This window comes from Bacteroidia bacterium (assembly GCA_040880525.1).
In the GTDB taxonomy this organism is placed as follows: Bacteria; Bacteroidota; Bacteroidia; order CAILMK01; family JBBDIG01; genus JBBDIG01.
Genome location: JBBDIG010000042.1, coordinates 1 through 57,671, shown reverse-complemented (window position 1 = coordinate 57,671; position 57,671 = coordinate 1). Strand labels below are relative to the sequence as shown.

Below are 57,671 nucleotides of genomic sequence, written 5' to 3'. Positions count from 1 at the left end.
CCAAGGTCTTTAAACTTAATGTCCTTACCCAGCAGTCGGTGAGTTCCGATGAGAATATCCAGCTTGCCTTCCGAAAGCCGCTCCAGCGTGTTGCGCTGTTGCTGGGTGCTTTTAAACCGCGACACATAATCAATGGTAACCGGGAAATCCTTCAGCCGCTCCGTAAACGTTTTATGGTGCTGAGCCGCCAGCACTGTGGTAGGCACGAGCACAGCCACCTGTTTTCCATCTGTTGCAGCTTTGAAGGCAGACCTGATGGCGATCTCCGTTTTCCCAAAACCCACATCCCCGCATACCAGACGATCCATGGGGTGGGGTGCCTCCATGTCGCGTTTTACATCTTCTGTAGATTTTCCCTGATCTGGCGTATCTTCATATATAAAGGATGCTTCCAACTCAGTTTGCAGATAAGTATCCGGCTGAAACGCGAATCCTGTACGCGCCTTTCGTTCTGCATAAAGTTTAATAAGATCGCGGGCAATATCTTTTACTTTCTTCTTCGTCTTATTCTTCAGGTTTTCCCAGGTATTCGTGCCGAGCTTATTGAGCCTGGGCTTTTTACCTTCTTTCCCAATAAACCGCGAGATTTTGTGCAGTGAATGGATATTGACATACAGGAGGTCGTTGTCCTTGTATGAAAGCCTCACGGCCTCATTCATTTTCCCATTCACTTCAATTTTTTCCAGTCCTGAGAAGATTCCCACTCCATGATCAATGTGCGTTACGAAGTCGCCAGGCTTCAGTTCATAGAGCTCTTTCAGGGTCAGTGCCTGCTTTCCTGAAAAAGATTTGTTGTAGCGTGAGCGGTGGTAGCGCGAAAAGATCTGATGTTCAGTAAATACGGCAATGTTGGTGGAAGAATCTATGAATCCTTCTGACAGGCTTTTATAGATAGGAGTGAACTCAACATCTTTCTCCAGATCCTGGAAAATAGCATAGATACGCTCCACCTGTTTGGCAGATTCGGAAAAGATCAGGTTCCGGAAGCGTTTTGCGCTATTGGCTGAGAGCGATTCTGCCAGCAGGTCAAAATTTCGATTGAAAGGAGGCTGTGGAGTAATGTTGAATTCATACGTTTTCCCGGCCTTAAAGTGGGATTTAGCTGACATTTCAACTATCCTGAATTCCTGCAGTTTTTTCCGGAATGTTTTTTCTTCGATTAAAAATTCATCAGCAGCCACGGGAATGATCTCTGGATTAGCATTAAAAACTTCTTGTGCCGATGCCACAATCTTCTTCAGCAGGCTAAGACAATAGGAAAGGTCAGCGCTCCACAGGACTGTATTTTTATCTATAAATTCAAGCAGGCTTACCCGGAGAAGTATGTTCTGATTTTCATCCAGATTGGGTACAATGCTGATAGAGCTCATGTTCCGCATAGAAAGCTGGGAGTCAAGATCGAAAGCCCGGATGGATTCGATCTTGTCTTCATATAGTTCGATGCGGTAGGGCAATTCGTAAGCGTAGGAAAATATGTCAATGATACCTCCGCGAATAGAGAAAGTGCCCGGTTCATATACGAAATCCGTGCGTTCAAAATCGGAATCCACGAGAAAGTCAATCGCAAAATCCACATCCAGATCGTCTCCTACCTTCAGATCGAAAGTATTCTGCTGAAGATCCTCTCTTGAAGCGATTTTCTCGCACAGGGCTTCGGGATATGTTACGAGGTGGAGTGGCCTTTTGCTTCGTTTGAGCCGGTCAATAACCTCTGTACGCTCCATGATGGCCGTATTGCTGATCCTGTCATAACTGCCCTCTTTTTTAAAAGGAGATGGGAAAAAGAGCACCTGTTTCGGTTCCTGAAACGTTGCAAGGTCATCTGCAAAATAAGAAGCCTCCTCTCTGGAAGGCAGGATATAAAGATGAAAGAGGTCAGCAGATTCAAATACAGAAGCGGCCACGAGGCTTTTGGAAGAACCAACCAATCCTTTAAGATGAAGATTCACCTTTGAAGACAGTGACAGGGAAGCACAAATCTCTTCTATTTGCGGCTGCTGCCGGTATCGTTGAATGAGCTCTTTATGGTTCAAGTTTTGCCAACCGTGGATTTTTTGAAAAAGACCATTTGCGGTCGGCAAAACTACCTTTTTCATTCATTATGTTCTGAGTGGCCCACCGGCCAAAATTCAGGATTCAGGTGTGTCAAAATTATCTTTCAGGTAAATTTTAACATCACCAATATTTTATAGTAGAAATTTTACTTTTGCGGCAAAATTAAAGGATGTATTTATGTATTGGACTTTAGAACTGGCTCAACATCTTGATGACGCCCCCTGGCCAGCTACTAAAGATGAGCTCATTGATTACGCCATTCGTTCAGGGGCGCCTCTTGAACTCATTGAAAACCTGCAGGAACTGGAGGATGATGGCGAGCCTTACGAGGCAATCGAAGAAATCTGGCCGGATTATCCTACCCACGATGAATACTTCTTCAATGAAGACGAGCTTTAGGGCCAGCCTCTCATCAGGACTATTATATGCATGACTAAGAAATACCGGAGACGCCTCCGGTATTTTTATGAATGAGGTTTTTTCCTGTTCTCCATTCAACTCTATCGCTGGAATATGTTTGGGAAACATGGTATACTTCAGAATATTTTATAGATGAAAACACAACTTTTTTCCTTTTCCATGAACAATTATAGCTTCTGTAAGATTTATTAACTTTGCAAAGCCTTAGATGCAATTTATCGGTAATTATCAGCATCTTTAAGCTTCATAAGGATTATTGATCTAAGGCCTGTTCAAAATACTTCTCCTCCTCTGTAAATAGTGTTTTTGATAGAACAGTACGTTAATCATGTAAGAAGTGGACATAATAATATCTTTTTTATCATTATGTGAAATTTATAATATATTTTAATACCTTTGCTCTCACAATCTACAAAAACCTATTGAATGACATGAAAAATATATTTTTGAGGAAAAACGGTTAGTTCACTTTTTAACAATCAAAGCTATGGGAGTAGTATTTACAACGGAAGAGGATCGCTTTGTGGCCAATGCACTGGAAATGGACATTGCGGCTGAACAAGGCATTGAGAAACAGATAGCTTTTGACTCTGATTCGGAAATCGTAGATTACATATCTGCTCATGTGGATACTGATTCACCATACACCTGTGTTCTCAAGACCAGAACCGCTTTCAATATCCGGAATCTACCCCAGGCCTACTACCAGAATATAGTCAACCTTAAACGTATCAATGACATAAGTGACATTAACCATTTCTTTGAGACGGTTAATGAAAAGCTCTCTACCGGTGGCCGCTTCATTTGTTGTGCAGAAACATATTCACTCAGGAAGCAACGGATTTTGGATAAGTTTCACACCACGTATGCGCGTCTCTATTATAGCTGCGATTTTGTATTCAAAAGGATATGTCCAAAGCTTAGTTTTACCCGTAGCCTTTACTTTAAAATGACGGCTGGACGGAACCAGGTCATTTCGAATACAGAAACGCTAGGCCGGTTATATAAAAATGGTTTTAAGATTGTTGATCAGCGCATTATTGGATATAAAAAGTATTATGTAGTAGAGAAGGTAAAGGAACCTACTTTCGATAAGAATGCCTCTTATGGTCCTATTTTCAAGATGAAACGAATAGGCAAGAACGGGAAGCCGATCCTGGTTTATAAACTGCGGACCATGTATGCCTATTCCGAATATTTGCAGGAATACATTTATCAGATGAATAACCTCGACAAAGGAGGGAAATTCAAAGAGGACTTCAGGGTTTCTGCTGCCGGCAAGGTGCTGCGGAAGTTTTGGCTGGATGAACTGCCAATGGTATGGAATCTATTGAAGGGAGAGATGAAATTGGTAGGTGTAAGGCCGCTGAGCAGTCATTACCTCAGCCTTTACAGCCCGGAACTGCAGGAAGAAAGGCTGAAATTTAAACCCGGCCTGATTCCTCCGTTCTATGTAGACATGCCTGAAACGCTGGAAGAAATACAGCAATCTGAATTGAGATATTTAAGAGCCTATCAAAAAAATCCGATACTGACGGACATAAAATATTTTTGGAAGGCTATTTATAATATAGTTGCCAGGCAGGCACGCAGCAAGTAGCTATGCTAAGTTTGGCTTAGCAGTTCATTCCCCACCCCACCTATAAAGTTTATATTGAGCGTTGTGTTCCTTATTCCTAATCTGCTAAAAATAGATTGGCTATTTTAGCAATGAAGGAAGATAGGCTTGGAAAACCATTGTTGGAATGTTTAAACTATTTTTGCAGGTTCAAAAAAAAACGGGAAAGATTTTTTTTCACAGCATCCGGATGGTCTGATTATCGGGAAAGGACTCTAGATCATCCGACAGTATTTTTGGGAAAATTATGGAAATTAAGCACTTCAGGATCATCCTGCTCCTTCTAATAGCAGGTTCATTTCTTATGTCTGGTTGCGTCTCCAACAGGAAGATTGTTTATCTCCAGGCAAAAGGCGATGAAAAAGGGAAGACCACTTATGTAAATCCCCATCAGCAGAACTCATACATTATCCGGGCAAATGATATGTTGTTCGTTCAGCTATCCTCTCTTTACGAGGAGACGAATGATATATTAAAGAGAGTCTATCAAAACCGGACGGGTACGGGAGTTGCCTTTAGCGATGCACAGTTTTACATGAATGGCTATACGGTGGACCGGGAAGGTTATATAGAGCTGCCGCTTTTTGGGAAATATTTTGTGGATGGCAAAAGTGTGGAGGAACTGGAAAAAGAACTTCAGGATTCGATTTCGCAGCAATATAAAGGAGCTTTTGTAACCGTAAGAATACCCGGAACCAGGGTAACCATTTTGGGAGAGGTAAGGCTGCCGGGGCAATATACTTTTTTTAAGGAGCAGGTTTCAATCTTCGATGCAATTGCTGAAACGGGGGATTTGCTGGAGACAGCCAGGAGAAAAAAGGTAAAGCTTTTGCGAACAACGGGAGATACCATTACTGTTCATACTTTGGACCTTACCAAGCGGGAATTCCTTTCCTCGGAGTTTTTTTACATCAGAGCAGACGATATAATTTATGTGGAGCCTATGACCATTACGCGAATAATCGGTTCAAGAACATCAGGGTTTACGATCGCCCTCACCGTCCTCTCCTTTACTACTCCCATTTTGCTCTTTTATAACATTCTTAATAATAATTGATTCTGATGCAAAACAGGAATTTTCAGGAGACTAAGAATACAGATACGCAGGATATCAAGTATTTCATTACCAGGATTATAAAGCGGTGGAAGATAATTATCCCATGCATAATCGCAGCCCTGGTGCTGGTGTATTTTATAAACAAGGACATCACTCCGGTATACCAACTGTCCACCACCATTCTGGTGAATAACGTAAGTACTCCGGAAGACATTCTGGAGATGGAGCTTCCCGGCAATAAAATGTCATCTATTGATAACGAAATGGAGATCGTCAAGTCCAGGCTATTGATAGAGCAAACGGTCAGAAGCCTGGGATTGGAGATTACCTATTTTGCTGATCATGGATCAAAGAAGCTGGAATTGTATAGCAGTCTGCCCTTTATAGTTGACTATGATACGAGCCACGTTCAACTGCTGGGTTCGCCAATCCAAATACATTTCCAAAGCGAGGACCAATTCCGGCTGGAGATAAAATCCGAAGATATCAAGACGATAGACTACAGGACTGATGAAACCGAGAAGATACTCCGCGAGTATAAATTCTCTAACACCTTCCGTCTTGGCGACTGGATTGAAACGGACTATTTTCGCTTCAGGCTGTTGTTGCCGGCTGAAGAAAGCGGGAAAAGGTTAAAAGGAGAAAATTATTACTTTACTTTTAACAATATTAATCAGCTTGTTTCCAGTTACCGTTCTGCACTGAAAATAGAAACAAACGCTTCAATCATGGAGCTTTACCTGCCGGGTACCAACAAATCCAAAGTTGCAGACTTCCTTAATTCATTGGCACAGAAATATATCGAATTTGATTTGCATGAAAAAAATGCAATTGGCAGGAATGCGTTGGATTTTATTGATAGCGAGTTGGTAGGTATGAAAGATAGTTTAGAGGAAGCGGAAACGAATTTCGCGGAATTCCGGTCTACAAAGCGGGTGATAGATCTGGGAGTTGAATCCAGCAACCTGATTCAGCAGTTATTGAATATGGAGAATGAAAGGGCCACGGCTGAACTCACCAATCGGTATCTCTTATACCTTCAGAACTATCTGCGTACCCATGATAATTATGCTGATATTGTTTCTCCTTCCATGGTGGGAGTCAATGAAACGCAGATAATGGATATTCTTCAGAAACTGCGTGACCAGAGCAGCGAGGCATCATCCTACAGCTCTATTATCGGAAAGAAAACCGATGAGGTGCTGCAAAAGAAAAAGGATGAAATGCAGTATACCAAGCGGGTGCTGGAGGAGAATGTAAAAAATGCCTTGAGTTCCAATGAGATCACAATTTCGCAGCTATCAAGGCGTATTGGGCAGTTGGAAGGTCAACTGCGCAACGTGCCTAAGAATGAGCAGGAATATATTGACCTGAAAAGGAAATTTGAGTTAAATGATAAATTGGTGAGCTTTCTTAGCGAGAAACGCGCTGAAACCGGAATAACGATAGCTTCCAATTCTTCTAACCACCGGATACTGGACAAAGCCAAGGATTTTGGGCAGCCTCCTCTTGCTACAAACAAATCCCTGAACTATGTAATAGGCCTCATCGCAGGATTGCTCATTCCGGTGATTGGCGTGGTGCTGTTTGATGTAATGGATAATAAAGTGAGAACCCTGGATCAGGTAACTGAAGGTACCACCATTCCTATTTTGGGTACAGTGCCTTCGAGCCATGGAGAGCCTTCGCTGCTTGTAAAGCCCAGACCCCAGTCAGTGATGGCGGAGGCATTCCGGTTTGTAAAGACCAATCTCCAGTACTTTATCAGGAATATTGAAAGTCCTGTGATCATGGTAACATCTGCAAGCTTCAGCGAAGGCAAAACCTTCTGCTCCGGCAGCCTGGCAAATATTCTTGCCCTGGGGAATCAAAAGGTGGCGCTCATTGAAACAGACCTGAGAAAACCCCGCATGGTGATGGACTTGAAGATAACCGCTGAAAAGGGCTTAAGCGATTATTTGAGCTACCGTGCTGATCTTGATGATATTTTAACCACTACCCATGATCCTAACCTGGATCTGGTTGTGGCGGGTCCTGTTCCTCCCAACCCGGCTGAACTGCTCGGCAGCAAGAGATTTGATGAATTGGTGAGCAAACTGAAAGAACGATATGATTATATCGTTCTGGATTCGTCTCCCCTTGGACTTGTGGCAGATTCACCGATGGTGGCCAAGAATGCTGATATTATGATCTATATGATCCGGCAGAACGTAACTAAAGTACAGTCTATGGCAGTGATCAATGAATATTTCGCAAGAGGAGAACTGAAGAATATTGGCATTCTTGTAAATGATTTGACCTCTGGCTCAAACCTGAACTATGGCTACGGTTACGGATATGGAAATTCCTCAGAGAAGAAGGAACGGAGGAAGGGTTTAAAACTATTCTCGCGCAAGGCAAAAGCTAAAGCCTGATGGTCACCTCCGGCAACTTTTCTAAAAGGCCTCTGAAAAAACAGTGTTCCACTCGCTAATTTAGTCTGTCCCATCACGTGAAGTTTGTAGCCAAGAAGTTCTCTCCTGCCAGGCTATTTGATAAGCAATCAAAAATACTCATCAAGAACAGTTCATGGGTTTTGATGGCTAACCTCTTCAGGACGGGGCTGGTATTTCTTCGGTCTATTGTGGTGGCAAGAGGATTGGGAGCAGAGCTATATGGTACGTATGCTATTGTAGTAGCATTTGTAGAGACGGTTCAGCAGTTCTTCAACTTTAACGTGCCGACCAGCCTGATAAAGTTCGGAGCAGCATTCCGTACCCGGAACCGCACCGATCAACTGGTGGCGCTTCTCAAAGCCGGTGCGTTTGTTTCCCTCATTTCTGCGGTTGCCAGCGTTTTTATCATCGCGATCCTGATCACCTTTTCTTATGATACCTTTATTGAGCAGGATGGCCTTTATTGGTTTATCGTCTTTTATGCAATGGTAGCCTGTGTTTTCCTTTTTGATAATCTTAGCACAGCCCTTCTCAGGATTTTCGATAAATTTAAATTTAACTCCCTCGTTCAAATTGTGATGGCGGTGGTGGAATTCAGCATTATTGCGTTCACCATCTACCTGTACCCCCGAAATCTCACCTATTTTTTTGTAGCTGTAATCGCGGCTAAGCTGCTCAACAGTCTTATCATCAATGGGATGGCTATGTGGGAGTTGCGTGCAGAACTGTTGCCCTATGCAAAAAGCAAAATGGCCCTAATCAGTGCCGAACGAAAGGAAATGACACAGTTTACCTTTGGGAATTCTGTAGGGCAATCCGTCATCACCATCATGAACAAAGGCGATGTGCTTCTGCTGGCGGCTTTGGCCGGACCCGCTGCAGTTGGTCTCTATGCCGTAGCGAAGAAGCTGGCATTTTCCATCCTCATCATTACCGATCCGCTTAAATACACCATCTTCCCACAACTCAGCTCCTTAATCTCGAAAGGGAAATACAGAGACATAAAGAAGATGCTTTTCCGTATCACGGGCGTATCCTTGCTGCCCTCGCTTGTATTTTTGGTGGGCATGTTCTATTTAAATGAATGGATCATCACGCTGTTTTATGGAGATGAATATGCCGGAGCTTCAGCCTCTTTCTTTTATCTTTTTATGGCAGCTACGATGGCTTCCGTTTTCTTCTGGAATCTCTCAATGATCCAGAGCCTCGGCATTATTAAGTTCAGGTTTTATGTCTATGCGGTGGCCATTGCTGCCGGAGGCGGACTGGCATGGTATCTCATCCCGGCAATGGGTGCCGAAGGTGCTGCCATTGGGCATCTTGTTCTTAAAATGATAATTATTATTGCATTCACCGGCCTTACCTATAAACGATTAAACAGCCTGCAATCTGAAATTGGTAATGAACTGAAATAACTAAGAATGAAATTACTTTACTACACGCAATACGACATTTTACGCCCCCGCACCAATCAGATCGGGGATATGCGAATTTGTGAAGGATTTGCAGAAAATGGCGTAGACGTAGAACTGATCGTCCCCTATGTTTACCGGAAAGACAATGTGAAAAAGGAAGAGGTATTTGATATGTATGGCGTAAAAACCAAATTCAAGATCACTTATCTCAATACCAATTTTAAGGATATTGTGGCAGGAGCAAAGCATTTTGCAATTATCAATATGCTGAACTCCCGGCATTTTATGAAAGCACTGGCAGCCGGCCGCAACAGTGATGAATGCGTGATGGTAATGTCCAGGAATTCTTCGTTGCTCATTCCGCACTTGCTCATCCGGAAACTGTATCCTAAGCGGGCCCGGAAGTTTACCATAATTCATTGGGCACATGAAATAAAGATGATAGGCCGGTTTACCTGGGTATACCGGAATGCAGATGCAATAATCGGCACCAACTCTACCATCACCGAGCACCTGGAGAAATACCTTGATCTTGACCCTGCCCGGATGGAAGTTTCCCTGAATCCAATTACTGAGCACCAGTTGAAAACAAGAGTATCCAAAGCAGTGGCGCGCAAACATATTGGATACACCGGTAAAAAACCGCTGGTGGTGTATACCGGCAAGCTCTTTAAAACACAGCGGGAAGCACATTTTATCCTTGATGCCGCTGCAAGGCTTCCGCAATACCAGTTCCTACTGACGGGGGGCAAGCCGGATGTGGTAGCGTATTACGAAAAGTGGTGCAGGGAAAGAAAGGTGGAGAACGTTACTTTAACGGGCTACATCGTAGACTATACTGAAGTCATTTATTACCAGACCGCTGCCGATGCATTGATTTCATATTACACTAAAGACGACCATTTTGTGGAATATAATTTTCCCAATAAAGTATGCGAATACATGCTCGCAGGCAATCCTATTATCACTCCCGAATATCCTGCAACCAGGGACGTTCTGAACGAGCAGAATGCGATATTCGTAAATCCTGAAGACCTGGAATCATTGATCTCCGGAATTCAAAAGGCGATTGAGAATAAGGAAGAAGGAGAGAGAATTGGAAAAAAAGGATTGGAAGATGTGAAAGAGATCACCTTTAAAAAGCGGGCATTGGTGATGAAGAACTTTATGCAGCGCATTGGCAACTGTTAATAATGAAAATATAACCGGAAAGGAAATGAGATATTACTGTTGTGGCATGATCAGGTCGGGCTCTACCTGGCAATATAATATCGTGGGAGAGTTGCTGGAATCCAGAAATCGGGGAATGCGTTCAGGATTTACCGGTGTCGGAAAGCTGGCGGAGCTAATTGATTCAGGGGACGAGGTGATCGTAAAAATGCACGAAGCGCTGCCGGCTGCAACTGAAGACGTAATGGCTGGCACCGGCAAAGCCATTTACAGCCATCGCGATTTACGGGATGTGGCAGCCTCCCTCATGGTGAGAAATCAGAAAAGGCTGGACTGGGTAATTGAGAATGGCCATCTGGAGAAGGCCTGGAACAACTACCGGAAATGGACCTCCATCCCCGGCATTCTGATCCAGGATTATGAATTGATCATTATGCATCCGCATCGCGCTATCACGGAAATTTCGCAATTTCTGCACCTGGATGTAATGGAAGAGGAAGTGAAGCGCCTAGCCCTCAAATACAGTTTGAAGAATCAGAAAGAGGAGTTGGAAAAGCTCAAAGGAAATGTGGTCACTTTTAATTTGCTCCGCTCCATTCGCACCAAAGTGGGCAGCCTGCTGCATTCCACTATTGGCAAAGAAACCACGAAGAAGATCACTCCATTCTTTGGCCGGGTAGGAACAGAAAAGATACATGAAAAAACTTTGCTCCATAGCGATCATATTCATAAGGGCGAGATAGGATCCTGGGAGGAAGTGCTCACCCCGCGTGAGAAGGAAGTGATAGCAGGATATCTGACAGACCTGAGAGCCGTGAATTCCCCGGAATGATGGAGGCGGCTACAAGAAAAAAGCTTCAGAAGTATATTAATCTGCAGCCTTCTTCCCCAATAGAAATGGCTGCTGCAGTGGTCAATCCGCACTTGTACTTCAGGATTGCCGCGAGAGCAATATCCTCATTGTTCAGAACAAATCATCCTCCCGCTCTGCAAGGCCATTCAATCCCAAAATCAATTGATATTTATAAAGGGGAAAATCCTTTTGTTCTTGAAATGATGGATTTCCTGCTGATGCATTTACAGGGTGAGCTGGCCGGAGCGTATGTTCACGGAAGCCTGGGCACTAGCGAGGAAATAGCCTACAGTGATTTTGATGCGTTGGTGATACTTAAAGATTCCGTGGTGTCCGATCCTGCGAAACTGGCAAAAGTTGCGTCCCGGCTGCATCGCGCCCGGTACATCATGCAGCGGTTCGATCCGCTTCAGCACCACGGATGGTTTGTGCTCACAGAGAGCGACTTGCAGCATTATCCGCAAACTTATTTTCCGCATCAGTTATTTGATAATGCCAAATCATTGCTTACAGACCAGGGTTTGCACTTGAAATTATATTTAAATAAAGAAGCAGATTATATTACGCCCTTAAAAAACCTGGCAGGCAGCATCATAAACAAGCTGGAAAAGCGGGATTATCCGCAGACGATGTATCAATTAAAAGGGTTGACCAGTGAATTTATGCTTTTGCCCGCTTTATATGTCCAGGCCGAAACCGGTAATGGAATTTATAAACGAGAGAGTTTTAGCGAGGCAAAAAAGGATTTTACAAAGGATGAATGGTTCATAATGGATGAGGTGAGCCGCATTCGAAAAGACTGGCACTACGAAATGAGCAAAAAGGAGCGGAAGGAAATGATGAGCCTCAATCCGCTGATGGTGCGAAGAAAGAAGCAATCCGGCCCCGGAATTCCGCCTGACCTGTCAGCCCGCTTATCGTCTGAATTTTATGACAATCTAAAATCGTTTTGTTATCTAATGCTGAAGAAGATGCCATGAGATATAAAATCATAAATCAACCCAGGGAATGCTCACTGCAGGATTATCATGAAGTAATAGATGAGATTGGGGCATTGCTGCAAAAGCAGGAAGGAATACTGTCGGTTTACCAGATTGGAGGAATGACAACACCGGGCATCTCAGACCTTGATATAATTGCCGTGTTTAAAGATGATGTGCGATCCGGCCTCAATCCCGTGAAAAAGCTCGGAGAAAAGGGGCAGTACCTCTTTACGCACGCCTGCTTCGGTATTTCAGAATCGCATCTCCGCGAATCGCAACAGTACACATTTTATCATAATTATAAGTTGCTGTGGGGAAAGGAAAGCTTTAAACCGGCCAGGATGAAACCTGCTGAGGAAACAGAACTAAAGGAGCAAATCGCCCTGGAATTTCTGCTGGCCAACCTGATTTCCCGTACCACGGAGCACCACTATGGCATTCTGAATCTCCGATCTCTTTTTCTCAGCGTAAAAGCCATTCTGTTCGACCTGGAATTTTTGGGGACTTCCTCCGGTCCTTTGCATGAAATGGTGAATCAACTCATAAGCTACCGGAATCGGTGGTTTAGCGGGAAAGTCACCAACGAAATGGTAGGGGAGTGGTTTCAGGATTTTCATCAGGAGCTTGAGCATTACTGTGTACGGGCTTTCGAGAAATTCCAGATGTACCTGCCGGTGCGCGAAATGCAATATTCAAAGCATGCCCGTTTGTATAAACGTGCAGAACTGAAGATAGAAAGGCGGGGCGTGATGATCCCTCCATTCATTACTGCGCTGGGCGGAAGGAAGCTTTACCGGCTCAATAACCGGCTGAACAATTTCCGCTTCGGAGTTCCCTATGCTACCTCCACATCTTCTGATCTGCTCAAAAGGCGGTTTGTATTTTTTGATAAAATGTATAATTACAACCAAAAACACCTGCCCCACTACCTGGCCCTTGCCGGCATATTTGGCGGAAGAATAAAGGCTGAATAAAAACCTGAATTTTCAGGAGTGTTAAATGTCACAAATAAAAATGAGGGTTTCCAAAGCCACAAGGAATATGTTCAGAAGGAACAACAATTACGGGGTTTCATAACTTTCATTATGATCTACCTTATAGTACGGAATAACCATAGTATCTTTTACTAAAGCCAAACCGTACATTTCTTCAAGATCGCTTTGGATACTTGAAATGGAATTGACCCTTATTTTAAATGAATATACTTCATTATCAATTACATCTGACAAAATAAGTTGGGATACTATTGAATTTAATTCATTAGTCAAGGTGGATAATGTACTGCCGGGCATCGTTAAATTATTGCCTTTTTGGATATATCCTTGAATTGTTTGGTCAGGGGCAAGAGCGTTATTTAACTTAGCAGTATCGGCTATAATCAGCTTAAATACTTCTGTAGTTCTATAACTGGTATCTATATCAAGGTCATAAGTTTCTATGATTTGTTGTAATAGCCATTTCTTGTCCCACGGGACAGAAGAATCTTTGCTATAATAATGAATTTCAAGAAATTTAATGGGCACGGCATTATTTATTACGATAAAATTCTTCTTTGTTTCTAATAAAATTGATAATACGGATTGGAGGCTATGCGCCCATACATCGAAGGTATTCCCGGTAATTTTTCTTCTGCTATAATTCGCACACTGAACATTGCCGTCAGCATCAATCTTTGTGGGATTTTCATAAATCTCAAGATTCCAGATTTCAGTTGTTTTGTTTAAGACCATTACGCCCGTATTGGTCTGCTTAACATCATTACACGAATTTATAACAAAGAGCAAAACTAAAACTGAAAGTCCACAGAGCTTCATACAGTTATAATACGGGGTGAGATCTATTTGGCTATCATAAAAATATTGAATTATTACATAATTGCCGGCCGAATATGTTTACAAAGATAAAGGGGTTACCACCTATTCGTCAAGTAGTTTCATGATTTTGATTGATTAATAAGATGTGCACAAATAAGAGGAAAGAAGGATGGTTTTGTTACAACATTGACAAAAAGCTTCCTGACTTCGTGAGCCACTTCAGCAGCCTTGGCAAAGACCTGTTTCAGCCCCTTCCCAACCTGCATCCAAAACGCCCCTCTGATCCCGGGCAACAAGCTGTCAACCTAAATTCCCGGAAGAGCCCGGTTCAACTGACTTCAGCAACTCTTCCTGATTTTCAGTGCGGTTCAGTTCCCGGATCCGGCCCCGGCCAAACACATAGCGCAGCCTTATAAACAGGAGGGCAAAAATGACAATGAGGAGGGGTCTGTCATTCCTGCGAAGGCAGGAATCTCCTGCACTGGGAGTAAGCTTTCACTGATAGCTGGGGCCTGGTACATTGTAAATATTGGCTACTCCTCCAATCTGTTCATCTCACGGATACTGTTTCGCACGATAACGTAGCATAGTCTGATGAAGAGGACTATGAAGATGGCGAGAAGAGCACTTGCTATGTCCATTGTGCACCGATTTAATGAGATAGCGAAAGTAGCTGGCCGCGGAGCTTAAAATACGGGAGCTGTTGCCGCAACCTTACATCTGAATTATCTGGCCGCTATTCAGTGCCAAAGGAATTAATCGGCTGACAGACTTTTGTAGCGGTATTTACCTGAAGAGGTTAGCATTAAATACGTAGGCAGAATGTCGAAGAAAAAACCGCAAGAAATTTTGACACCTTGCCTGTGTCAAAATGCAGATTATCAAAAGAATAATCCTTCGTTACATCAGAAAATTTAAATTTTATTAAACAAAGCATCCGAAAATATACTTATATATGCACGTACGTAATAACACACAAATACAGGTACGTAGTTTTAGTAGGCGTTCAAATTTTTAAAACACAAAGTCATGAAATACTTCATCCACACACTCGCCCTGTTCCTTATTGTATCGGTCCCTGCTTTTTCCCAGGTAAATCTTGGTGCTAAAGGCGGATTAAATTTATCGAACCTCTCCCTGAATGATTTTTCGCAAAACATGAGGCCCGGATTCCATGCAGGATTGTACTTCAATATTCCCGTATACGGTAGCGGGTCAATCCAGCCGGAAGTGATGTATTCAATGAAAGGAGCGAGATTTACCTCAGAGGGCAAGAATATTAACGCCCGGCTCGATTATCTCGATATTCCGCTATTGGTAATATTCGATGTGAGTCCCCGGCTCGATTTCCATTTTGGGCCGCAGTTCTCTTACCTGGCGCATGTTAATTACCGGTGCGAGGACAGAGAAACTTCTGAGACCTGGGAGTTGAATGACCAAAGCAATTTCAGCAGTGTGGATATCGGTCTTGCATTAGGATTTGAATATAATTTCAATACTTTCAATTTAGGCCTTCGCTACAGCAGTGGGTTTAATTCTATTGAAAATGATGATATGGCGGTTATAAATGGAAATGAAATGATTCGCACCGGTGCGAATAACTCGGTCCTGCAGCTTTACCTGGCAGTGCCTATTAATGAATAGATTACAGCACAAAAAAAGGGGAAATTGACGTTAAGAGCCGTCTTGCAGCATTGTGTTGCAAGGCGGTTTTTTTATGGCCACATGTTTTTTAGCGATGCCCGCCCTGCCCCGTAACGTAGGAAATAAATCATACGCTTACGGAGCAGGGCATTCAGGAGGATCGTAAGGTGGAAATCCGGATAGCAGTGGGATTAGATTTTCACGGAACAGTGCAGCTTGTCAGCCGGAATTATTCTTATTGGTCTTCTACCCGCTCTTTCGGAAAGCTGAGGGTAAATGTGGTGAACTCGCCTACTTTGCTGTCAACCCGTATATCTGCGCCATATAGTTCCAAAACTTTTTTTACGACCGGAAGGCCAACGCCCGTTGAGATATCCTCGTTATCATTACTCAATGTTTGAAATAATGCAAAGATCTTGGTGAAATATTTCTGCTCAATCCCTGTCCCGTTGTCAGTAATGCTAATTGCAGGCTGGTTTTCTGTTATTCTGTACGCGATGCGGATGATGCCTTTCCTTTTATCCATGAACTTCACTGAATTCGCGATGAGATGGTGGAAAATGAGCCTTACGTGCTTTTGCAGCATATTGATACTAGGCAGCTTGTTTTCCAGTTTTACCTCAATATGCCCGGGAATTTTCATTGCTTTTATTTCCTCCTGAATAATGTCATTCAGATCCTGCAATTCAGCATCTTCAAGATTGGCCTTGTCCAGTGTGGAATAAAGCAGGATATCATCAAGGAGTTTATATAAATACGTGGTGCGGCTGATGATGAGATCCAGTTTGGCCTGTCCCTCTTCATCAAATTTATCCCGGTAATCATGGGCAAGCCAGTGCGTGAGCGAATTGATGCCGCGCAGGGGTGTTTTCAGGTCGTGAGCAATGGTATGGGCGTACCGGTCAAGTTGGGCATTGGCTCGCTGCAGGTGCTCCACCAGTTCTTCGCGGTGTTTCTGAACTTCTCTCTGCTCTGCAACGTCCCGGCCATTGCTGTACCACTGCCCGTCCTTGTAGCGCGAATTCCAGTTGATGCATTTATGGGAGCCGTCCTTTCCCACCATTTCGGCATCGTAGTTCAATGTTATTTTGTTGTCGGCACTTGCGGGATTCAACAGGTCCCGGATTTCGGGGGCTTTTTCCTGCACGAGGTAAATGAGGAAATTGGTGCCTTTCACTTCTTCCGTACTATACCCTAAATAGTTTTTCCAGCAAGGGTTCACTTCCTCAATGGTGAGGTCATCACTGTTCAGAATGCACATTATATCTGCAGAATTTTGAACCAGCATAGAAAGCTTTTCCATCCTCCTATTCTGCTCTTCCAGTACCTTTTGCTGCCGGAAGATCTTGATGAAAGCAGAAACTTTAGCGGCTGTGATCTCCGGGTCTATAGGTTTGAAGAGATAATCTACCGCGCCTGATTCATAGCCGCGCTTCACATACTTCTCTTCTTTATTAATGGCAGTGACGAAGATGATGGGAATATTGCGCGTACGGTTATTACCCTTGAGCAGTTCAGCCACCTCAAAGCCGCTCATTTCGGGCATCTGCACGTCCAGCAGGATGAGGGCAACATCTTCCTGCAGCGCCATCTTCAGCGCCAGCCGGCCCGATCCCGCTTTGAGAATAGTTCTGTTATCGGCTGCAAGCAATTCTTCAAGTGCATATAAATTCTTAGGCTTATCATCTACCAAAAGTATTTTTACACTTTCCTCTTCGTGTCTATCCTTCACCATTCACTTAATCAATAAAAGGTAATCCAAAATTTGGCTGACGGTATAAATACGATCAGGATCTGCGGCTGCAATTCCGGCCAGGGGCATTTCGGGAGCATCAGCTTCAGCGGGGTCTTGTACAATGATGGTTCCGCTAAGGTCTTGTACCATTTTCAGTCCGGCACTGCCATCATGATTTGCCCCTGAAAGCAGAATGGCCACCAGATCCTGCCCCAGGGCTTCCGCTGCCGACTCGAATAAAGCGTCAATACTGGGGCGGCTGTAGTTCAGCTTTTCAGAAATATCCAAAGCCATGTGGCGGTCTTTCCCAATGAGCAAATGATAATTGGCCGGAGCAAAATAAGCGGTGCCAGGCAATGGCTTTTCTTTGTCTTCAGCTTCTTTTACTGAAATCCTGGTCTCGTGATGTAGCAGTTCAGTGAGCTCATTGCGACCCGACTTGGTGCGATGCTGCACCGCCACCACCGGCCAGGGATAGTCTGCAGGCAATCCCCCCAGAATTTTCCTGAAAATATCGAATCCGCCTAATGAGGCTCCTATGACTATTATTTTCTCCACTCTTCCGTGTTACAATTTCAAATTTTTATAATATTCTCCTGAAAATTCTTTCCTCCTGAACTACCGGCTCAAAATTTTGAAAGTAAGCAGAAAGGGTAAGCGATTCTTTGGATCCCAAACCCAATAAACCGTATACGGGCAGGCTATTTAAAAATAGCTTCATCACCCTGTTCTGTAGTTTTTTATTGAAATAAATGAGAACGTTGCGACAGATTATGAAGTTGAATTCATTGAATGACTGATCGCTTACCAGATTGTGGGCCGAGAAAATGATCTTATCGCGGAGGAACCGGTGGAATAATGCCCCTGAATACTGGCCTTTATAATAGTCCTTCAAATCACTTTCCCCACCGGATTCCTTGTAATTTTGATTGTACTCATCCATGTACCGGAGCGGAAAAATGCCGGAGCGGCCCTGCTCCAGTGATTTTTGATTGATGTCTGTGCCATAAATCACGGTTCTCTCCAGCAGGTTGGCCTCATGCAGAAGGATGGCAAGTGAGTAAACCTCCTCGCCTGTGGAACAGCCGGCATGCCATATTTTGAGCGATGGATAGGTGGCCAGTTTCGGAATGACGATCTTTTTCACAGCCTGATAAAATGTAGGGTCGCGGTACATCTCTGTAACGTTTACCGTCAGTTCTTCCACAAATAGCTCAAAGAAGAACTCGTTTTCGAGCAGCCGCTTTTCCAATTCCCCAATCGTGCTGATCTGTTTTTGCACCATAAACCTCCGGATGCGCCTGGAAAGAGAAGCCCGCGAATAGTCCCAGAAGTCATAACCATAGTGGGTTATAACTTCCTGAAGCAGGTGATCAATTTTATCATCATTCAATAGCATGAGTGCAGGAGTTTCCAATATTCATTTCCCTGTTTTAGTAGTTATATTAATAGGTACAACAGGAAAAGTGTTTGAATTGGAACATTAACTATTGATATAGCAAAACCCGCATTAATCCTATGAGTTTTTCCTTGTCCACGGGCTTGGCAAGATAATCCGAGGCTCCTGCCTCAATGCATTTTTCGCGATCACCCCGCATGGCTTTGGCCGTGAGGGCAATGATGGGCAACCTGGCAAATTCTTCCTGTTCCCTGATTTTTCGCATAGCCTCATATCCATCCATCACCGGCATCATAATGTCCATCAGAACAATGTCAATGTCCATTTCGCGGTGCAGAAGGTCAATCGCTTCTTTCCCATTCTCTGCGGTAAAAACGATCATTCCTTCTTCTTCCAACACGTTGTGAAGCGCGTATACATTCCGGATGTCATCATCAGCCAGCACCACTTTTTTATTGGTCAGGGCTTTCTCAGGAATATATGGCTTCAGCTTTTCTGTTTTTTCCTGTGGCAAATCTGCTCCTATATGGTGGAGGAACAGATTTACCTCATCAAGGAGGCGGTCGTAAGAAAAGGCGGTTTTTAAAACGATGGCGCCTGAATGCTTTTTCAATCGCTTTTCCTCTTCACGCGTCAGATTTCTGCCTGAGTAAACGATACATGGCAGGTTCTTAAACTGATCTTTCTTTTTAATTCGCTCCAGAAGGTCGAAGCCGCTAATGTCAGGTAAATTAAGATCCAGCACCACGCAATCTATTTTCTCTTTCGCAAGCACGTCCAGCGCTTCCTCACCACTCAGCGCTGACAAACACCGGCTGCCGTGCCTGCAAATCAGTTCTTCAATGGCTTTGTTATGCACTTCGTTATCCTCTATTATCAATATACTTTTAATTTCTTCATTTAGATTTTCACTAAGGTTTTTAAAGAGTTGCTCAAGCTGATGGGTCGCAACCGGTTTCCTTGCATATCCATCGGCTCCCATGCCCATAATTAACTCCTCCTTGTCCTGGCCGGATAAAACCTGTACAGGAATATTCACAAGTGCGGGATTCGACTTCAGACGATTCAGTACCGTGTAGCCGTCCACTTCGGCAAGGTTCAGATCCAGAATGATCGCTTCCGGCTTGTATTGTTTAGCCAGCCGGAGACCTTCATCTCCCTGGTTTGAGACCAGGGTTTTAAAACTTCGCCCTATCGCAAATTCATGGAGCACTTGCGCAAACTGAGGATCGTTTTCCAAAATCAGGATTACAGGGTCATCCGGCTGAATGTTTCCCCTGCTGTCTTTAAAATTAAAAACGGGATTGTTTTTTACTGTTGGTGCTTCAATTTGTTTTGTCGGAGCGCTTTCATAAGCCGGGACGGGAAGCGGAGCGTTTTCTGGCTGCGCGGCTGCTGCTGCCTCTTCAGTATTTGATGTCTCTTTTTCTGTCAGATCCTGAATAATTTCATCCGGGATCCGGTCCGGGATCATCAGCGTAAAAGTGCTTCCTTTTCCCACTTCGCTTTCAAGGTCTATTTGGCCGCCCAGCAAAGTAGTGATTTCGCGGCTGATGGAGAGCCCCAGGCCGGTTCCGCCATAATTTCGGCTGATGGAAGATTCGGCTTGCTGAAATGCCTGGAATATAGCCTCCCGTTTGTTTTCAGGTATCCCGATCCCGGTATCAGATACCGAAAAAGCGATGACGGCTTTTGCCTCATTCAAATGCCTGCTTCGGTAAGTTTCCTCTTGTGCCTTGCTGATCTGCACTTTAACCTTTCCGCCTTCATGGGTAAACTTCAGAGCATTGCTAATCAAATTGCGCAAAACCTGCAACAGCCGATGTTTATCAGAAAAAACGGATGGAGGCAGATTTTCATCCCTTTCTATGCTGAGGTCAATCTTTCTTTGCTGTGCAACCTGTTCCAGTCCCTGCGTAATGTCCAGTTCGCGGAGGTTAATATCTTCAGGATTTAATTCCACTTTACCTGCTTCTATTTTAGAAATATCAAGTATTTCATTGATGAGCCTGAGCAGGTCATTGCCGGACTGATGGATCATCTGTGCAAATTCCACCTGTTTCTCTGAGAGCGAGTTGTTCTTGTTATCGGTGAGGAGGCGCGCCAGGATGAGGATGCTGTTGAGGGGCGTACGAAGTTCATGGCTCATGTTCGCAAGGAATTCTGATTTATACTTTCCGGTTACTTCGAGTTCGCGTGCTTTCCTGTCAATATCTTTTCTTGCATTTTCCAGCTCGCGATTTTTGCGTTGCATCTCCTCATTCTGCTCTTCAAGCTGCTGCGTTTTTTCCTCAAGCTGCGTATTTTTTTCCTGCAGTTCCTCCTGCTGGGTTTTCATTTCTTCTTCTGATGCGCGGAGACGCTGTGTTTGTCCTTCCAACTCTTCGTTGGTTTGCCGCAGTTCTTCCTGTTGTGTTCTCAGCACTTCTTCTGATTGTTGTAGCATTTCGGCCTTCTGGCGCAATTCCTTATTGGTTTGCCGCAATTCTTCCTCTTGTGTACGCAGTTCCTCTGTCTGTTGCTGAGTTTTTCCCAGGAGTGTTTGCAGGCGCTGGTTTGCACTCAGCGTATAAAATGCCACGGAAATTTTCTCAGCCGCCTGCCGCAGGAATTCCTGTTCCGCAGCGGTGAAGCCATTGATAGAGCCTACTTCAATGGCGCCAACCACAGCCGTTTCATGAAGCAGCGGCAATATCATCAGGTGTTTCAGCGGAGCGCTGCCCAGGCCGGAGGTTACTTTAATGTAGTCAGGGGGAGCATCCTCAATCAATATGGCTTCCTGTTTTTGTAGTGACTGCGCCACCAGCCCGGTTCTGGTATCAATTTCCGGTGCTTCCACCTTTTCACGGTTTATGGCGTAAGTTCCTTTTAGCGTCAGGTGTTCATCATCCTGTCCATTGGTGAGGTAGAGGCCACCCACGCGGGCATTGGAATATTCGCAAAGCACATTCAGGGCGGGCTGAGATATGTCATCAAGATTTTGAAAGGTCTGTAAAGTTTCATTGAGAGAAATGATGCCTTCGAGGATATAATGTCGTTTGCGGTCTTTCTCAGAAAGTTCTTTCAGGTTCAGCCGCATTTTATCCAGGGCATTCCCAAGCTCATCCTTTTCGCTGCGTACGGGAACCGGTAGTTCATAGTTTCCTTCACCGATCTGGTCAGCGCGCTCCGCAAGGATCTGGTTATTGCGCACAAGGTCATTGAAAATCGCGGCCAGTTCTCCTAATTCATCTCCTGATGCGACTGTGATGTTTGTGTTATTATCCCCGACAGCTACTTTGCGGGCACCCTTTTTAAGCCGTTTTACCGAAATACTGATGGTGCTGAAGATGGTCCAGCTCAGAAATATGGCAGCGGCCAATAAAAGCAGGATCATCACGGAAACTAACCACAATAGCCGGTCAGTTTCAGCGATCTGGTTTTTAACCCGGTCAATGAGATGGTTCATCGAAAACTCCTCAGCCTGCCTTAAAAGGCTCATAGCTTCCTCCAATTGGGGATATACCTGCTGAATGCCCATATTCATGGAGAGAAATTCTTCTGCATAAATGGAATCAGTAAGATTTAATACAGAAGTATATTCCGGCAATTGTGTGAGCGATTCATAAACATTCAACACTTCAGCCGGTGCCGTGCGCTCAAATTCCTTCATGTAGGTGTTGAATGCACCTTTGCGCTGAGCAAATTTCAGAGGGTCGAAAAACAGCGTGTCATTTAAGTCGGCAAAACGAAGGATCGAAATGCGCAACTTGCCGAACTCATCTTTCCCTTCCACCAGATGGAAATGGGTTTTAATATCATCTCGGACTTGTAGATCATGGATGGAAGATAGGTTTGCTTTATTTATTGCGTTCTCAATAAGCAGGGTTGCCATTTCAATAAAATCCTTTTCTGCTTCTGTATTTGAGATGGAATGTTTATCAATTTGATCGCGGGACATTAGCAGTTTATCCTGCACTGTGTATAGGATATTGTCTTGGCTTATAGCTTCATTTGTCCATATCTTTTGGAAGACTATATCTGTTTGTTCGCGCTGAGCATGCAGTGCTTTCAGATTGCTATGGGTTGCGGCTGCCAGGTATACCAGGGAGAGGGCACGTTCTTGTTCAAGTTCATGGATAAAGCGTGCTATGATTTTGGTTTCATTTACGTGCTCCTGTACGGCCCGAAGCTTTATTCTAAAATTATATTCTTCATAAATTTTATTTACACCAATAAAAATAACCGGTATTAAGAGGACCAGGATGAGGATTGCCAGTTTTGCTCTTATTGAAATATTCATACGTTAAAAACTAAGTATTAAAACAGAAATTGAAGATTGGCTTATTCAATGCCCCATAAAACATCATTTCCTGCCACAATGTTAATCGCACCGGTATATCAACTTTTGTTATCAGAGAATTTCGCGACTTTTCAGGAATTAAAATTATATGACTCACTTTTTTGAGGATTTCTTAATGTACATGCGGGACCGGCTTTCTGAGCCTTTGCCGGGAGAACCTGTACAATACCGGATGGCACCCCAGAGGAGACGAGAGCGGACGATGGAATCAGCAGGAAGGTTAAATCCGCGTCAGGCAGGCGTTCTGCTGGTGTTTTATCCGGAGGCAGGGCAGGTAATGGTTCCGTTGATCCTGCGTCCTGTATATGAAGGCGTGCATAGCGGGCAGGTGGCTTTTCCCGGAGGCCGGATGGAGGAGGGCGATGAATCTGTAGTGCACACTGCACTTCGCGAAGCAAATGAAGAGATCGGTGTGCAACGTGAAGAAATAAGGCTGCTTGGCCAGCTTTCTCCCTTGTATATTCCTCCCAGCAATTTTTTGGTGACGCCTGTCCTGGCGTATGCTGCTTCGGTTCCTGCTTTCCGTGCAGATCCCTTTGAGGTTGCAGAGATTATCCCGGTTCCGGTCAAAGCCCTCGTGCAGGAAACTACTGTAAAGGAAAAGCAGATCACAACATGGAGCGGACTTAAACTCACGACTCCATATTATGCATTGAATGAATTTACGATTTGGGGAGCCACCGCCATGATGATAAGCGAACTGGCAGAAATCCTGAAGAACTGGAAAAAGGCCGGATAGCTATTTATAGCGTTTAATGGCGCCACTCTTCACGCGGGAGAGATAGGACTGGAGGTCTTTCTTAACTTCAGGCGCCAGGATGAGCAGGCCCAGGATATTCGGGAAAGCCATTGCCAGGATCATCATGTCAGAAAAATCAATAACGGCTCCCAGGCCACTGGAAGCACCCAGCACAATGAAACCAAGAAACAGGATTTTGTAACTGAGATCGGCCCATTTACTTCCTCCCAGCAGGTAGGTCCAGGCCTTTAATCCGTAATAAGACCAGGAGATCATAGTACTGAAGGCGAAGAGGAAAATAATCAGCACCAGAACTTCCGGAAACCAGGTGATGATACTCCCAAAGGCATTGGAGGTTAACTCAGCGCCTTCCATTGTATAGCCTCCGCCATGGCGGCCGGTGAAGAGAATCACCAATGCTGTCATCGTGCAGATCACCACAGTGTCCACAAATGGTTCAAGCAGGGCTACAATTCCTTCGCTTACCGGTTCTGGCGTTTTTGCCGCAGAGTGGGCAATGGAGGCAGATCCTACGCCTGCTTCGTTGGAAAATGCGGCTCTCTGAAACCCTACTATCAGAACTCCGATGACTCCGCCTTTCATGGCTCCCGGATCAAAGGCGCCATCAAATATCAACATGAATACGGATCCTATTTCAGTTATATGAAGTCCGATAATGATGAGGGCACAGGTGACATAGAGAATGCCCATGAACGGAACGACCTTATCGGTAACGCGTGCGATGCTCTTTATTCCGCCAATGATCACTACGGCCACTAAAATGGCCAGCACCAAACCATAGTAGGCTCCGTTGCCTGCAAAAATTGGGAATTGCCCCGAGAGCTGTGCAAATGATTGGTTGGCCTGGAACATGTTGCCGCCACCAAAAGAGGCCAGCACACACAAAATGGCGAACATCACCGCGAGGACTTTGCCCAGACCGCCCATTTTCTTTTTCTTCAGGGCGGTACTGAGATAATACATGGGCCCTCCGGAGACTTCACCCTTGGCATTGATCGTTCTGTATTTTAACCCCAAAGTACATTCAACAAATTTGGAGCTCATGCCGAGTAGTCCCAGAACGATCATCCAAAACGTAGCGCCCGGCCCGCCTAATGAAATGGCCACGGCCACACCTGCGATGTTCCCTAAACCCACGGTAGCGGATAGAGCCGTGGTGAGCGCCTGGAAGTGAGAAACTTCTCCGGCATCTTTTGGATTGTCAAATACCCCACGAACCAGATCAATTGCATGGCGGAATGCGCGAATATTTATGAACCCCAGGTACAGGGTAAAAAATAAGGCTCCGAAAGCCAGCCATACCACAACGATGGGAATGCTGTTTCTCAAAGGCAACCCATAAGTAACCTGGTTATGATCTTTTTCTGAAGGCTTCTGCAATACTATTTGCTGGCTGCTCAGCACTTTTTTTATCCGTACCAGTTTATCTCCCAGCACTATCTGCATTCCTGGTTCCAGATCATTGAAATCAGAATTGGCTCCATACACTGTGTCGGAGCCCGCTTGCACGGTAGCAAATCCCTCAATGCGCTCATTAAGAAAAGGGGCGCCATCATCTTTGTATACTACGGGATCATACAATCCTATAGCCTCGAAAGGATCCCAGAAGAAAACTTTTTCCAGCACCTCGACCACAGGCTGAAAGTTTTCATTGATGCGGTCATCCAGTGTCTTTTCCGGTTCAGGTTGATCTTCCTGTGCTGCCAGGCAGTTGAAGGCTGTGAGGAAAATGAAGAGTGCATAAAGTTTTCTCATTGCTGAAAGCTTGTTCGTAGTGGCGTTTGAAAGTTTACAAAAGTATCAATTGAGGTATCAAAACAAAGGGAACCCAAAGGATTGACTATTCACAGGTTTCGACCTCTTCACATGGGACGTAGTGGACGGCAACTTTCGTCACGGTGTTGCTAAGAAAATTAATGCGGAGGCATCCATATCCCATCGGATAGAGATAGAAGTCGGGTGGGCTGAATTCCGAAGGGCGGCCATAGAGTTCGCGTACATCCCCAGGCGTTTTCCCCAGCAGCAAATCATGGGTGGATCTTCCACCGAATCCTTTCCGTATTTCGATGAATTTCAAAAAGGTATAAAAGAAAAATCCCCGGTCACGGAAGAATACACCGCCCCCGCAATTGAAGTCTGAGCTATCCGGAGTATCGCCAGTAAAACAAGGCAATTGCTCTTTAATGATCTCCTGGGGCATGTCGGGTGTCAGCCCATTGAGCGTACCTTGTTCAGTATCCAGAAATATGGAATCGCATCTTGGTTCCACAATTCGATCGTCCTCCGTAATTCGTTGGCCACCGCAGGAAATCATTACCAAGAGCGGGAAAAAAAGTACTGATCTTATCATTTCAATAAATAGTAGTTTCTGCTGTAAAGTTTTCGTTCCATCTGGCAATCTGAAATGTATCAGACGGGTTTCAGGGCTTTGGTTATTTCACGCTTTCCCGGAGGGCCGGGCATAGCAAAAATGCTGAATCCTGCTGCAATTAAATTTTTTTTCACGGCTCCGGCTGCGCAATAAGTAACCAGAATTCCACCCGGTTTCATATAGCTGGAAATTTTACGAAATATTTTCTCGGTCCAAAGCTCCGGTTGTACGCGGGGAGCAAATGCATCGTAAAAAACTACATCATAGCCTGATGTGAGTTCAATTTCCTGGATGGTTGCAGAATGTTTGAGCAGGCTGAAGTTTGGAGAGAGCGTTTGCCAGTTTCCCCATTCTGCCTGGTGAAGTTGGTGCATTCGTTCTTCTGCACCCTCATTCTTGCTGAACTGCGGATAGTTGAGTAGCGCCCAATCCTCTTCCGTTAGGGGATACGCTTCAATGGTGGTGTAAAAGATCCTGATGTTATTTTGCAGTGCATGTTCCCATGATTGCAGTGCGTTGAGGCCGGTTCCAAAGCCCATCTCCAGGATATGGACCTCCTGCAAGGGCGGCAATGCTTTCAGCCCTGTATTTATATATACGTGCAAGGATTCCTGCCAAGCTCCATGTATTGAATGGTAATGTTCATGTAAAGCTGGAAGATAGATGGTTGATGATCCGTCATGTGTAAGAGTAAGAATACGGTGTATAGGGGATTCCATTTTAATCAAACAAAATTTTTCAACTGAAAGAAGAAGTAGCTAATAAAGCTTAAAGCAGACATAAGGGGAAGATTACCGTATGTACTTTTGCACCAATGTATATTGGCCCGTTTTTACACTAAATCAGGTTGCTCTGAATGGAGCAGGTTAACTCTATTGATAAAAAAATAAAACAACAAGATAATTCCATGAATGGAACTTATTTTATTATTTGCGAAGAAAAATCCTCAGTTTGTCTAAAATTTTACTTTTTAACGGCAATTATTATGGTGATTTGCAATTCATCAGCGAAGAAAGATACATTATTGTAGGATGAATGCTGCGAAACAAAAGACGTAAAACAATAATTGTTGCTTGAGAAACAGGGAAATGGAACAAGAAGACGACAGGATTGAGAAGATCACCGAATTGTTCCTGGCGATAGCTTCAGGAAACTTCAAGGTGAAGGGTGAGATCTCCGATAATCGTGATGAACTGGATTCAATCATTATCGGGATCAATATGCTTGGGGAGGAATTGGAGGCCACTACCGTTTCACGCGATTACCTGGAGAGTATTTATCGTGGCATTGTGGATATGCTCATAGTCCTGAACCCTGACAACACGGTTCAAAAGATCAATCCGGCAGTTTGTAATGTGCTTTCATATGAGGAACATGAATTAGTAGGAAAGGACTTCAGTTTTTTATTTGGCAATTATGAATCGGAGATCAGCTATGATGAAATCACCTCCGCGCTTAATGAAAAGGGGCACCTGCATAACATAGAGTGGGTTTTTATTACAAAAGACGGGGATTCTATTCCGGTGTCCATTTCCAGTTCACTTCTGTATGATAAGCGCAACAATATAACGGGTACCGTGCATATTGCGAAGGATATTTCGCTAATAAAGAAAACGGAGAAAATGCTGAAGTCGAAGAATGATGCGCTTAATACTTTCGTATACAAGGCTTCACATGATTTGAGAGGGCCTCTAGCGTCAATGATGGGTTTAGTGGATTTGGTAAAGGATGAGCAGAGTCCTGATATAAAGGATCATTACATCGAGCTCATTGGTCGCAGCGCTGAAAAGCTAAACCTGGTGCTCACGGATCTGATGGAATTTACAATGATTTCTTATAGTTCCTTGCAATTGAGCAAAATTGACTTCAGGGGGCTCATTGAGGATATTGTTTCAAGCTTGCAGCATCTTCCTGAATTCAAAGCAACCCGTATTGACCTAGTGGAAAATCAGACCCGCAGTATAAAAAATGACACGAAGATATTACGCTCTATACTTCAGAACCTGATAGATAACGGTGTGAAATACCGCAACCCAGATTCAGAACAAAGCTGGGTCAAGATCAGCATCAGTGATCATACAAAGGGGGTTGTGATAGATATTATGGACAATGGGAAAGGCATGACTGAAGAGGTTTCGTCTCAGGTATTTAACATGTTCTACCGGGGCGATACAGGTTCCAAGGGCAGTGGCCTGGGGTTATTTATTGTCCAAAGTAGTGTAGAAAAACTTCAGGGCCAGATAAGCCTGGTAAGCTCCTTCGGTAAAGGTTCAACTTTTTCGGTTTTTATACCGGACTTATCTGATATTGATTCAAAGCTTGAAGATTCTATAGACGCTACAGCTTAGCCCGAAATCTGTTTATCTTGAATATTGTTATAACTTAGTCCCATAAATAAGTGGCTAAACGAATGATATCAGATGCCGAGGGTAAAGAGAATGGCGACTTCTTAGAGATCAATATTGACCACGGGATCATGCGAATTCGATTTGCAAAGGCCCTGACCTGGGATCTGGAAATTGCCAAAGAAACAGTGAAACTCAGGCTCGAAAAGAGCCAAAATATAAGCTTTCCTGTGCTTTTGGATGCAAGGATTGTGAAGTCCATAACCAAAGATGCGCGGGATTATCTGGCAACGGAGGAAGCCGTAGCAAACGTGACAGCCGGGGCATTGCTCATAGATTCAAAAGTGAGTAAGGTGATGGCGAATTTTTACATGATGATCAATAAACCGGCAATGCCCTTCAAAGTATTCACTGATGAGGAGCAAGCCATGAAATGGCTCAGGCAATTTCTGGAATGATCATCCTTTTAAGGGTGGTTTTCTGCCCTTCAGGAATCGTCAGTTTCCTGCGGCACTCATCATACCCAATACCGCCATATTATAATTATCCTTCGCCTGAACGTAAGCCACACGGTTCTCTACGATGGCACCCAGCTTTTGCTTTTCCATAGTAGCCGTAAATCCCAGATAGCACTTTTGTTTCTTTAGCTGCCAAGCCCTTTTTACCATCTGATAAAGTGCCTGCTTGTAAATCTTATGGGAGTGAAGATAATCATAGTCAATTCCCACAACGGGCGCGGAATAGCTATCGTCATTATGATAGCCGAAGAACATGGCGATGGGTTGCCGTTCAGCGCGATCATCGAATTCTGGTTTTAACTTAATGCATACGAACTCCCAGTTGTCATATTCATTCATAATCTCAAGGAGCCGTTCAGGATAGGCAAATACGTTTACATCGTAACTTTTGTCCTTCACATTCCGGTAGAGCTCATAGAATTTTTCTCGTTCGGCCTCGCTGAGTTGCTGTTTTACTTCAATGTCGAACATGTGTTCATGGCGAAGCACATCGTACTTTATATGTCGCTTTGATCTCTTTGAGAGGCTATTAAGATATTCTTCAGTGTCAGACCAAGTCATTTCCTTCACCACATGAGTTTCCGGCATGGTGATCTTCACAAATCCTTCGTCCTGTAAAAATATAGTGAGCTCTTCATCTTCGCCACTAAAATCCCGCAAGGTCACGCTGGTGGCTCCCGTTTTTTCCTGTAATTCACTAACCGTGTCAAGCAACAACGCCATTGCTTCTTTCCAATCGCCTTGTTGCTTATTGAGGTAGAGATGGTTACCTTCTGAAGCCATTGACCCCATAGAAAGAACTTTAGACGTAAGATAATAAGGGTCTGTTTGTCTCGCCTCTTCTACTTGCCTGGAAATAGCTGCCGGAGAAAGCATATCATCTTTCCATAAGGCTAAAGAGAAAAAGGTAGCGAGCACAACTTTCCCTTCCATATTGCGGATTATGAAGTAATGAAATTCCCAGTTATGCTCAGGGAGTTCATTTCCGGAAGAGGCCATTTCGATAAATTTCATTCCGTCCCAGTCAAAGGTTCCCTGTCCGGCAAAGAGCGTGTTCCAAAGTTTTCTGTCAATATTTTCAATGCTCTGTTCATGCTGAATACTATAGGAGCTGTTTTTGACCGGTGCGGGGAGGAGTTGCTCACCTGGTTGGCTCTTCAGTCCAAATGCTTGATATACATCGAATATATTGCGATTTTCCTCTTCCAATGCTCTGGGGAGGTTTGCAGCAATGCTACTCACCAACCTTTCAATATCCTGAAAGGTGTGGTGGTTTGTAATTGTAAATCGGATACCTGTGTTCTTGATAGCTACGGCCGGGAAAATTCCCAGGTTGGTATAATGGCCCTCCTCCATCAGTCGCTTCACCAGGTTATACCCCACTTTAGGTAATCCTACTCCTACAAAAAAGACGGGTGTTTTAGAATTTGAAATTACAGGAAGTCCGTAGCCCTCCAGAAGTGAATGACAATAATGTATACGCTCCTGGAGATTATCCTGAAGTCTGTATATTTCGTCTGATAAATGAATTCTAGCTGAAGCGATGGAAGCCCCAAGCATAGGAGGCTGAATGGGGCCGGAATAGATGAGGGTGGCCCCGCATTTCTTTACTTTATCCTTCCATGCCTTATTTTTAAAGCACATAATGCCACCGCCAGTTCCAAAAGCTTTGGCCATAGAAGATGTCACCACCATTTTCTCGGTTTGTTCCACCTCATTAAGGATGTACCCGCGCCCATTCTTTCCAAAGCAACTCATTCCGTGCGCATCATCTACATACAGATTAAGCTGCTCATATTTATCCATTAATGCCGCAATCTCATAAATGGGGGCAAAATCTCCGTACATTGAATATACACCATCGGCCATGTACCAGATCTTAGCGTGTTTCTGGCTGAGGGCGATAACCCGCTCCTCAAGCTTGTCCATTCTGTTGTGCCGGATCACTTCTATATGTACGCCACGATGCCTGGTTAACTGAACGGCTGATTGTACGCTCATGTGGACCTGCTGGTCGAGAATAATGGCATCTTCATCAGAAACCAAAACGGGAATAGCTGCAATATGGGCCAATGTTGTGGAAGGCGCAATTACAACTTCATTTCCAAACATTTGACTAACAAGAGTCTCTAGCTCGTTATATAAACCAATACCAATATACGAACGGGAGGAGGAGAACTGAGTACCATATTTCAAGACGGCTTCGATTGCTCCTTCCTTTAGTTCATCGTTTACCTCCAGCCCAAGGTAGCTGCATGAACCAAAGTGGACAAGTTCCTGATTGTTGACAGTAATAATGCGACCATTTAATACGGCATCTTCAGTATGGAGATGTGCAATTTTCCTCTCAGTGGCAATGCTAGCAATTTCATCAATCGTGTCGATAAAATTATGGTGTCTGCTTTTCTTCATTAGGGATCTAAAAGTGGAATTGGGATTAAATTAATTTAAGAGGCTGGGACTTACTATTAGTAGTATTGGTTTGATGGAGCTAAATTATCTCCATAGATAGTGTAACAACCTTATAATTCTATAGCGTCCTTACAGGTGTAAGATAGAAGAGGTTCTTGCACTGATATAGGCATGGGTCTAAGCATAATTCCTTCCGTAGAAACTAAGTGAATGGTATGTTATAAATAAGTATATGATTTATGTTAAAGTGCTGAACATCAATACTATAATTGAATTAAGTGATCTTTTTATATCTGTACTTCACCAGAGTATCAGTTTATAGTTCAGGGAATATCGTGTGTAAGAACTTCATCCAATAATAATGAAAAACATAAAAGCGAAAGTATGATACAACTGAAATATATAGTTAAAACAATTGAAGGGGAAAGCAAATCAACGGCTACCGGGTGATATTTAACATATAAAAATGGATTTTTGCTGACGAAACCCAAAGTCCCGGTTGAAGAATTTATAGAGTAAGAGCAGAAAGGAATAAAGAAAAATGAAAGTTAAAGAGTAAATTCGCTGCAATGGACAATAAGAAAGATAACGAGATTGAGACCCCTTATTGGCGACTGTGGATTGAGGATCAGATTTTAATAGGGGTTATTAAGGAAAATACTGTCTTTGATCTGGAAACGGCCAAGAATACTGTGAATGACAGGCTGAAGGTTACAGGTGGGAAAAGTTATCCGATCTGCATGGACGTGAGGAACATTAAGTCCATTACTAAGGAGGCAAGGGATTTTCTTGCCACCAGTAGCTCCACTTCCGGCCTCATTGCCGCTGCTTTCATTGTGGAATCGTCAGCCAACCGCATAATGGCCAATATTTTTGTCACTTTTAATCAGCCAAAGCTTCCGCTTAAGCTTTTCAATGAAATGGATAGTGCGCTGAAATGGTTGGAGCGATATAAAAGGTCCGACTAAATTTTCCTTCCTTCTCTGGTCTGTAGCATAGTTTTCACCTCATTCAAAACGGAATGAGACAAGGGCTTGGTAAGAAATGCCAATACATGCTTGTTGCTAAGTGCCCGGGCTTTATCCTCAGGATTGATGGAGGAAGATAGCATAATAATGAAAGTCTCTTTGCGCTGCTCCTCCGGCAATGAATCGAATAAATTCAAAAATTGAAAACCATCCAGCAAGGGCATATTAATATCAAGAAAAATTAAATCAGGGAATGGCTGGTCGGCTTCAGTTTCCTGCTTGCTCATAATCCGTAAGAACTCTATAGCCGCAGTGGATTCTTTAAAAACATAGCGAGGTTTCCCAAGTCCACTTTTTTCCACAATCTTTCCATTGATCAGGTTATCTATTTCTTCGTCATCTATGAGCATGATCGTCTTTGCTCCTGAATCCATTTCTTCACTCATATTCTACTTTCAGTATAGCTTTCATTACAGGGGCAAATATACTTGATGCCATCTTCTTCTGTCCTGCTGTAATAAGTTGCACCGGAATTTCGGATCAATGATGCTTGAGGCGATAGTTTTTATACCAAAATCCTCCGATGATCAGTGCAGCCAGATAAGGTGCCGCAAGCAAGTAGAGAATGCCATCATTCAGCCCTAACCCTTTCGTATTCCCTTTTTCGTGCATTGCGCTTTCCACTGATGCTTTACACATCGGACACTGTGCATTAGCATCTGATGATGGCAAAATAACCATAGAGGCTGTAAAGAAGAACATCAGCAGGGTATAAGTTTTTATCGATTTCATTTTTCTCAAACCGGATAGTAAGGTTTAATCATTAAATAAACAATGATGCCTGTGGCACTTACGTACAACCAGATCGGCAACGTCCATCTGGCAATCTTCTTATGCTGTAGTATTTGCAAATTCCATATCCTAAAGATCGTGAGCAACGCAAGGGGAACAACAACGGCAGCGAGAACAATGTGCGTTAAAAGCAGGAAAAAATAAACCGCCCGTATAGTTCCTTCACCTTCAAATTTAGTGGAAGGTGCATTGGAATGATAGATTATGTAGGATACAAGAAAAAATACCGAAAGGGTTAATGCAGTGACCATGCAATATTGATGATACCGGATGTTTTTTTTCATTATGAAGAAAAAGCCGGCAAGCAGCATGACGAATGTAGCAGAATTTAATATGGCATTGAGTTTTGGAAGAATGTATATATCAGGATGGAATTGATCGATTTGCTCGGCACGTAAGATCAAAAGCACAACGAGGCCAACCACCAAAACTGAAACCACTGCAATGATAAAAAACCAGAATTTTTCTCTGATCAGAGGTTTACTTTCCATCCATCCTTAATAATAGATTTATTTCATCCATCAGGCGTTTACCCTCTTCTCGTTGCGTGCCATCATAAATCCCTCTTATTCTGCCATATTGATCTGTAAGTACAAGATTTTGATGCGCTGCTTCCTCCTGCAGGTAACCTTGCTCCCATAAGTCATTTATTTCATCGGAATTGGCTGTCAGCAATTTCCAGCGCTGCGTGTCAATTTCGTTTTGTAAAGCGAAATTTTCTGATCCGCTGGCTGATCCGTCTTTCGGGAACAGGCTTACGATCATCACATTTTCAATATGAGTGTAAGAGTTTTGGACTCGCAAGAGTTGTTCCTGGACTTTTCTACAGGTGTCATCACAATGAACCGGATGTAAGCTTACCACGTATACCGATCCGTTTAATTCTTCAGATTTAAATGGATGGCCTGATGTATTTTTCAGGCTGAAGGGAGGGACTTTGTGTGAAATGCTATCTCTGGTGTTGGGATCAAATGTTTGACTACCATATACCGGCAGGTTTTTATATTCAGTCTTTCCTGTTTTCAAGATCAAAATTATGAGAACTGGAAGAATAAAAACCAGAAACACTACCAGGAGCAGGTATGCTCGCTTTCTGTCCATCTAGCGGTTCATAATGCCCCAATCCAAATAATTTGAGCCTTCATAAATCAGCAGCGCGATCAGGTACAAAACAAAGATCATGGGTACCACAATCGAATAAACCAGTGATATTTTTTCATGCTTCAGGTGCATGAAATACGCTACAATATAGAAAGCTTTAAAAACGGTAAGGATCAGGAAAATAGCATCTATAGTAGGCTTGCCACCTATCGCTTCTTTAATCGAATCAGGCAAGGCAAGTGCTATGAGAAACTCAGCAACCGTAAGTCCCAACAAAATCCAGAAGGCTCTCCATATTTCAGATGTATTTGATTCCGGATTATGAATTCCGGCTTCAACTGCTTCCATGTGCTCGTTATGCTCGCTCATTTTTTCTTCTTAAATAATCTTTAGATTAAGTAAAACAATGTAAAGACAAATACCCACACCAAATCCACAAAGTGCCAGTACAAACCTACTTTTTCCACCATTTCATAATGGCCTCTTTTCTCCAGCGTTTTATTTTTCACCATTAAATAAACAATAAATAGGATGACAAGGCCGCTAAAAACATGAAATCCATGAAACCCAGTGATGATAAAAAACAACTGGCCAAACATCAAATCTCCCCATGGATTGCCGTAGATAGTGGTTCCTCCAACAATAAGGTGAGACCATTCCCAAGCCTGGCATCCTAAAAAGGCAGCGCCACCCAATATGGTCAGCAGCATATATTTTTCAACCGCTTTCCGGTCCATCCTATGGCCGGCCTCTACTCCCAGCACCATAGTAACGCTGCTTGTGATGAGAATAAAGGTCATGATTCCTACAAAAACCAATGGCAGTTCTACGCCATGAATGAAGGGAACATCCTTAAAAACCGCTTCCGGATTAGCCCACTTTTCACTCCCGATTCTGATGAATCCGTACGTGACGAGCAGCGTGGAAAATGTAAAGGCATCAGAGAGGAGGAAAAACCACATCATGAGCTTCCCGTAACTCGATCCCATTGGGACTATGCCTCCGCTCCATCGCGAGACGTTTTTAGGAATTGTTGTTGATTCTGCTGACATATTGTTTCGTTCTTTCTGATCTTAGTTAAGCTTATCTGAAAAGCAAGAGGAAAATGTAAAGGTAAACCCAAAGTATCGTCATAAAATGCCAGTACGTAGTACAAAGGCTTATCCTCAACATTTCTTTTGAATGTACTTTGTAATGATAGGTTGAATACAAGGTTGCGCCCAGCACAACAATACCTCCCACAACGTGAATGGCGTGAAGCCCCGAAATTATATAAAGAAAGGTACCCGCAACATTTCCGGAAACAAAAATTTTATTCGCAACCAAATCCTGCCAGGCTAAGAATTGCCCCGTTACGAATGCAAGGCCGAAAAGTGTTGTTCCCCAGAGCAATATTTTCAACCAGGCCAACTCATTTTTCCTGGCGGCATAAACGGCTGCCTGCAATAAAACGCTGGCGAATACGATAATGCCCGTGGTAACTGCAAACAGAATGGGTAGATCGAAATAGAGCCAGTTCCCTTCTGCGCGCCTGACGATATATGCACTTGTGAAGGCCATAAATAGCATGGTTACAGTCACAAGAAAAAGCCACAAGTTGAATCTTACCGGATGGACGATATAGTTTCTCTTTTCGCCTTGCAATATTTTAGCTTCAACCATTTTTTATACAATGAAAAATCTGTCCAGAATAAAGATGAGAAAAACGGCAGGAATGTAAATAAAGGAAGCGTACATCAGCTTCCGTGCTGAGGGGTCATCCAGCCTTCTGAATAATACCATGCTCCGCGCCAGCAAATATATTCCTCCGGCTAAACCTGCTATTGCCGAAACTACTCCTCCTATTCCCAGTACTGCCGGTAAAATGCTAACCGGAATGATCAACATCGAAAACATTACAATCTGAAATGCGCCCCGCCTGTTTTTTTCGCCCCCCAGAGGAAGAAGATTATATCCCGCCCGCTGATAATCCTCCTGAAGCACCCAGGCAATTGCCCAGAAGTGCGGGAATTGCCAGATAAACTGAATAAGAAACAAAGAAATCGCAATTCCGTCAATGGAGCCAGTGGCGCCAGCATATCCGATGGCGGGGGGCAAAGCTCCGGGAATGGCACCTACAAAAACGGCAATGGGCGAGTGCTTTTTTAAGGGTGTGTAAACAAATGCATAAAGGACGAGGGAAGCAAACGAAAGCCAGCCTGTAAGCGGATTATGAACGAAACCCAGCAGCAGCACACCGCTCAGCCCCAGGATTATACAAAATACTGCGGCCTCCCAGACGGCCAGCCTGTTTTGAGCGAGGGGCCTGTTTTCCGTCCGCCTCATCTTTTTGTCAGCATCGCGCTCTATGATCTGGTTGATGCCATTTGCAGCGCCAACTATCATAAATCCTCCCACGAGAATCATTATGAGTTGAAACCAGTCCACCTGTAAGCCTGATCCTAAAAGGAAGCCGGCAAAAGTGGAGAAGATCACCATGACGGTAAGGCGGAATTTTACCAACTGGCCGTAATCCGACAGTTTTTGCCGGAGATAAATTCCGGGTAGGGCATGTGTGTGATATGTTTTTTGAAAGATCATTTATTTTAGTGAAAATTCAAATTTTAAACTTTTCCTTTCAACTTCATTGTACCGGATGGCAAGGCTTGCGATTCCTAAAATCCATATTTGAAAACCGAAAAGCATTGCTGCCAGTAAAATATGCAGTGCCTGAGCTGCGGGAGGGAATCCAAAGTAGGTGAGCAGAATTCCTGTCAAGATCTGGGCTGCAGTTACCAGGCATACACCTACGGCTGCCCAAATTATTTCTCCTTTCCACCCGAATTTTTTGATGATCATGTAGATCAATAAACCATTGGTAGCAATGACGAGCCAGGCAAGGGAGCGGTGCAAAGGCAAAGTTGCTGCACTTTGAACAAGCCAGGATTCTGCAGAAGGAAGGAGATGGGTAAGCTCCGTCACTTCCTGCCTTACGAACGTTCCTATAATCACCTGGACCAGCGTAACAACGATAGCCGGAATAGCAATAAGTTGAATGGTTTTATATTGACCACTTCCTGTGTTGCTCAGAGAATTTGGAGGCAAATGATAAGCCCTCAATAATGCATAAATAAGCGTGGCCACAATGAGAAATGCCACAAGCAAGTGAATGGTAACCATCTTGGGAGCGAGGTTTGAAGCTACAACTTTGGCACCCAGCCATCCTTCAAAACATACCATCAGGAAAGCCGCAAGGGAAAGATAGAAGACGGTGCTGTCCCGCTTAAGATAAGGAAAGGAGGCTATGAGTGTGGCGAGTATGAACAAGCCCGTGAGTGCTCCAAACAACCTGTTTATATATTCTGTCCAGGTCCTGACGGCATTAAATTCCATTGAAGCGTATCCGTGATCTTTATATATTTCCTGATAATTTTCAGGGAGTTGAGAAACGTTTGTAGGTGGTATCCACATACCAAAACACTGCGGCCAGTCAGGACATCCCATACCAGCACCTGTAGTTCGTACTATTCCGCCAATCAAAATAAGGCCGAAGAGGAAGAACAGTGTGATAAGCCCCAGCTTCTTATAAACTGTACCTTTATGATAGGAGGAGGACATTATTCTCCTTTTTCCCTTTCTTCCTCATGCTCCTCCACTATATAATCCGATCGTTCTGCATAAGGAGAAGTGGTATGTTTAATCGGGTCATAGGATTCGCTGTCATAGTCAATTCCTGCTGCAAGGTCTTCATCGCTAATAGTTTGCGGAATATATTCCAGCTTCGTATCAGGATGGCTGTAATCATAAGGCCAGCGATGCACTTCAGGAATAGGGCCTGGCCAGTTTCCATGTCCTGGTCTTAATGGTGTTGTCCATTCCAGCGTATTGGCTTTCCAGGGATTGCGTGAAGCCTTCTTTCCTTTATAAATACTATGGAAAAAATTATAAAGGAAAATAAACTGAGCCCCGAATCCAAGGATCGCAGAAAGGGTAATAAAAATATTCAGGTCCATCCAGATATTGGCAAAATCAAAAGAAGTAAAGGAATAGTATCTTCTGGGAACTCCACCAATTCCAATAAAGTGCATGGGGAAAAATACCATGTAAACAGAAGCGAAGGTGAGGAAGAAGTGAAGGCTACCCAGTGATCTGTTCATCATTCGCCCGAACATCTTCGGAAACCAATGATATACTCCGGCAAACATTCCGAAGATTGCTGAACTTCCCATCACAATATGAAAGTGAGCTACTACGAAATAGGTATTATGCAGGGGGATGTCCACGGCTGCATTTCCAAGAAAAATTCCAGTCAACCCGCCCGATATAAACAGAGAAACCACTCCAATTGAGAAGAGCATTCCTGATGAAAAATCAATTTTCCCGCGCCATAGCGTAGCAAGCCAGTTAAATACTTTAACCGCAGAAGGAATTGCAATTAACAGTGTAGTAAACAGGAATACAGAACCCAGGAATGGATTCATTCCCGTAACGAACATGTGATGGCCCCATACAAGAAAAGAGAGGAGTGAAATGGCCAGCAATGATCCGATCATAGCCCGGTATCCAAAAATCGGCTTTCGCGACTGTATTGACAATATTTCGGAAGTAATTCCAAATGCCGGTAATATTACAATGTATACTTCCGGGTGGCCGAGAAACCAAAACAGGTGCTGCCAAAGAATTGAACTGCCCCCGGTTTGATCTATGAGCGGGGCACCATTAATCCATATATCGGAAAGGAAAAAGGCAGTGTTTAATGTGCGGTCAAAAATAAGCAGCAGGGCAGCGGCAAAAAGTACTGGAAAGGTGAGAAGCCCCAGAACCGCTGTCAGGAATAAAGCCCAGATGGTTAGCGGCAGTTTGGTCATGCTCATGCCCTTAGTCCGCATATTCAGAATAGTACTTATATAATTAAGGCCGCCCATAAGTACTGAAGCAATAAAGAGCGCCATTGAGAAGAGCCATAAGGTCATTCCCATTCCGGATCCGGGCATGGCTGCAGGCAAAGCACTAAGAGGAGGATAAACGGTCCAACCTCCTGAAGCAGGCCCAGTCTCCACTAAAAATGAGGAAAGCATAACAACGCAGGAAAGGAAGAAGAGCCAATAAGACAGCATATTCAGAAAGGGCGAAGCCATATCCCGTGCTCCGCATTGCAGCGGAATCAACAGGTTGGAAAAAGTGCCTGAAAGTCCTGCGGTAAGTACGAAGAACACCATGATGGTACCATGAATGGTGACCAGGGACATGTAGAAGTTAGGATCAATTCGTCCTCCGGGAGCCCAACCTCCCAGCACTATTTCCAGCCAGGGAAAGGTATCATCTGGCCAGGCAAGCTGCATTCTGAAAAGAACTGAGAGAAAACCACCAATAAAACCCATGACGATACCTGTGATGAGGTATTGCTTGGCAATGGTTTTATGATCCTGGCTAAAGATGTACTTCGTAATGAAAGTCTCTTTATGATGCGAATGCTCGTGGTGATGTATTTCTTCAGTGTGAATAGCCGCTGTTTGCGCCATGATCTTTTTCCTTAATTTACTGAGAATCTGTTATTTTATAGGGGTAACCGAAACCGGTGCTATTGAGGCTGTGCCGTCCTCAACAGAATTCTGATATGTTGAGTAAAATGCTGATTGTTCACCTACCCAGGTATCGTATTCGGGAAGCTCGTCAACAAAAATCTCCATGCGCATATTAAAATGCGCTGCACCACATATCTGGTTACAGGCCAGTTCATAATTGAATTCTTCATTTTCCACCAGTTCGCGCATTTCTTCTGTGGTTACTGTGGGCCGGAACTTAAATTGGGTGGGCATTCCGGGTACACAATACATCTGTGCGCGAAAATGCGGGAAGAAAGCTGCGTGAATTACATCCCTTGCCCTGAATTTGAAAAGGACTTCGCGGTCCACTGGCAAATGCAATTCAGAAGTAATTTTATCGTCCTGGGCATTTTCATCCTCGAAATCCAGGCCCAGCGGATTGTCCACTGAAATGAGCCGGAAATCGCTGCGGCCCAGAACGCCATCAGGCCCGGGATAACGCGCCTGCCATCCAAACTGGTAGGCGAAGATCTCAATTTCTACTTCCGGCTTTTCAGGTGAATCCGTAATTTCCTGCCAGGTACGGAATCCGAAGAATATCAGTACAAATAGGACCACGGCAGGAACCAATGTCCAGAAAAGTTCAAGTTTGTTGTTTTCCGGATAAAACAGCGCCTTTTTATTTTTATTCTTTTCTGTCCTGCCATACTTATATGTAAAGTAGAATAGGAGAACCTGTGTTATCAAAAACACCAGCAGCGTTATTCCAAGTGTAATGTTGAAAAGCAGGTCAAGCTCAACTCCGTGTTCCGAGGAGGCTACGGGCAACGTCATCGCTCCGTGTACGATAAATTCATAAGCAGTTGCACAAAGACCGATAATGAGAAAAGCCAGCAAAAGACGCGGACTCAGCGTTTGCCAATCAATTTCCATCATGGCTTTTTTATCATTCAGCGCCATGACCTTGCGGAGGATGCTCAATGTAAGGCCAAAAATCACCAGTAAAACGAGGATGATGGCTGCAATCAGAAACTGAAACAGCATATCTGATGACAGATCAGATTTAGACGTGACCTCTCCCTGTCCAGGAATATCCGCTGTTTCAGCAGTGGCCTGTGCCCTTGTAGTCGTTTCATTTTCAATATATGCCAGCACCGATCGAATTTCATTATCATCAAGCGGAGCTGGGGGCATCAGCACGTTATTGTATTGCTCAAAGAGGTTCTGAGCGTATTCATCGCCACTATTAATAACTTCCTGCGAGTTGTGGATGAAACGTATAAGCCATTCTTCCTCAAGACGATCATTGACCCCTAGCAGGTCAGGACCAATGAGTTTGCTGCCTAACTTATGGCATTGCGTACAATTTTGCTGGAATAGCTTCTCCCCGGCAGCTACGTCCTGGGCTAAGGTGGTTTGAGATAAAACGGGTAAGAACAGCAGCAGTAAGATCAGCGGTCTTATCATCCCGTTCTTCTTCAGGCTCAGAATATTCATAGAATAAAATGACGAATTTGTAAGAGGAGAATGCCTCGGAAAAACAGGTGCAAATCTATCTGATTTGAAAAGAAAAACAACACCGGCTTTATTTAATATGGCCTTCCCTGCTCTTGGGTGTTTAATTGTGAAAAAGTAGGCTTATTCGGTAGTTCACTAATCATGAAGGCCTTGCTATTGGGCAGGCCGACAAATCTGTACGTATAGTATATTGATGGATGTTTGATGATCAATAGTTACGAATGCTTTCACCCAAATCATACACAGGGACATTAAGCGTATTTTCCAGAATGCTGGCCCCGGCTGCCGAACGGTAACCGCCTGCGCAATGTACCACTATTGGCTTATCTGATGGTATCTCTGATATTCGTTCCCTCAACTGGTGCAATGGAATGTGAAGACTCTCCTCGAAAATTTTTCCTTCATCTATTTCGGGTTGATTTCGAATATCAAGGATGGTGTAATTGCCTTCGTTACGATCAAATTCTTCTTTGTTGAGATGCGCGCTTTTAACGGGCTCTGCGGGTTTGGCAATGAAAGCTGCTTTTATATTTTGCTCATAGCCGATTTTAGATGCCTTCCGGATTAGAGTGTTGATGGCATTGTCATCCTCTGCCGTCAGATAAAATTCCTCATCCGGCTCTATGATGCTTCCCAGCCAAGTTTCAAACTTGAGCCCGTCAGGTATATTGATTGAGTTGGGATAATGTCCCGCCTTAAATGATGATTGATTTCTTCCATCCACTACTATGATTTTATCTTCTGGTTGATATCCTGGCTTTTCCTTGTGGACATTTTGAATACTGCTTTCCAGATCCTTTGCCCCTTTCCGGTTTACCTCTACATCATACCCAAAATATTTTGGCATAAAAGGCTGATTCTCCAGGAGCAACTTCACGAAGTCATCCTGGGGCATGTCTTGCAACGCATAATTTTGAGAAACTTCTTTGCCTATTGTGCTGGTTCGCTCATTCCCCATAGCCCTTCCGCAAAGCGAACCGGGGCCATGAGCCGGATAAACCCGCGTTTCTCTTGGAAGCCGCATGAGTTTATTGCGCAGGCTGTCATACATCTGGCTTGCAAGTTCTTCTTTCTTTGCCCGGAGGTTTCCCGCTGCCTCGCGTAAATCCGGGCGGCCTACATCCCCCACAAACAGTGTATCGCCCGTAAATACTCCGTATGCCGAATTGCCGTCATCATATAGTACCACGCTGATGCTGTCAGGCGAATGGCCGGGCGTGTTGAGCGGCCTGAAGGTTACATTGCCAATATGCAACGCGTCTCCTTCGTCAAAGCCGGTGAAAGTATAGGAGGGCGCGGCAAGCTTGCTTGTATAGATCTTAGCTCCTGCTTTACGGGCCAGTTCCGCATGGCTGCTTACAAAGTCTGCATGAGGGTGGGTTTCAATTACGGCTTTGATCGTTGCGCCCAATTTCTCTGCAAGATCAAGGTATGGTTGCGGATCCCGTGCAGGGTCAACTACCGCCATCTCTCCCTCGCTCACAACTGCGTATGATGCGTGAGCAAGACCTTCATCATAAAATTGATGGACGTTCATGTTGGGATGTTTTAGAGGGCCAAAGTTAGAGCTATACAATCCAATTCTGCAAGCAGTGCAGCACTGCCAGGGTGTAAACAGAAAATAGCCGCACCAGAATCCCGGTGCGGCTATCTCCCCAACCAACCCAAAAACAAACCTATGAAAACCTGTTTCTTGTATTTAAAAAACCTTGTTCTGTTATCGTTTTGACAAGAGCAAATGTCTAAGATGAGTACAGTCTCCGCAACTCGGAAAATGCCTTCTGCTTGCCACTGTAAGAAATCCTGACTAACCTGCTTCTGACTGGCCCGGAATTCTGTCTCGAATTCGGAAAATGGTTATTCGGAGATAAAAAGGGCTAAAATTTTTTTGAACCCCGGGTTTTAGAAATGTGAGAAATTTAAAAGGCCCGGCCTCTTTAGTGTAAATTGAACTTCAACTTCAAAATTTCAGACAGGTAGACTCTCCCGGTCGATGAGTTTTCATCCTGATATTCAGTATTAAATTAAATAATAAATGGGATTACGAAACCACTGAGATTAAAAGAAAGCTAAAATTCCAGTGGAAAAATGGCTAGGGATAAAAGTCTGCAGCTATTTTTCTGATACCAATGTAAAAACTCTGGAGATATTGAAACCGAAATGGATATCACCTAATAACCAATCGCCTTCTGTTTCTGTGATGAAACCGCGTTCGATCATTCCGGGAGAATTGGTAAAATGAAGTTGGAAAACATGGCCGCCCGTCTCTATATCAAATCCAAAGGAGAGGGATTGGGTTTTGTTATCGGCTATCTGATCTGGCAGAACGTACCAATATTCCGCATTCAGGGAAACGCTGGGCGTGAGCTTTTGCCGGGCCGCGATTCCTATGGCGAAGACATCATTCTGTAATTGGGTATTCTCAACCAGGTTCCGGTGAACCAGCGTGGGTGAAATCTGGAAACTGAAGTTTTCATTGACTTTTCGCCCGAAAATAATCTGGTGGGTAAAATCCAGCCGGGAACTAAAGTAATTCTCCCGGTCAGGCTCCGGCCACCGGATGGTTTTAACTGCGATGCTGGAAAACCAGCTCAGCGAAATGGGCATTGTTTTCTTGCCTGTGCTTTGACGCAGGAGCTTACCTTTTACGAAACCGTCATAGGTTTTTTCAAAGCTGCTCCTCCCTACGCCAACCATCAACCAGTCCGTCAGGCCATATTCCAGTCCCAGCCTGATCTGTGCGCCATCTAAACCAAAGAATTCGTAGGCTCCGGAATTCACCCGGCCAAAGCGATGGGATATGCGAAAATCCAATACGCCTCCACCTACATTTTCCAGGGAATGTGCATTCACCACGCGAGTGGATTTAAAAGTAGCATAAGTATAAACGGTTTCTTCCTCCTCTTCCTCTTCCAGCATTTGCATCAGATCTTCCTGGCCATATAGCTGGATATTAGAGAGAAGAAACAGGGAAAGCATGAAAAGAATTGGCCTGTAGTTCATGGGGAGTCGTCAGTTGTTTAGGGCACCTTGATTTACCCAGGCAATAATTGTATTCACCTGGCAATCGAGTAGTTTAGGCTCATTATAAGGCATGGGAACAGCAGCACCGCTATGTGTTACAGCGGCAGCCAATCGTCCGTCTTCAGCAACGGCTTTTACACCGCTATGGCTTTCGAGAGAAATTCCAACTGCGGGAGCGCTGCTGGCGTGGCATCCGGCCCGTATACAGCTCGTTACGAGGATCGGCTTAATATCATTGACAAAGCTCACGGTTGTAGTATCGCAATTGCTGCCGGTAGCCGGATATAACTCCTCTTCGTTATCATAATAGCAGCTTGTAGCCCCAAAGAAAAAAGACATGAGGAGAAGCAGCAACCGCCATTTTCGATAATTATATATTCTAAATTTTAATAGCCTCATTATTTACTGCATTTTCTACGGGAAGAGAATTTCCCTTATCTGCTGGCAAATATGAACTTTTATAAGGCTAAATTAAACAGGGAATAGAACGAACGGGAATAAGACCCGGATGAACGGGGAACGGGCTATGTCAGAAGAGAAGACTTGTTCGGCCAGGGCAGCATTACCCGGCCAGGCGATATTTACGGCCCCGCTTCAGCCGGGCGGGAATCGCTGCATGTGACGACTCATTTAGATTACCGCCTATCACTACCATTTGATCCGGAGAACCGGAAAGTAAGCTTGGCTTTTTCACATATCCCAGGTTGAGGGCTGTAACCAGCACAGCAGGTTGAAGGGCATACCAGTAAAAGTTCAGCATCAGTCCGGCATCCAAGGGGTGTACTTTGACAGGGATTGTTTTCTTTTTTTCGGATGAGCCGAAATGAACCGGATCGTCCTTAGACCCTTGCAATTGAATACTGCCCATAGAGGTCACCACAATCCTTGCATCGCCTGCAAATTTTATTTCCACGCCTTCAGCAATAGTCATGAATGCTGAAGTGGAACCGTATCCGATCATTGATATATCCTTGAATAAATAAGGAATACCGGCATCCTTTACCTGGCATTTTCCGAATACCCGGCCCCCCCGCACTTCCACACAATTTAATCCATTGTATCCGCAAACGGAATTGAGTCCATCCAGCACGCCTAACAAGCCGGCTTCAAGGCTCAGCGGAGCCCGCAGGTTATATTGCATGGTATTATTATTAAACCGGGTGAGGTTATAGTTTCCGGAGCCTATGTGTATACCATCACCTCCGCTTTCATTAAATGTACAATGGCTGAGCGCAATTCCCCCGCCTTCTGCTCCCGACTTCAGCCGAAGGTTGGCATGGACCTCAAGCCCGTCAAAACTGCTACCCCCACCATGCAGCAAATGGCAATGCTCCAGAATATTTCCTGAAGTATCATTGTTAAAATATATTCCCCGCCAAAAACCATGATCAGGTTCTGCGCCTCTAAAAATTATAGGAGCTGTGGCGCTGCCCTGGGCTTTTAATTTACCATTGCCACGAAATTCAATTCCGGCATTTTTGGTAAAGCAGATTTCCACGCCTTCTTCAATGATCAGCCGAGAACTGATCATCAGTTTTTGAGTAATAATATAATCAATGCCTACGCCCCGCTTGTTAAGCACCGTTTCCTTAGTTATATACTGGTCATCAATAATCAGCGGTTCCTTTCCTGCAGTTTCAGGTAAATTATCTCCGGTTGCAGGCCGGAATTGCCGGGTGGTTGAATTGGGGAATATGGTAGGTGTGGCTTTTCCCATAACGTCAGTATGCTTTTATTTTATGACACAAATCTACTGGCCGAACCTTCCTGTGGAATACTAAATTCGTATGCTTCATTGCGGCTGTAAGAATTTTTCTTTTAAAACAATTTCAGATTATTAAGATTCCCGGAGCAGCATTAAAAAAAATTAATTATTTAAATAGCAGAAATATAGTACCAAAACTTACATCAGGTACTTTATTGTTGCGCAAACATTCACTTATTCTTCTGAACGGGAATATGGTGTGTCTGAGACGATATTTTCGGCTTTTATTACCACGGCAGCCTCCCGCAACAACGGGATGAGCCGGAAGAAACTTTATCAGAAATCATTTTACATTTTATATTTTCAATAAATATAAATCAGAGCGTGGGGGGAAGAATAAAAATAGAAAGCGATTGCGCTGGACGAGGATAAAAATGTATGAACAAAAGCAAATTCAAAAAGCTATCGGATATATTGAATAAAAGAAGAATGTGGGGCTGGGAATTATCGGAGTAATTTAGTGGTTTATAGGATGGCCACAACTTTTACAAAAATTAGAATCAGCCGGAAGTTCTGCTGTCCCGCAATTTTGGCAGGAGGTCTCAGCGCTAATGCTGGATTGAAAGGCGCGCGAATATTCCACACTAACAAGGCCCGTAGGTACGGCAATAATTCCATATCCCATCAACATTACAATGGAAGCAAGCATTTGTCCCGGCACCGTTTGCGGAGAAATATCTCCATATCCTACCGTAGTGAGCGTAACGATGGACCAGTAAATACTTTTTGGAATGCTGGTAAATCCATTTTCAGGACCTTCAATGAGGTACATGGCTGCTCCGATAATAACCGTCAGCACCAGAACTGTCCCTAAAAAGACGATAATCTTTTCGAAGCTGTTGCTTAAGGCCCTTCTTAATACTGCGGCTTCTCCTAAATAGCGGGTGAGTTTCAGCACCCGGAATACACGTAAGAGGCGAATGGCTCTGATCACAAGCATAAACTGCGAGCCCACCAGGAAAAAGCTGAGATAAGTAGGCAGGAAGGAGATCATATCCACAATGCCGAAAAAGCTGAAGATATATCGCCAGGGCTTGCCGGTACTCACTATCCTTAATATATATTCAATGGTAAAAAGGCCGGTAACACAATACTCAATTACCCGGAGGGTTGTGCCGTATTCGGCTCTGATCTCCTCCACGCTCTCTAACATGATTGCAACAACACTAAGCAGAATCACTATTAGCAAGGCCAGATCAAAGAATTTTCCTGCCGGTGTATCTGCTTCAAAGATGATAACATGGAGCCGGAGCCGCCAGCCACTCAGTTTTTCTTTTCCATACATGGCGGTCAAAATTAAATAGTTTGGGATGGCTGGAAAATATTCGCTACCGGCTATGCCCGCTGATATTTACCAATTTCTTTGTTTCATAAAAAAGCCCGCAGAGTAAGGTCTGCGGGCTTTTCAACATGCAAAGTTGAAGGAAGTTTATGCTTCAGCTTTTTGGTTGATGCGCTGGGTAGCCAGGTTGTTCAGCTTCTGGTCAGCGTTTTTCTCTTCATTAAGCGTTTGGTTCAGGAGGTCAGCCAAGTCATTGTGGCCGAGTTCCATAGCAAAGTGATGCGCTGTGCCATATCCAGAAATTTCATAATGCTCTACCCGTTGTGCGGCAGCGATCAGCCCGGCATCTTTTACACGGGCTTCAGCATCCTCATCAATCATATCTTCGCCTTCTTTCACCAGGCCGGCCATTGCTTTGCACTTTTCGCCAGTGAGTTTATGACCGAGTTTTTCGCCTATTTCCTCAAGGCGTTGTTTGTGGCGCTTTGTCTCCTCAAGATGGTCGCTGAAAGCACGCTTTAACTGGTTGTCGGTCGCTGCTTTTTCCATTTTTGGAAGTGCTTCAACCAATTGATCTTCAGCGCTGTAAAGATCCTTTAATTCGTGGAGGAATAAATCCTCAAGATTTTTCATTTTTGACATAATACCTGAATTTTTAAGTTGGTTTGCATGAGAGAAATTGTTAGTTGAAAAACGCCAATATTCTTGGATTGTTTAAAAACATTTAGTTTCAAAAATGAGCTGTTTTCAGAATATGAAAAGACCAGGTGGACATTATGAACAACCGGATTATAATGCCATTATTCAGTTAGATTTGCCGCGTATCCATCAATCACAAAAGGCGGGGGAATTTTATGAAGAATTACTTTTCTGGCGGCTTCAGGCTTGGCATTTTGGGAGGAGGGCAGCTAGGACGAATGCTCATTCAGGACTGCATTGATCTCAATATTACTGCAGATGTGCTGGATCCTGCTGCCAATGCGCCTTGCAGCCGTATCTGCAGCCGTTTCACCAAAGGCAGTTTTCAGGATTTCGATACTGTTTATCAGTTCGGAAAATCAGTGGACATGATTACCATTGAAATTGAGAATGTGAACGTGGAGGCACTCGAAAAACTGGAGAAGGAAGGAACCCCTGTATATCCGCAACCATCCGTTATCCGCATCATTCAGGACAAAGGCGAACAGAAGCAGTTCTATCAGAAGCATAAGATCCCAACGGCACCTTTTGTCTTAATTAAAGGAAAGCCCTCAGTAAAAGAGTTTGGAGAAAAGATGCCTTATGTACAAAAATTAAGACGGGAAGGATATGACGGTCGGGGCATATTTAAGATTTATGAAGAAGGACACTTTGAGGATACATTTGAGGAGCCGAGCGTAATGGAAGCGATGCTGGATATTGAGAAGGAAATTTCTGTAATTGTAGCGCGGGATATTGAGGGACACATGCAGGCATTTGATCCGGTGGAGATGGAATTTCATCCTGCATACAATCTGGTGGAATACCTGGTGGCTCCGGCCCACATTACCAAAAAGCAGCAAGAGGAGGCGGTAACCCTGGCCAAGGATGTTGCTGATAAATTAGGGATTGTGGGTATTCTGGCAGTGGAAATGTTTATTGATAAAAACGGAGAACTGCTGGTAAATGAATGCGCGCCCCGCCCGCACAACAGCGGCCATCATACCATTGAAGCCTGCCATACTTCGCAATATCAGCAGTTGCTACGCGCTATCCTGGGTTTGCCGCTGGGCAACCCTTCCTTAATGATGCCGGCCGTTATGATCAATTTGCTGGGGGAGCCGGAAGTTTCAGGTGTGGCCAGTTATCATGGCATTAAAGAGGCGCTTGAAATGGACGGAGTGAAACTACATTTGTATGGGAAAAATGAAACCCGGCCCGGACGCAAAATGGGCCATGTAACAGTAGTAGATTTGAGCGTGAAAGAAGCGCATGAAAAGGCACAACAAATCAAGAAAATCTTAAAGGTACTAGTATGAACCATCCGTTAGTAGGAATTATAATGGGCAGCCGAAGCGATCTCAATATTATGCAGGATGCTGCCTTTGTGCTCACCGAACTTGGGGTGCGCCATGAGATACGGGTAATTTCTGCCCATCGCACACCGGAGATGATGTTTGAATATGCAAAATCGGCTGCGGAACGCGGCCTGTCAGTGATCATAGCCGGAGCAGGAGGGGCAGCGCATCTTCCGGGCATGGTGGCTTCTCTGACGCATTTGCCGGTAATCGGAGTGCCCATCAAATCGGCCAAAAGCCTGGACGGCTGGGATTCAGTGTTGTCCATCCTGCAAATGCCTGAAGGTGTGCCGGTAGCCACAGTAGCGCTGGATGCCGCCCGAAACGCAGGGATCCTGGCTGCTCAAATTGTCGCTACCTCGGAACCCGAAGTTGCAGACCATCTCATAAAATTCAAGGAAAGCCTGAAGGATAAAGTGAGGCGTCATTCAGAAATTGAGTTGTAAATTATTCACTCTTTAATATAAACCATTAGGTGCCGGTATTTCTGAACATCCTGTTTTTCGTTGGTGGTATGGTCCTGTTGCTGGTAGGAGCCGAGTGGCTTGTAAAGGGTGCCTCCTCACTTGCCAAACGCTTTAATATTTCCGAAATCGTAATCGGTATGACCGTAGTGGCTTTCGGAACTTCCACCCCGGAACTTGTAGTAAACATTATTGCAGCCGGAAAAGGCAGCAGTGATATTGTTTTTGGAAATGTCATTGGAAGCAATAATTTTAATATGCTTGCAATTCTTGGCATCAGCGGCCTCATCTATCCGCTGGCGGTGAAATCCAGGACCGTAAAAAGCGAGTTTCCATTTATGCTCTTTGCTGTCCTGCTTTTGCTCTTCCTGGTGAATCAGTATAGCTGGTTTGGCATCCGCTCCAATATTCTCGGCCTCGCTGAAGGAATAGCCCTGGTCGTATTTTTTATCATCTTCAACCTTTACGAATTTTTTCACATTGCCCAGGATGATGCCATCGAAACAGATCCGGTGGATATGCTTTCACGCTGGAAAACGGCTATGTACTGCATTCTTGGCCTGGGCGGATTGATTTGGGGCGGAGACCTTGTGGTGAATAGTGCCATCACCATAGCGCGCCACTTTCGGATGAGCGAGCAGATAATTGCTCTCACCATCGTAGCTGCCGGCACCAGCCTGCCGGAACTGGCGACCTCGGCAGTGGCCGCTTTCAGGAAGAAAAGTGATATCGCAGTCGGCAATATTGTAGGCTCCACTATTTTCAACATCCTGCTGGTGCTGGGCGTCAGCCTTATAATTCACCCCCTGGCTTATGACCCCGTGATGAATGTGGATATGTATATAATGCTGGGAGCCAGCGTCCTGCTGCTGACGGCCATGTTTACAGGCAAAAACTTTAAGCTGGACCGCTGGGAGGCCTTTATTTTCCTGGTCATATTTTTACTCTACTACTTTTACAACTACATGCGTTACGCGTACGATCTAAGGCTGATAGACGCATAGTTCGTAATGTATTCACAGGATTTCCCTGCTAATGATAAAATTGCTTTTCGATCCTCTAATCTCTCCCCACCATCCTTGCAGGATCCACATATCTATCAAATTCCTCTTCTGTAAGAATGCCCAGGTCTGTGGCGGCTGCTTTTAAGGTAGTTCCCTCCTGATGCGCCTTCTTGGCTATTTGGGCTGCCTTATCGTAGCCGATGTGAGAATTAAGCGCAGTCACCAGCATGAGCGAATTGTGCAGATTTTGGTCTATGCGTGCTTCGTCAGGCTCTATGCCCGCCACACAATTTTCTGTGAATGAAACGCAGGCATCTCCAATAAGCCGGGCGCTCATCAGCACGTTGAAAGCTATCACAGGTTTAAAGACATTTAACTCAAATTGGCCATTCATTCCTCCTATGGTTACTGCCGTATCGTTACCGATCACCTGTGCGCAAACCATCGTTATGGCTTCCGGCTGGGTGGGGTTTACCTTTCCCGGCATAATGGAAGATCCGGGTTCATTTGCAGGAATAATAATCTCCCCGATTCCACTGCGCGGGCCGGAGGCTAACATTCGTATATCGTTGGCAATTTTCATCAGCGCAACGGCAGCGCGTTTCAAAGCTCCGCTCATTTCCACCATCGCATCATGAGCAGCCAGTGCTTCGAATTTATTTTCCGCAGGTACAAAGTCGTATCCTGACAGACGGGCAATGCGCGCCACCACTTTCTTGTCATAGTGCTTTGGGGCATTTAATCCTGTGCCCACGGCTGTGCCGCCCAAAGCAAGTTCGGCCACGTGGGGCAATGCATTCTCAATGCAGCGGAGCGAATGCTCTGCCTGCGAGTGGTATCCTGAGAACTCCTGGCCCAGCGTGAGAGGCGTGGCATCCATAAAGTGAGTGCGCCCTATTTTAATGATGTTGTCAAAATCTCTGGCATTTTTCTTCAGCGCGTCCCGTAATTTTCTGAGCCCGGGAATCGTGGTCTCCATCACCATTTTGTACACGGCAATGTGCATAGCCGTAGGGAAAGTGTCATTGCTGGATTGCGACTTATTTACATCATCATTTGGATGAAGCACTTTACCCGTATCAGAAAGTTCACCGCCCTGCAACACGTGGCCCCGGTTGGCGATCACTTCATTCACATTCATGTTGCTCTGCGTTCCGGAGCCGGTTTGCCACACCACCAGCGGAAACTGCTCGTCATGCTTCCCTTTGAGTATTTCATCGCAAACTTTGCCGATCAGGTCTGACTTTTCCTGAGAGAGTACACCAAGTTCAACATTCGTTTGTGCAGCCGCCTTTTTGAGAATGGCGAATCCACGAATAATTTCCATTGGCATTTGCTGGCCACCAATTTTAAAATTTTCTATTGATCGCTGGGTTTGTGCCCCCCAGTATTTTTTGGCAGGCACTTTAACTTCACCCAGGCTGTCTTTTTCAGTACGATATTCCATGTGTCTTTTGTCTTGATTTTAACAGGACAAAAGTAAGGTGTAGGGACGGAGCCGGAGCAAAGTGATGGGCATTACTGAAGGGAATGGATGCGACAGGGGAGCCAAATGGTAAAAGCCGACCCCTGGGTTTGCCGGTTTTCAAGATTCAGTTTGCCCTGCAGTTTTTCAATGGCCATATTAGCCGTATACAATCCTATTCCTGCCCCTTTGCTGGACAAGCCGCGATAAAAGAGGTCGTAAACCCTTTTCATCTGGTTCGCGCTGATTCCGATGCCAGTATCGCAAATGGTGATGATCAGTTGTTTACGCTTTACCTCTTTAATGCTGATATCTACCTCATGGCCTGTCGTTTTGTTTTGATACAAAATCGCATTTTTGATAATCTCATGCAGGGCAAATGAGAGCAGCTTTTTATCGGTTTCAAATGCAATGGCGGGAATTTTTTTATGCACTTCCGGCCAGTCCTGCTCCATCGTTCTCAGTCTTTCTTCTTTAATGATCTCATCTATAAGTGTTCTGGCATCTATAATTTCAGGACTCACCTCCCGGTCCAGGATAGCGGTAAGTTTTATAAGTCCCTGAATGATTTTGTCCGATTTTTTTGCCGTCAGTTCCACCCGATCCAATAAATGCAGGACGTCCTCTTTCTCCGTAAAATTTTTTCCAACGTTTGTAAGACCAAGAATAGTGGCTACCGGCCCACGCAAATCATGAGACATTCGATCAAAGAATATCTTAAGGTCCCGGTTTTTCTTATCCAGGAGGCTTTTCATAGCATCAATTCTTCTCTGGTATGCTGAGATAATTATGAAGAACAGCAGGGCCGTAACACCAATGAAAAACAGTCCTTTAAGCGTTTGGCCGCTTATAAGCATTTGAGGATCAATGAAAACTTCCGCCATCATCTGATCAGATATTAAAATCCAGATGCCACCGAAGATTATATACAGAACCGTAAGGATCAGTACCTGTGATAACCATCTTTTCTTCATCTTCCTCTAAATATATTTTGATACCAGCACTTTTCATTCTCAGGCTTTCTTCCCGGGAATTTCAACAACCTGATATAGTGATAAAAAGGATCGAAAATGACCTGTAGCTGCCAAGCCCGTTTAAATACAATGGTAACAAATAGTTTTGATTCAAAGAATGCCTCCCGAAGTTCCCGGCACGGAACAAAGGAACGGGAGCGAGTATCTTTGTTCCACTCTATCTGCTTTAATAAATAGTATGAAGAATATAAAAAATGTTTGGTTCGGATTGCTCATTGCGCTTACGGCCTGTGATGCCGGGGGTGGCGATAACAAGGTTCCGGCTGCTGCTGACGGCAGGGCCTGGGCTGATCCCATAGAGGAAGCACACAGGAAGGAAGCATGGCAACAAGAGCAGGTGCTAAAAACACGGATAGCTTATTTTTCAGGCGAAGAAGTTCGGTTCGCAGGGTGGATGTATATGGAGACGAACGGCAGTAAATCACGGTTTGAACTGGACAACGGCAGCATTGCTGTATTTGATGGCGAAAAGGCGTGGGTGGTGCCGGATACCGGTTTTCAAAAGGCAAGGTTCCATTTGCTCACGTGGCCCTACTTCCTGGCTGCACCTTATAAGCTCAACGATCCCGGCTCACATTTGACGGATCTTGGAACCCGTACTTTGCAGGGAGCCGAACTTCCTGCTGCTAAATTGACCTTTGATGAAGGAGTAGGTGATACCCCGGATGACTGGTACATTGCATACATGGATCAGGAAACGAAACGATTAAAAGCATTGGCTTACATCGTAACCTATGGTAAGCCGGAAGAGAATGCTGAGGATGATCCACACGCTTTAATATACGATGAGTTTGTGATGGTCAATAAAATTCCGGTTGCCACGGAATGGAGGTTGTGGGAATGGAATGAGAAAGCGGACGTAACAAAAGCCCTGTCTCATCTCAGGCTTGGCAGCATTTCTTTCATAAACATGGAGGATAGTTTATTTATCAAACCAGAAAACGCAACGGAGGATGTGTTACCAGAGCTGAACGTCCAACAGCAATAAGCGTTAGAATTTTATGACTGAACAGGATTTTTTAATTCTGTTTATAAATTTTCAATAAGGAGTTTTATTTATAATTTTGGATATACTGTTATTTTAATGAAATTAATGCAGGATGAACAGGTACTGAAGCGAGTAGTCCTGGTCTTATTTTCATTTTTTTAAAAACCTTAGTAACAGGAAAAATAAAAGCAACCTAACCTTATTTTTCCCCCTGACTGTATAGCCGTCAGAGGGCTCCAAACCCACGGACGACTAATAACCAATTCCTGGCCTTTTGACCAGACGGGAATCATTTAGTGTGTCTTTATAGTCTAAAAATAAAATGGTTAATTATAAATTCAAAATTTATTAAAATTGTAAAAGATGCATTTTTATTCCATCCTCCTTATTTAATTCCAAAGCAGGAGCCGGTATTTTAATAAAAGAAATTACATCCAAAACCGTGTTCCATGTTTTGCTTCCTGTTTCAATGCCGGCCAGGTCGGCATCCAGGCTGAGATAATATTGGCGGTAGCGCGGAAAAGGCGGAACAGGATTTCCATTCACTTCGGCAGGATTGGCTATGGCGCCAATCATGCCTTCAGCGCCATATCCGGCTGACAAGCAAAGCCAGGGCGGCACTTGCCATTTCTTCGGAGTGAATTCGGCAATCGGAACGGAGAGCCAGATGGTTTGCCCGTTGTAATCTTTCAGCATTTCCTGCATCAGTCCGTCTCCCAGGGTGTTGGGGCGATGCTGTGCATATTTTGTGGGTGAGAAGCTGAACTTGAGCACAGCTTTTTGTTCCTGCCAAGCCAGTTGCTGCGAAATAAAAATAACGGAACCTGCGGCATTGGCAGCCAGGTCACTCAATGAAAAGCCCCATTTTTCAGAGAAGCCGTCCAGTATTTCAATGGGAGTTTGAAGTACAAAACCGGCAATGCCACCGATCCAGGCGGACTTATTTTCAGACACTCCGCTCCACCTGCAGGCTTTATAGGCAAGCAAGCTTTCGTGATAGGCGGTAATCACATGTCCTGCCTTGTCCATTTGCAGCCATTCGCGGCTGTCATTAAATAAATGAAATCGGCTACGGCCAAAATCCTTGTACCATAGTTCGTTAAGCCCGATGAGCGTTCCGGCATAGAGGGCAACTCCGGTAACCGCTATCAGCCTTGCACGGCCCGGATGATAGCCGGTATCAGTTGGAGAAACATCCTCCTCCTGTAATTGCAGACTCAAGGTATCGGGATGCGGAGACTGGCAGTACAACAGGGATGGGGAAGCCAAGACGAACATCAGAAACAGGACGCGGAGAATTGTTAAATCCATTGCTTCAAAAATATGACACCGACAGGAGATAGGCGCTCGTAAATAATTGGGAGATTTCTTCAATCGTTGCGGTTGGCTTTTGCTTTAGCTTTGCTGCAAATTATACGCTATGCCCTTGCTGAACTGGCCTGAAATCCTCGAAATCGCATTTTTTGTTGTCTCGGTTGCTGAACTTATCTTTCTGTTTTTCTTCTTCATCAGGCTGCCGCTGTTCAAAGTAGATTGCGATACGCAGATACGAGAAATGCCCGTCTCGGTAATTATCAGTGCAAAGAACGAGGCCCGGAATCTGAGCAGGTATTTGCCCCTCATTCTGGAGCAGGATTATTCGAGCTACGAGGTAATTGTGGTAAATGACAAATCCTTTGACAACACCCGTGAACTATTGGAAGAACTCAGCGCGAAATATCCACACCTTCAGGTGGTTCAGGTAGAGGAGCATATTCACGACTTCAAGGGGAAAAAGCTGGGATTGACCCTGGCCATCAAAAGGGCCAATCACGAATTCCTGCTATTTACAGATGCTGATTGCCGTCCGCGAGACAAACAATGGCTGAAGCTGATGCAACGCAATCTACAGGAAAAGGACATAGTGCTTGGGTTCTCGCCCTACATGCGAAAAGGAAATCTGATCAATACTTTGATCCAATATGAAACATTCCACACGGCATTCCAGTATTTTTCCTTTGCGCTGGCCGGAATGCCCTATATGGGCGTGGGTCGTAATATGGGATATAAGCGCTCGCTATTTTTCAGTGGGAAAGGCTTTGCCAATCATCTTGGCGTTGCTTCCGGGGATGATGATCTTTTCGTGAATCAGCACGCCACCAAGGAGAACGTAGCTATTGAACTTTGCCCCGAAACCCATATTCTGAGCGAACCGAAGGAAAACTTTTCGCAGTGGATGTACCAGAAAAGACGGCACCTTACGAGTGGAAAGTTTTATCGTAAAAAGCACCGGGCGATCCTGCTGATGAGTTGGTGGATCAATTTCCTGTTTTATGCGCTGTTTGCTGCGGTCATGGTGGCCGATCCGCAGAATTATATCGTGCCTGCCATTTTTGGCGGAGTTTTCCTCAGCCGGGCTGTCATTATTGTTTTATCACTTAAAAAGCTGAAAATGATGTTCATGGCCTGGTGGGTGATGTTGCTGGATATACTTTTCCAATTGTTTCTCTACCCGCTGTTAGGGTTGTTTATGATGGTGAGCCGAAAGCCATCCAACTGGTGAGCACATGAAAATAACCCGATACTTTCCCGGCCTTACGGACAAACAGCAACAGCAATTGCAGACGCTCGAAACCGGCATTAAGGAATGGAACGAAAAGATCAACCTGATAAGCCGCAAGGATATTGAGAACCTGATGGAGCGGCACATTCTGCACAGCCTCGCCATTGCCCGTATTATTAGTTTCAAGGGTGGCACTACAATAATGGATGTGGGCACAGGAGGCGGTTTTCCCGGTTTGCCGCTGGCCATACTTTTCCCCGGCAGCCATTTTCTTTTAGTAGATTCAATTGGTAAAAAAGTGAAGGTGGCCAAAGACCTGGTGGCCCGCCTGGAACTTGGCAATGTTGAGGTAGCGCAAACGAGGGTGGAGCAGGTTGAGGATGAATTCGATTTCATTACAGGCCGGGCAGTTACACGGCTTCCGGAGTTCTGCAACCTTGTCCGCGACAAGATCATTACAGCCTCTTTTAATCATCTGTATAATGGCGTCCTCTATCTCAAAGGTGGTGACCTGAGTGATGAGTTGCGGGCGCTGCCAAAGCGTGCGCGGGTAATGGTTTATCCCATTTCCGATTATTTTGATGAAGAATATTTTCAGACAAAGAATGTTGTGCATGTGGCACTGTAGCCGGCAATCTTTAATTATGGCCAGCATTTAGGAAAGATATTCGCTATTTTTGCATTCGCATTAACAAAAAGGTACCGTGGCCGAGTGGCTAGGCAGAGGTCTGCAAAACCTCGTACAGCGGTTCGAATC

Annotated in this window: 51 protein-coding genes (1 of these 51 running past the window's edge); 21 read left to right on the top strand and 30 right to left on the bottom strand. The window is 44.4% G+C overall.

What is annotated here, in order from left to right:
• Positions 1-2,033, bottom strand: the 5' portion of a protein-coding gene (gene mfd, locus WD077_12305; protein MEX0968015.1) for a transcription-repair coupling factor. The gene continues 1,294 nt to the left of window position 1, outside the view; only the first 2,033 of its 3,327 coding nucleotides appear in the window; the start codon lies at positions 2,031-2,033; the stop codon falls past the left edge of the window.
• Positions 2,034-2,232: 199 nt separating this feature from the next.
• Between mfd and WD077_12300 the strand changes: the two genes are divergently transcribed.
• From WD077_12300 to WD077_12260, 9 genes are all read left to right on the top strand, one after another.
• Positions 2,233-2,454, top strand: coding sequence for a DUF2795 domain-containing protein (locus WD077_12300; GenBank protein ID MEX0968014.1), 222 nt, complete (start codon positions 2,233-2,235; stop codon positions 2,452-2,454).
• Between the two features lie 508 nt (positions 2,455-2,962).
• Positions 2,963-4,075 (top strand): sugar transferase, encoded by a 1,113-nt coding sequence (locus WD077_12295; GenBank protein ID MEX0968013.1) that lies wholly within the window; start codon positions 2,963-2,965, stop codon positions 4,073-4,075.
• A gap of 265 nt (positions 4,076-4,340) precedes the next feature.
• Entirely contained in the window at positions 4,341-5,150 is an 810-nt protein-coding gene (locus WD077_12290) for a polysaccharide biosynthesis/export family protein (GenBank protein ID MEX0968012.1), read from the top strand.
• Between the two features lie 5 nt (positions 5,151-5,155).
• Entirely contained in the window at positions 5,156-7,564 is a 2,409-nt protein-coding gene (locus tag WD077_12285; GenBank protein MEX0968011.1) for a polysaccharide biosynthesis tyrosine autokinase, read from the top strand.
• Between the two features lie 77 nt (positions 7,565-7,641).
• Positions 7,642-9,000 (top strand): oligosaccharide flippase family protein, encoded by a 1,359-nt coding sequence (locus WD077_12280; protein ID MEX0968010.1) that lies wholly within the window; start codon positions 7,642-7,644, stop codon positions 8,998-9,000.
• Positions 9,001-9,006: 6 nt separating this feature from the next.
• A complete protein-coding gene (locus WD077_12275; GenBank protein ID MEX0968009.1) occupies positions 9,007-10,191 on the top strand; it encodes a glycosyltransferase in 1,185 nt (394 codons plus the stop codon).
• A 25-nt stretch (positions 10,192-10,216) separates the two neighbouring features.
• Positions 10,217-11,002, top strand: coding sequence for a sulfotransferase domain-containing protein (locus WD077_12270; GenBank protein MEX0968008.1), 786 nt, complete (start codon positions 10,217-10,219; stop codon positions 11,000-11,002).
• A complete protein-coding gene (locus WD077_12265; GenBank protein ID MEX0968007.1) occupies positions 10,999-12,003 on the top strand; it encodes a hypothetical protein in 1,005 nt (334 codons plus the stop codon). Before WD077_12270 ends, WD077_12265 begins: the two co-directional genes overlap by 4 nt.
• Positions 12,000-12,980, top strand: coding sequence for a hypothetical protein (locus WD077_12260; GenBank protein ID MEX0968006.1), 981 nt, complete (start codon positions 12,000-12,002; stop codon positions 12,978-12,980). The genes WD077_12265 and WD077_12260 overlap by 4 nt, the downstream gene beginning before the upstream one ends.
• Positions 12,981-13,067: 87 nt before the next feature.
• Here the strand turns inward: WD077_12260 and WD077_12255 are convergent, their stop codons facing one another.
• Entirely contained in the window at positions 13,068-13,820 is a 753-nt protein-coding gene (locus WD077_12255) for a hypothetical protein (GenBank protein MEX0968005.1), read from the bottom strand.
• A gap of 143 nt (positions 13,821-13,963) precedes the next feature.
• Here WD077_12255 and WD077_12250 point away from each other — a divergent pair, with 143 nt between their 5' ends.
• Positions 13,964-14,236: a hypothetical protein gene (locus WD077_12250; GenBank protein MEX0968004.1), complete on the top strand. Its 273-nt coding sequence runs from the start codon at positions 13,964-13,966 to the stop codon at positions 14,234-14,236.
• A gap of 613 nt (positions 14,237-14,849) precedes the next feature.
• On the top strand, positions 14,850-15,464 hold the full coding sequence (locus tag WD077_12245; protein ID MEX0968003.1) for a porin family protein: 615 nt from the start codon (positions 14,850-14,852) through the stop codon (positions 15,462-15,464).
• A 235-nt stretch (positions 15,465-15,699) separates the two neighbouring features.
• On the opposite strand, the gene WD077_12240 is transcribed toward WD077_12245, so the two are convergent.
• From WD077_12240 to WD077_12225, 4 genes are all read right to left on the bottom strand, one after another.
• Positions 15,700-17,199, bottom strand: a complete 1,500-nt coding sequence (locus tag WD077_12240) for a response regulator (GenBank protein ID MEX0968002.1) — start codon at positions 17,197-17,199, stop codon at positions 15,700-15,702.
• Complete coding sequence (locus WD077_12235; protein MEX0968001.1) at positions 17,200-17,757, bottom strand: chemotaxis protein CheB; 558 nt, start codon at positions 17,755-17,757, stop codon at positions 17,200-17,202.
• A 25-nt stretch (positions 17,758-17,782) separates the two neighbouring features.
• On the bottom strand, positions 17,783-18,616 hold the full coding sequence (locus tag WD077_12230; GenBank protein MEX0968000.1) for a CheR family methyltransferase: 834 nt from the start codon (positions 18,614-18,616) through the stop codon (positions 17,783-17,785).
• A 70-nt stretch (positions 18,617-18,686) separates the two neighbouring features.
• Positions 18,687-22,880, bottom strand: a complete 4,194-nt coding sequence (locus WD077_12225) for a response regulator (protein MEX0967999.1) — start codon at positions 22,878-22,880, stop codon at positions 18,687-18,689.
• Between the two features lie 148 nt (positions 22,881-23,028).
• Between WD077_12225 and WD077_12220 the strand changes: the two genes are divergently transcribed.
• Complete coding sequence (locus WD077_12220) at positions 23,029-23,679, top strand: CoA pyrophosphatase (GenBank protein MEX0967998.1); 651 nt, start codon at positions 23,029-23,031, stop codon at positions 23,677-23,679.
• Here WD077_12220 and WD077_12215 read toward each other — a convergent pair whose 3' ends face one another.
• From WD077_12215 to mnmD, 3 genes are all read right to left on the bottom strand, one after another.
• Positions 23,680-25,455 (bottom strand): alanine/glycine:cation symporter family protein, encoded by a 1,776-nt coding sequence (locus WD077_12215; protein MEX0967997.1) that lies wholly within the window; start codon positions 25,453-25,455, stop codon positions 23,680-23,682.
• 85 nt (positions 25,456-25,540) lie between these two features.
• Positions 25,541-26,050, bottom strand: a complete 510-nt coding sequence (locus WD077_12210) for a hypothetical protein (protein MEX0967996.1) — start codon at positions 26,048-26,050, stop codon at positions 25,541-25,543.
• A gap of 59 nt (positions 26,051-26,109) precedes the next feature.
• Positions 26,110-26,790, bottom strand: coding sequence for a tRNA (5-methylaminomethyl-2-thiouridine)(34)-methyltransferase MnmD (mnmD, locus tag WD077_12205; GenBank protein ID MEX0967995.1), 681 nt, complete (start codon positions 26,788-26,790; stop codon positions 26,110-26,112).
• Between the two features lie 369 nt (positions 26,791-27,159).
• Between mnmD and WD077_12200 the strand changes: the two genes are divergently transcribed.
• Complete coding sequence (locus tag WD077_12200) at positions 27,160-28,419, top strand: PAS domain-containing sensor histidine kinase (GenBank protein ID MEX0967994.1); 1,260 nt, start codon at positions 27,160-27,162, stop codon at positions 28,417-28,419.
• A gap of 62 nt (positions 28,420-28,481) precedes the next feature.
• Positions 28,482-28,874, top strand: coding sequence for a hypothetical protein (locus WD077_12195; GenBank protein ID MEX0967993.1), 393 nt, complete (start codon positions 28,482-28,484; stop codon positions 28,872-28,874).
• Between the two features lie 39 nt (positions 28,875-28,913).
• Here the strand turns inward: WD077_12195 and WD077_12190 are convergent, their stop codons facing one another.
• Positions 28,914-31,346 (bottom strand): aminotransferase class I/II-fold pyridoxal phosphate-dependent enzyme, encoded by a 2,433-nt coding sequence (locus WD077_12190; protein ID MEX0967992.1) that lies wholly within the window; start codon positions 31,344-31,346, stop codon positions 28,914-28,916.
• 569 nt (positions 31,347-31,915) lie between these two features.
• Here WD077_12190 and WD077_12185 point away from each other — a divergent pair.
• Positions 31,916-32,314, top strand: a complete 399-nt coding sequence (locus WD077_12185; protein MEX0967991.1) for a hypothetical protein — start codon at positions 31,916-31,918, stop codon at positions 32,312-32,314.
• On the opposite strand, the gene WD077_12180 is transcribed toward WD077_12185, so the two are convergent.
• From WD077_12180 to WD077_12100, 17 genes are all read right to left on the bottom strand, one after another.
• Positions 32,311-32,760 carry a response regulator gene (locus tag WD077_12180; GenBank protein ID MEX0967990.1) on the bottom strand — a complete coding sequence of 150 codons (450 nt, stop codon included), beginning with the start codon at positions 32,758-32,760 and terminating at the stop codon, positions 32,311-32,313. The two genes, WD077_12185 and WD077_12180, sit on opposite strands and share 4 nt — an antisense overlap.
• Before the next feature lie 94 nt (positions 32,761-32,854).
• Positions 32,855-33,106: a hypothetical protein gene (locus WD077_12175; protein MEX0967989.1), complete on the bottom strand. Its 252-nt coding sequence runs from the start codon at positions 33,104-33,106 to the stop codon at positions 32,855-32,857.
• 5 nt (positions 33,107-33,111) lie between these two features.
• Complete coding sequence (locus tag WD077_12170; protein MEX0967988.1) at positions 33,112-33,657, bottom strand: DUF420 domain-containing protein; 546 nt, start codon at positions 33,655-33,657, stop codon at positions 33,112-33,114.
• Complete coding sequence (locus tag WD077_12165) at positions 33,647-34,192, bottom strand: SCO family protein (GenBank protein ID MEX0967987.1); 546 nt, start codon at positions 34,190-34,192, stop codon at positions 33,647-33,649. The genes WD077_12170 and WD077_12165 overlap by 11 nt, the downstream gene beginning before the upstream one ends.
• A 75-nt stretch (positions 34,193-34,267) precedes the next feature.
• Positions 34,268-34,636: a cytochrome C oxidase subunit IV family protein gene (locus WD077_12160; protein MEX0967986.1), complete on the bottom strand. Its 369-nt coding sequence runs from the start codon at positions 34,634-34,636 to the stop codon at positions 34,268-34,270.
• Positions 34,637-34,656: 20 nt separating this feature from the next.
• A complete protein-coding gene (locus WD077_12155) occupies positions 34,657-35,319 on the bottom strand; it encodes a cytochrome c oxidase subunit 3 (GenBank protein ID MEX0967985.1) in 663 nt (220 codons plus the stop codon).
• A 31-nt stretch (positions 35,320-35,350) separates the two neighbouring features.
• Complete coding sequence (locus WD077_12150; GenBank protein MEX0967984.1) at positions 35,351-35,929, bottom strand: cytochrome c oxidase subunit 3; 579 nt, start codon at positions 35,927-35,929, stop codon at positions 35,351-35,353.
• 3 nt (positions 35,930-35,932) lie between these two features.
• The gene (gene cyoE / locus WD077_12145; GenBank protein MEX0967983.1) at positions 35,933-36,847 is read right to left on the bottom strand and encodes a heme o synthase; all 915 of its coding nucleotides are present in this window, start codon (positions 36,845-36,847) and stop codon (positions 35,933-35,935) included.
• Complete coding sequence (locus WD077_12140; GenBank protein MEX0967982.1) at positions 36,848-37,864, bottom strand: COX15/CtaA family protein; 1,017 nt, start codon at positions 37,862-37,864, stop codon at positions 36,848-36,850. It abuts the gene before it with no gap.
• On the bottom strand, positions 37,864-39,768 hold the full coding sequence (locus WD077_12135) for a cbb3-type cytochrome c oxidase subunit I (GenBank protein MEX0967981.1): 1,905 nt from the start codon (positions 39,766-39,768) through the stop codon (positions 37,864-37,866). Before WD077_12135 ends, WD077_12140 begins: the two co-directional genes overlap by 1 nt.
• A gap of 30 nt (positions 39,769-39,798) precedes the next feature.
• Positions 39,799-41,289 (bottom strand): cytochrome c oxidase subunit II transmembrane domain-containing protein, encoded by a 1,491-nt coding sequence (locus tag WD077_12130; protein ID MEX0967980.1) that lies wholly within the window; start codon positions 41,287-41,289, stop codon positions 39,799-39,801.
• Between the two features lie 229 nt (positions 41,290-41,518).
• Entirely contained in the window at positions 41,519-42,847 is a 1,329-nt protein-coding gene (locus tag WD077_12125; GenBank protein ID MEX0967979.1) for a rhodanese-like domain-containing protein, read from the bottom strand.
• A gap of 575 nt (positions 42,848-43,422) precedes the next feature.
• Positions 43,423-44,313, bottom strand: a complete 891-nt coding sequence (locus WD077_12120) for a DUF5777 family beta-barrel protein (protein MEX0967978.1) — start codon at positions 44,311-44,313, stop codon at positions 43,423-43,425.
• Between the two features lie 9 nt (positions 44,314-44,322).
• Positions 44,323-44,733: a hypothetical protein gene (locus WD077_12115; GenBank protein MEX0967977.1), complete on the bottom strand. Its 411-nt coding sequence runs from the start codon at positions 44,731-44,733 to the stop codon at positions 44,323-44,325.
• A 163-nt stretch (positions 44,734-44,896) separates the two neighbouring features.
• Complete coding sequence (locus WD077_12110) at positions 44,897-46,051, bottom strand: hypothetical protein (protein MEX0967976.1); 1,155 nt, start codon at positions 46,049-46,051, stop codon at positions 44,897-44,899.
• A gap of 505 nt (positions 46,052-46,556) precedes the next feature.
• The gene (locus WD077_12105; GenBank protein MEX0967975.1) at positions 46,557-47,384 is read right to left on the bottom strand and encodes an ion transporter; all 828 of its coding nucleotides are present in this window, start codon (positions 47,382-47,384) and stop codon (positions 46,557-46,559) included.
• Positions 47,385-47,528: 144 nt separating this feature from the next.
• Complete coding sequence (locus WD077_12100; GenBank protein MEX0967974.1) at positions 47,529-48,014, bottom strand: ferritin-like domain-containing protein; 486 nt, start codon at positions 48,012-48,014, stop codon at positions 47,529-47,531.
• A 221-nt stretch (positions 48,015-48,235) separates the two neighbouring features.
• On the opposite strand from WD077_12100, the gene WD077_12095 reads away from it, so the two are divergent.
• The 3 genes from WD077_12095 to WD077_12085 are packed head-to-tail and all read left to right on the top strand — an operon-like array spanning position 48,236 to position 50,885.
• Positions 48,236-49,378, top strand: coding sequence for a 5-(carboxyamino)imidazole ribonucleotide synthase (locus tag WD077_12095; protein MEX0967973.1), 1,143 nt, complete (start codon positions 48,236-48,238; stop codon positions 49,376-49,378).
• On the top strand, positions 49,375-49,863 hold the full coding sequence (purE, locus tag WD077_12090; protein ID MEX0967972.1) for a 5-(carboxyamino)imidazole ribonucleotide mutase: 489 nt from the start codon (positions 49,375-49,377) through the stop codon (positions 49,861-49,863). The genes WD077_12095 and purE overlap by 4 nt, the downstream gene beginning before the upstream one ends.
• 29 nt (positions 49,864-49,892) lie before the next feature.
• The gene (locus WD077_12085; protein ID MEX0967971.1) at positions 49,893-50,885 is read left to right on the top strand and encodes a calcium/sodium antiporter; all 993 of its coding nucleotides are present in this window, start codon (positions 49,893-49,895) and stop codon (positions 50,883-50,885) included.
• A gap of 55 nt (positions 50,886-50,940) precedes the next feature.
• Here WD077_12085 and fumC read toward each other — a convergent pair whose 3' ends face one another.
• Together fumC and WD077_12075 are read right to left on the bottom strand one after the other, a co-directional pair.
• Positions 50,941-52,332, bottom strand: a complete 1,392-nt coding sequence (gene fumC, locus WD077_12080) for a class II fumarate hydratase (GenBank protein MEX0967970.1) — start codon at positions 52,330-52,332, stop codon at positions 50,941-50,943.
• A gap of 71 nt (positions 52,333-52,403) precedes the next feature.
• Positions 52,404-53,324, bottom strand: coding sequence for a HAMP domain-containing sensor histidine kinase (locus WD077_12075; GenBank protein MEX0967969.1), 921 nt, complete (start codon positions 53,322-53,324; stop codon positions 52,404-52,406).
• A 238-nt stretch (positions 53,325-53,562) separates the two neighbouring features.
• Between WD077_12075 and WD077_12070 the strand changes: the two genes are divergently transcribed.
• Positions 53,563-54,372 (top strand): hypothetical protein, encoded by an 810-nt coding sequence (locus WD077_12070; GenBank protein ID MEX0967968.1) that lies wholly within the window; start codon positions 53,563-53,565, stop codon positions 54,370-54,372.
• Positions 54,373-54,720: 348 nt separating this feature from the next.
• Here the strand turns inward: WD077_12070 and WD077_12065 are convergent, their stop codons facing one another.
• Positions 54,721-55,683, bottom strand: a complete 963-nt coding sequence (locus tag WD077_12065; protein MEX0967967.1) for a DUF2279 domain-containing protein — start codon at positions 55,681-55,683, stop codon at positions 54,721-54,723.
• A 109-nt stretch (positions 55,684-55,792) separates the two neighbouring features.
• Here WD077_12065 and WD077_12060 point away from each other — a divergent pair, with 109 nt between their 5' ends.
• Together WD077_12060 and rsmG are read left to right on the top strand one after the other, a co-directional pair.
• The gene (locus WD077_12060; protein MEX0967966.1) at positions 55,793-56,914 is read left to right on the top strand and encodes a glycosyltransferase; all 1,122 of its coding nucleotides are present in this window, start codon (positions 55,793-55,795) and stop codon (positions 56,912-56,914) included.
• Positions 56,915-56,918: 4 nt separating this feature from the next.
• Complete coding sequence (gene rsmG, locus WD077_12055) at positions 56,919-57,542, top strand: 16S rRNA (guanine(527)-N(7))-methyltransferase RsmG (GenBank protein ID MEX0967965.1); 624 nt, start codon at positions 56,919-56,921, stop codon at positions 57,540-57,542.
• Positions 57,543-57,671: the final 129 nt, after the last annotated feature.

Excerpts from the sequence above, each read along its gene's own strand:
- WD077_12300 (MEX0968014.1), top strand. The coding sequence starts at position 2,233 with ATGTATTGGACTTTAGAACTGGCTCAACATCTTGATGACGCCCCCTGG.
- WD077_12295 (MEX0968013.1), top strand. The coding sequence starts at position 2,963 with ATGGGAGTAGTATTTACAACGGAAGAGGATCGCTTTGTGGCCAATGCA.
- WD077_12290 (MEX0968012.1), top strand. The coding sequence starts at position 4,341 with ATGGAAATTAAGCACTTCAGGATCATCCTGCTCCTTCTAATAGCAGGT.
- WD077_12285 (MEX0968011.1), top strand. The coding sequence starts at position 5,156 with ATGCAAAACAGGAATTTTCAGGAGACTAAGAATACAGATACGCAGGAT.
- WD077_12275 (MEX0968009.1), top strand. The coding sequence starts at position 9,007 with ATGAAATTACTTTACTACACGCAATACGACATTTTACGCCCCCGCACC.
- WD077_12270 (MEX0968008.1), top strand. The coding sequence starts at position 10,217 with ATGAGATATTACTGTTGTGGCATGATCAGGTCGGGCTCTACCTGGCAA.
- WD077_12265 (MEX0968007.1), top strand. The coding sequence starts at position 10,999 with ATGATGGAGGCGGCTACAAGAAAAAAGCTTCAGAAGTATATTAATCTG.
- WD077_12260 (MEX0968006.1), top strand. The coding sequence starts at position 12,000 with ATGAGATATAAAATCATAAATCAACCCAGGGAATGCTCACTGCAGGAT.
- WD077_12255 (MEX0968005.1), bottom strand. The coding sequence starts at position 13,820 with ATGAAGCTCTGTGGACTTTCAGTTTTAGTTTTGCTCTTTGTTATAAAT.
- WD077_12250 (MEX0968004.1), top strand. The coding sequence starts at position 13,964 with ATGTGCACAAATAAGAGGAAAGAAGGATGGTTTTGTTACAACATTGAC.
- WD077_12245 (MEX0968003.1), top strand. The coding sequence starts at position 14,850 with ATGAAATACTTCATCCACACACTCGCCCTGTTCCTTATTGTATCGGTC.
- WD077_12240 (MEX0968002.1), bottom strand. The coding sequence starts at position 17,199 with ATGGTGAAGGATAGACACGAAGAGGAAAGTGTAAAAATACTTTTGGTA.
- WD077_12225 (MEX0967999.1), bottom strand. The coding sequence starts at position 22,880 with ATGAATATTTCAATAAGAGCAAAACTGGCAATCCTCATCCTGGTCCTC.
- WD077_12220 (MEX0967998.1), top strand. The coding sequence starts at position 23,029 with ATGACTCACTTTTTTGAGGATTTCTTAATGTACATGCGGGACCGGCTT.
- WD077_12215 (MEX0967997.1), bottom strand. The coding sequence starts at position 25,455 with ATGAGAAAACTTTATGCACTCTTCATTTTCCTCACAGCCTTCAACTGC.
- WD077_12210 (MEX0967996.1), bottom strand. The coding sequence starts at position 26,050 with ATGATAAGATCAGTACTTTTTTTCCCGCTCTTGGTAATGATTTCCTGC.
- mnmD (MEX0967995.1), bottom strand. The coding sequence starts at position 26,790 with ATGGAATCCCCTATACACCGTATTCTTACTCTTACACATGACGGATCA.
- WD077_12200 (MEX0967994.1), top strand. The coding sequence starts at position 27,160 with ATGGAACAAGAAGACGACAGGATTGAGAAGATCACCGAATTGTTCCTG.
- WD077_12195 (MEX0967993.1), top strand. The coding sequence starts at position 28,482 with ATGATATCAGATGCCGAGGGTAAAGAGAATGGCGACTTCTTAGAGATC.
- WD077_12190 (MEX0967992.1), bottom strand. The coding sequence starts at position 31,346 with ATGAAGAAAAGCAGACACCATAATTTTATCGACACGATTGATGAAATT.
- WD077_12185 (MEX0967991.1), top strand. The coding sequence starts at position 31,916 with ATGGACAATAAGAAAGATAACGAGATTGAGACCCCTTATTGGCGACTG.
- WD077_12180 (MEX0967990.1), bottom strand. The coding sequence starts at position 32,760 with ATGAGTGAAGAAATGGATTCAGGAGCAAAGACGATCATGCTCATAGAT.
- WD077_12175 (MEX0967989.1), bottom strand. The coding sequence starts at position 33,106 with ATGAAATCGATAAAAACTTATACCCTGCTGATGTTCTTCTTTACAGCC.
- WD077_12170 (MEX0967988.1), bottom strand. The coding sequence starts at position 33,657 with ATGGAAAGTAAACCTCTGATCAGAGAAAAATTCTGGTTTTTTATCATT.
- WD077_12160 (MEX0967986.1), bottom strand. The coding sequence starts at position 34,636 with ATGAGCGAGCATAACGAGCACATGGAAGCAGTTGAAGCCGGAATTCAT.
- WD077_12155 (MEX0967985.1), bottom strand. The coding sequence starts at position 35,319 with ATGTCAGCAGAATCAACAACAATTCCTAAAAACGTCTCGCGATGGAGC.
- WD077_12150 (MEX0967984.1), bottom strand. The coding sequence starts at position 35,929 with ATGGTTGAAGCTAAAATATTGCAAGGCGAAAAGAGAAACTATATCGTC.
- cyoE (MEX0967983.1), bottom strand. The coding sequence starts at position 36,847 with ATGATCTTTCAAAAAACATATCACACACATGCCCTACCCGGAATTTAT.
- WD077_12140 (MEX0967982.1), bottom strand. The coding sequence starts at position 37,864 with ATGTCCTCCTCCTATCATAAAGGTACAGTTTATAAGAAGCTGGGGCTT.
- WD077_12135 (MEX0967981.1), bottom strand. The coding sequence starts at position 39,768 with ATGGCGCAAACAGCGGCTATTCACACTGAAGAAATACATCACCACGAG.
- WD077_12130 (MEX0967980.1), bottom strand. The coding sequence starts at position 41,289 with ATGAATATTCTGAGCCTGAAGAAGAACGGGATGATAAGACCGCTGATC.
- WD077_12125 (MEX0967979.1), bottom strand. The coding sequence starts at position 42,847 with ATGAACGTCCATCAATTTTATGATGAAGGTCTTGCTCACGCATCATAC.
- WD077_12120 (MEX0967978.1), bottom strand. The coding sequence starts at position 44,313 with ATGAACTACAGGCCAATTCTTTTCATGCTTTCCCTGTTTCTTCTCTCT.
- WD077_12115 (MEX0967977.1), bottom strand. The coding sequence starts at position 44,733 with ATGAGGCTATTAAAATTTAGAATATATAATTATCGAAAATGGCGGTTG.
- WD077_12110 (MEX0967976.1), bottom strand. The coding sequence starts at position 46,051 with ATGGGAAAAGCCACACCTACCATATTCCCCAATTCAACCACCCGGCAA.
- WD077_12105 (MEX0967975.1), bottom strand. The coding sequence starts at position 47,384 with ATGTATGGAAAAGAAAAACTGAGTGGCTGGCGGCTCCGGCTCCATGTT.
- WD077_12100 (MEX0967974.1), bottom strand. The coding sequence starts at position 48,014 with ATGAAAAATCTTGAGGATTTATTCCTCCACGAATTAAAGGATCTTTAC.
- WD077_12095 (MEX0967973.1), top strand. The coding sequence starts at position 48,236 with ATGAAGAATTACTTTTCTGGCGGCTTCAGGCTTGGCATTTTGGGAGGA.
- purE (MEX0967972.1), top strand. The coding sequence starts at position 49,375 with ATGAACCATCCGTTAGTAGGAATTATAATGGGCAGCCGAAGCGATCTC.
- fumC (MEX0967970.1), bottom strand. The coding sequence starts at position 52,332 with ATGGAATATCGTACTGAAAAAGACAGCCTGGGTGAAGTTAAAGTGCCT.
- WD077_12075 (MEX0967969.1), bottom strand. The coding sequence starts at position 53,324 with ATGAAGAAAAGATGGTTATCACAGGTACTGATCCTTACGGTTCTGTAT.
- WD077_12070 (MEX0967968.1), top strand. The coding sequence starts at position 53,563 with ATGAAGAATATAAAAAATGTTTGGTTCGGATTGCTCATTGCGCTTACG.
- WD077_12065 (MEX0967967.1), bottom strand. The coding sequence starts at position 55,683 with ATGGATTTAACAATTCTCCGCGTCCTGTTTCTGATGTTCGTCTTGGCT.
- WD077_12060 (MEX0967966.1), top strand. The coding sequence starts at position 55,793 with ATGCCCTTGCTGAACTGGCCTGAAATCCTCGAAATCGCATTTTTTGTT.
- rsmG (MEX0967965.1), top strand. The coding sequence starts at position 56,919 with ATGAAAATAACCCGATACTTTCCCGGCCTTACGGACAAACAGCAACAG.